Source organism: Mycobacterium farcinogenes (assembly GCF_019739075.1).
Lineage (GTDB): Bacteria > Actinomycetota > Actinomycetes > Mycobacteriales > Mycobacteriaceae > Mycobacterium > Mycobacterium senegalense.
In genome coordinates this window covers 6,110,670-6,167,638 of record NZ_CP081673.1, presented here as the reverse complement: position 1 = coordinate 6,167,638, position 56,969 = coordinate 6,110,670, and the positions used below count along the sequence as shown (strand labels likewise).

Below are 56,969 nucleotides of genomic sequence, written 5' to 3'. Positions count from 1 at the left end.
GTGCCCACGTTGCCGATTGAAAGCGGCGCCGAGCCGGCCGGGAACTCACTTCCCGGCCGGCTCGCGACGAAATACCACGATCCCCAATCCCTACCGGCCAAACCGTGGCAGGCGTCGTCAGGATGTTGGATCCACACGCACCAGCGTGCGGCCACGGTTGGCGCCGGCGCGGATTCGTGCCAACGCCGCGGCAACCTCTGCCAGGCCGACCTCATCGGTGGCAAGCTTGTCGAGCAGCGGCGGACGCAAGTCACCGGCCAGACGTTCCCACACCTGCCGGCGGCGAAGGATAGGGCACTGCACTGAATCGATGCCCAGCAGCGACACACCGCGCAGGATAAAGGGAAACACCGTGGTAGGTAACGCAACCCCTCCAGTGTTGCCCGATGCAGCCACTGCGGACCCGTATCGCATGGACGCCAGCACCGCCGCCAGGGTGCTACCACCGACGGAGTCGACCGCGCCCGCCCACGTCTCCTTCTGTAACGGCCGTGCCGGATCGCCGATCCCGGACCGGTCGACGACAACCGAGGCTCCCAGCGCGTGCAGCCAATCGGTCGCATCCGTCTTGCCCGTTACCGCGGTGACGGTAAAGCCCTGCGCCGCCAGAATGGAGACCGCAACACTGCCCACGCCGCCGGTCGCTCCGGTCACCACGACCGGTCCCTCATCAGGACGAAGTCCATGCTCCTGCAAGGTGATAACGCTCAACGCCGCCGTGAATCCGGCGGTGCCCAACGTCATCGCCTCGCGCAAACTCAGCCCGGCAGGCAGGGGCACGATCCAGTCTGCGGGCACACGGGCATACGTGCTGTATCCACCATGATGGGCCACCCCGAGGTCATAACCGTGTACGACCACCGGTGCACCGACGTCCAGACCAGAACTGCCCGGGTCCACGATCTCACCCGCAAGGTCTATTCCGGGAATGAGCGGGTTGATGCGGGCGACTTTGCCGTCTTTGCGGGTCGCCAGCGCATCCTTGAAATTCACACTCGACCACGACACGGCGATGAGGACATCCCCCTCTCCGAGTTCATCGGCTCCAACTGTGCGAAGTGCCAGCGTGGTCTGTGCACCTTCGGAGTCGGCGATGAGCGCACGGACCTGAGGTGACGTACCCGCTTCGGCAGGGTCGCCGTCCCGCTGGCCGCCTGCCTGCGATGCATCCGAACTCGGCTCAAACTCCATGGTGTCTCCTAAAATTCGCGGCGCTCGCCGTGCCTTCGCTCGCAGCGCAAGGGTTGAACGCCCAATCAATCTTGCCGAGACCAGCATGTGCCCGGGGCAGCCCGCTGCAATCAGTCAAATGACTGCATCTGACTTGAGGCATCGCAAAAGGGGTGGGTGACAACAGCCGCCGATGGGGCTACACCGATGTCACCCACCATTTCGATCTGTACGGGGTGTGTCACGATGTCGCGGCACCCGTTGACAGCCGAAGCGCTGCAAACACCGTAGTCGTTGGTGAGACAACACCTGCTCTACTTCTGGTGCTTGACCTTCGCGCTGTGCCCACCGTCGCGCTGGACCGTGTGATGTAGCGCGCGCACGGGCCGCACCCACAGTGCGGCGAACACAACCTGTATGACGGCGATGATCGCGACAGTCGGTCCAGTCGGCAGTGCGGCGTGATAGCTGACGAGCAGCCCGGCGGTTCCCGCCAGCAGCCCGGAACCAATGGCGATGAGCAGCATGGTGTGCAGAGATCGGGCGAGCAGCCGCGCGGTGACCGCGGGGGCGATGACAAGGGTCACCGCCATCAACACACCGACGGTCACCATTCCGGCGACCACGGTCAACGACAGCACGACCAGTAGGGTGGCGTCGACCAGCCCGACGTGGATGCCCACGGTACGTGCGTGCACGGCGTCGAACGTGGTGGCCAGCAACACCGGTCGCAGCGCGACGACGATCAGAGCAACAAGCAACGCCAGGGCTACGTCGACAGCCACGTCGGTGCCGGTGACCGTCAGTGGATTACCGAACAGGATGTGGGCCAATGCCCGCGGATCACTCTGCAGGGACACCCCGATCACACCGAGTGCAAACAGTCCTTGTCCGACGACGCCGATCGCCCCGTCCTCGGGTATCCGGGCCCGCACGACCAGTACCGAGACGATCAGTGCCATTGTCACGGCGGCGATCAGGCCGCCCAGCAGCAGGCTGGCGCCGATGATCGAGGCGCCCGCGACGCCGGCCAAGATACCGTGGCTCATCGCGTCGGTCAGATAGACCAGGCGGCGCGACAGCGCCCATATTCCACACATCGGCGCAGCCACACACACCGCCAGGGTCGCGACCGCTGCCCGCACCATGAACTCGTAGTCGAACGGGTCGGCAAGCCACGACCACCAGCTCACGCGGCCGCCCGTCGGGTGAAGATGTGTTCGACGCCGTTGCTGTCGAGCACATCGGCGCTGATGCCGTCGGCGACCACCGCTCCTCCTATCAGGGCCACCGTTCTGGTGAAAGATGCTCGCGCGATGTCGATTTCGTGCAGTGCGCAGATGAGTGTCCCGCCGGAACGGGTAAAGGCACCGAGCAGTTCCATCATGGTGTCCGTGGTGGTGAGGTCCAGCCCGGTCAGGGGCTCATCCATGATCATGACGTCGGGCTCCTGCACCAGCGCCCGGGCGAGTAGTACCCGCTGTGCTTGGCCACCGGAAAGTTCGGTAACGGGCCGATTCGCCAAGCTGGCCAGGCCCACCGCCGTCAACGCCTCGTCGACGGCGTCACGATCTCGTTGGTTGGGCCGATGCCACCACCATCGGTGCGGCCGACCCGCGGCCACCACATCACCGACGGTGAAGGGCAGATCCCATCGTGCCTGAGAACGCTGTGGCACGTAAGCGATTTCGACGGTGGTCGCCCGGTGATGACAGGCTTCAGCGTGCAGAATGACCTCGCCGCCCGCCGACGGTTCCAAACCGGCCAGGGCCCGCAACAGCGAGGACTTGCCGCTGCCGTTGTGGCCGACGACCGCCAGGGATTCTCCGGGATCGACGGCGAGGTTGGTGGGCTGCAGCGCCCGGCGCTCGCCGTAAGTGACGGTGAGCGCACGTGTTTCGATCAACGGCATCATCATCTGGTTGAAGCGGGCACATGGGCGACGACGGTGGCATCGGCCCAGCCGGCGAGCAACCGGCCAGCCCCATCCCAGCCGATTGCGGTGGCCGGCGCCTGTTCACTGAGCGAATCCATCGCCGCCATCGGATGACCGGGCACACCGCGACGGGCCTCCCACACCGCTACCCGACCGTCGCCCGCGGCGCTGGCGAGCAGTTCGCCGTCTGGTGCCCAAACCACGGTCGTCACGGTGTCGTCGTGTGCCCGCAAGACTCGTGGCGTTCGTCCCCGCGGGCCGGGGCCGGTGAAGTCCCAGACGGTGACGTCGTGTCCACCGCCCGACGCGAGCAACGTGGAGTCGGGCGAAAACGCAAGGGTACTGATCTTCGTGGGGTAACCCGACATTTCGAGCTCGCCGCGGCTACGCCCGACCCGCCACACATGCAGCGTCGCGTCCTGGTTACCGCTGGCGGCCCACCGCCGGTCCGGGCTGATCGCCAAGGCCAGAAGAGAACCGGTGAACGGCAAGATATCTGGCGCCGCGCCCGCCGAAGCGTGATACACATACACACCGCCGTAGGCGGCGGTCGCGATACGCCGATTGATCCACGCCACCGCGGTCACGGTGCTATCCCGCTCCGCGCTGAACACCTCATTGCCATCGGCATCGAGGATCACCCCGGTCCGCCCGATACCGGCGGCAACGCGTGAGCCGTCGGCACTCCACGCCACCGACGAACACCAGCCGCCGTGCCGACTGCCCACGATGTTGCCATCAGTGTCGAGGATGTCGACCCCGTGGACCGATCCGACCGCGATTCGCTTGCCAGTGGGCGACCAGGCCACCGCCAGGCAGCCAAGCGAGACATCCCGACGCCGGTCGACCGCGCCGTCTGCCGACAGCAGCACCACCGACCCCTCGGCCCCGGCGACCGCAACCCTGCCATCAGGAGCGGCCGACAGGGCGACGACGGCGTCATCGACATTGGCCCGCCACGACTGTGTCGGTAGGACCGACGTGCTCATCGCCCAGCCACCAAGCACTCACGGAAGCTGGACTCCAACTGTGCGCGGTCGAGATTGCGGCCGATGAACACCAGCCGGTTGATGCGGGGTTCCCCGGCGCGCCACGGCCGACCTTCGTCACCGTCGAAAAGCATGTGCACACCCTGGAAGACGTACTGTCGTTGCTGTCCGTCGATGGCCAGGATCCCCTTGCTGCGGAAGATGTCAACTCCGTTGGCGGACAACAACGCTCCCAGCCACAGGTTGAGCTTCTCGACATCGACGTCGCCGTCGACCTGGATGCCCACCGAGGTCACCGTGGTGTCATGTTGATGATCGGTCTGGTCCAGAAATGCCGGATCGTCAGTGAGCACCCGTTGCAGGTCGAAGGCACCTACATCGAGGATGCGATTCAGGTCCACCTTGGCGTCCTGGGCACGCACGATCTCGGCGCCGCGGTTGATACCGCGCAATCGGGTCTCGACATTCACCAAGTGTTCGGGGGACACCAGATCAACCTTGTTGAGGATCATTCGGTCGGCGAACGCCACCTGCTCGACGGCCTCGTTCTCGACGCCGTCCGGTTTCTCCTCGTCGAGATGGTCGAGCACGTGCGCGGCGTCGACGACCGTCACGATCGCGTCCAACCGCAGCTGACTGCGGATCTCGTCGTCGACGAAGAACGTCTGCGCAACAGGGGCGGGATCGGCCAGCCCGGTGGTCTCGATCAGGATGTGGTCAAAGCGATCCCGTCGTCGCATCAACGCCCCAAGGATCCGAATCAAGTCGCCGCGCACGGTGCAACAGATGCAGCCGTTGTTCATCTCGAAGATTTCCTCTTCGGCATCGAGCACCAGGGCATCATCGATACCGACTTCGCCGAACTCGTTCTCGATCACCGCGATGCGTTTACCGTGCTGCTCGGTGAGGATCCGGTTGAGCAACGTGGTCTTGCCCGCACCAAGGAAACCGGTGATCACCGTGACCGGTACGCGATCGTCAATCGTGGTTGGCATGGATACCTCCTTGCGGAGAGGCGACGAGTTCGGCCTGCAACTCCTCGATCGACACCTCATTCGTTGGTTTGGCGAACTTCCAGCTGCGCCGCGGCGGCCCGAGCAAGGCGACAACCGTCTCCACCGGTGGACATCCCGGTTCGGTGCATGCCAGTTGTTGCACCAGCACGGGTTCCTCGGCGTCCAGCCGAGCGAGCGTGCGCACCACATTCTTGAGCTGGGCGACATGATCGGCGTTTGGGGCGGCGTCACCCGTTGCGCCGCCGGGGTTTACGAGCCCGCGCACTGCAAGCCCTTCTCCAAGCGGTCCAAGTTGCCTCGCATCACGGTGAGGTAGTCCTGGTCGGGGCCCAGTGAGCCGCGGGGGTCGAACTCCAGCGCCGAAAGAAGGCTGACCTGTGCGCCGATCTCGTCGGCGACGGTCTGAGAGAGGTTCTTGGGCAACGCGTCTTCGAAGAACACCGTGGTGACGTGGCGCTGTTTGGCCACATCGGCGATCGAACGCAGGGTCTGAGGGTCCGGCTCGTCCTCCGGTGTGACGCCGGCGATCGCCACCTGCTCCAGCCCGTACTCGTGAGCCAGATATCCGAACGCAGCATGGCTCGTGACCAGCACCGGTGAGGCGCATCCGGTCAACCCGTGCCGGTAGTCGCTGTCGAGGCTGCGCAGGGTCGCCTGCAATTTCGGCAATGCTGTCTCGATCTGACCGCGTAATTGCGGGGCACCGGACGTGATGGCACTCGCCGCAGCGGCGGCCATCGCCAACATCTCGACGGGCGACAACCACACGTGGGGATCTTTGTTGCCGGCCAGAGCCTCTTTGCCGATATCCCCGGCCGGCAGCAAGGCGACACCTGGAGCGGCCAGCAAGTCCGTTCTGGTCACATCCGGGCCGAGTTCGGTCACCGCCCGCTGGACGTCGGGCTGAAAGTCGGCCCCGAGGTACAACACGACATCAGCACTGCCGAGAGCCTTCTGTCCGTTCGCATCGACCGCCAGATCGTGCGGTTCGGTGCCCTCTGGTGTCAGCGAAACTACGTCGGCGGCATCGCCGGTGAGCTCGGTGGCCAACCACTGAATCGGATAAAAGTTCGTCACGATCACCGGCTTGTCCTGCTGCGGAGCCGAGCTGTCCCGCCCGGCGGAGCCGTCGGACGAACACGCAACCACACAGCTGAGTACTGCCGTCGTGAGGATTACCGCGAAACCGCGTGGTGACATCCCGGCCCGAACCCTTCTTGAAAATGATTTTCAATAAGGTAACACAAGGCCTCGTGGGCCGCGGCGGCTCGGCGCGTTTCACCGGGTTCGTTCGACACTCCGATGGGCCGGTTGGAAGAACAGAGTGGTTCAGGCGCGGTGATTCGCCATTCCGCGTTGCAGCGGTTCGGTAGGCCCGAGGAGACGCGGAGGTGCTGGCGTTCTGCGCCGGAGAGAAGGCCTCCTACCTGACCGGCGTCGGCATCCTGTGCGACGGCGGTGTGGTGGCTTCGATGACGTTGCGCGACAGGCTCTCCCATGCATGTGCGTAGTGGTGCCCGATATCTACCAACAACTGGTCGGTACCAATGTGCTGAGCTGGCTGGTAAACGCCGAAACAGCCGCCGCCTCGGCGGCAGTTACTTGCGTCGTCCAGTAGGTGAGCGAACGGCTACCTGACCGCACGGCGCACCTGACGCTCCGACAGCGCACCGAAGTCATCATCGGCGAAGTGTGGGCCGCAATCTCGAGTCCGCCATCGATGGCGGCGCTGGAAATCCTCAGCTGCACGCGCCGCACACGTGCCGCGGCCATCAACCCCGAACTCGCAGCGATCTAAGAGCGGTTCACTGAACTCGGCGCTCACCTGGGCGCCGGCCTCGGCACCCCACACGCCACCGAGATCGGCAACCTCATCTGGTCGACTCTGCGCGGCATCACCGTGGCTCGGGACGCACGGTCATTTCTTGGCGTAGGCCGCGAAGTACTCCACGAGTATGACGCGCGCTTCCTCGATGATCGCCGGGTCCCCGTCGGGGTCTTCATTGAATGCCAGTTGGCAGAGTCGTTCCAAGGTATGAATCGCGACGCGGCATTGCAACTCGGAGAGGTCGGCGAAGAGCGGCGCGTGCTTGCGGAATTGCGCCAACGTCATGGCGGCGATCTCACCGATCGCGATGTTGTCGAGTTCCCTGACGCGTGAAGTGAGATTCTGGCGTACCCACAGCTCTCTGATCAGCGGCATCCGGTGCTCGGTCGTGTAATAGTCGACCAGGGCGTCGACGATCTCGGTCCACTCCTCACCCGAGCGGCCGCGAAGCGCCGAATCAATTCCTGAGATCGACTGTTGGATCTTCTGATACGACAGCTCGTCGAGGACTCGCTCCGGTGTCTCGAAGAAGGCATAAAAGGACCCGCGGCTGATCCCGGATCGCTCCAACAGCAGAGTAGGCGAACCGACCACGGCTTCGTAGCCCACTTCTACGACTACCTCCGCCGCGGTACGCAGAATGTGCTCGACCATCGTCCGTGATCTTTCCTGCAGCGGCCGTTTCCGTAGGCCGCCGGCGAGTTGGTGGTTCCACGGACCTCCGCCCTTCGCAGCTGCCGAGTGGGTCACCTCTGCTCCTTCCACCTCGACGCGTACATGCACGGATAGACGAACCGTAACAGCAACACGACGGCAGTCCTCTTGGGCGAAACGCGTCGGAGCGCCGATTCACTGCGCGGGACTCCGTAACTCCTGTGTAAACAGGCGGCCGCACACATGGACAGGCGAGGATGCCGCCATTATTTTCGTTAAAACGCGACTAACGTCGCGTCTGGAATCTAGATTGTCGTCAGCTTCTCGTCGTGTACCTGCTCTGAAGGTGAATGAATGTTCGACGATCACACGGCCTCTGCCGCAACAACCGCGGTGACAGCGCTATGCGCGCTGGGTGTCAGCCGCGCCCTGCTGTCGGGTTGCCGCACAGCTGCGGCCACGCGGAACTTATTGACTCACAGGGATTTACCAGAAAATTCAGAGCTAAAGGCAGGGCGAAGTGGTGCCGTCCGGCGCCTGACCGGACCCGGAGTGCGCGTCCTTCATCGAGCCCGAGCGCCCGCGACATACGTCCGATCGCGTACTCAGCCAACCTCACCTACGTTTTCAAAGGAGACACCACAATGACCGATAGCATGCTGGCGGCAGATCCGCCCAAGAGACCCCCGACCGGCGATCCCGCATCTCACACCGGCCTGTCTGGACAGATGGGCATCAGCTCCTTGATGCTCACGGTGCTGGCCTTTTCGGCCCCCATCGCGGCCGTCGCCGGCTTCATCCCCTTTGCCATCATGTTCGGCGGTGAGGGCGCCACGCTGGTGTTCGCAGTGGCATCCGTATCGCTGTTGCTCTTCGCCGTGGGTTACGTGACGATGGCGAAAGGTTTGCCGAAACCGGGATCGTTCTATGCCTTCATCAGCGCTGGTATCGGTAGGGTAGTGGGGCTGGGGGCGGCGTTCTTGGCCGTGGTTTCTTATCTGTTGATCTTGTGCGGGTGTTTCGTCTTCATCGGACTCACCGTCACCGAGCTCATTGAGAGTGTGGGCGGCCCGACGACGCCGTGGTGGCTATGGGGCCTCATTACCTGGGGCATCGTGAGCGTGCTGTGCTACTTCCATATCGAGGTGTCGGCGAAGATCCTCAGCGTGGCCATGGTGCTGGAAGTAGCGATCGTCATGGTGTTCAACATCGCAGTGCTCGTGCATGGCGGCGGACCTGAAGGATTCTCGCTGACTCCGGTGAACCCAGCTACCTTGGGCAACGGAGACATGGCCATCGCATTGCTGTTCGCGATCATGATATTTCTCGGGTTCGAGGCGACGGCGTTGTTCCGCGACGAAGTCCGCGATCCAGACAGGACGATTCCTCGGGCGACGTATGGTGCCGTGATCTTCGTGGGCTCGCTGTACACCGTGTCCTGCTATCTGCTGACCACGGCCTACGGCTCGGGCGCCGTCGAGGTGGCTGCTGACGACCCGAAGATGATGTTCCCCAGCGCCATAGGACATCTCGCGGCGCCGGTCTTCACTCAGCTCACGTTCCTGTTCATCGTGACATCAGAGATGGCTGCCGCGATTTCAGTCCATAATGTGACCGCACGCTATATCTTCAACCTCGCCGCGGACAAGGCGTTTCCAACCCAACTGGGCCGCGTTCACCCTCGGCACGGCTCTCCCGCCCGCGCTGCCGTGACGGTAGCGGTTATCACTATCTTGCTGACTTCCGTTGTCGGACTTGCCAACCCATCGGGTGAAGGTCTTGACGCTCAGCTTTTCGGCCTCGGCACGGTTGGGGTCTTGGTCCTCATGGTGCTGGTGAGCATCGCAGTCATCGCATGGTTCGCTCGAAAGGGCATCCCAGCCGGCGCCAACTGGTTCACCTGTTTCCTGGCGCCTGGCCTCGCCATACTGGCGCTGGGAACTACCGTGGTCATTGCGGTTCTGCATTTCGACCTGGTCGTCGGCGGCGCACCCGGGCAAAACCTCGGATTGCTGGTAGTGCTTGCCGCCTCCCTGGTGATGGGTTGCGCCCTGGCCATCTATTTCCGTTCGGCCCGGCCCCAGATTTTCAAGGTGCTCGGCCGTGCCGAGGCGCAGGGCTGATCGTCCACTGGTCGGTGCGAGAATGATGCCGAAGCGCTCCCCTGAAGTCGAATCGGAGAAATCCGCATTCCTACTTCGGGGAGCGCTTCAGGCTCTCAACCCGTTCGGCAACTATTTCCGCGCGGCGCATCGTCAGTGTCCGCGGGCGACCCATTCGTCGTAGTGGACGATTTCGTCGCCGATGGTGGTGGTGTCGCCGTGGCCGGTGTAGACGACGGTCTCACGGGGCAGCATTCCCAGGCGTTTGGAGATGGATTCCAGGATGGTGGGGAAGTCGGAGAAGGAGCGGCCGGTGGCGCCTGGGCCGCCTTGGAAGAGGGTGTCGCCGGAGATCACCGCGTTGAGTTCGGGGATCGACCAGCAGACCGAGCCGGGGGAGTGTCCCGGGGTGTGCAGGGCGTGCAGGTCAATGCCGCCGGCAACGACTTTGTCGCCGTGGGCAACTGGCCAATACCGGGCATTTGGGTGGGTGGTTCGCCACAGCATTTCGTCGGCTGGGTGTAGCAGTACCGGTGCGTCCAGTGCTGTGCCGAGTTCGGGGGCGACGGTGATGTGGTCGTTGTGGCCGTGGGTGCAGACGACCGCGACGACGTTGCGGTCGCCGACGGCCTCGACGATGGGGGCGGCGGTGTGGGCGGCGTCGAACACCACCACGTCGTTGTCGTCACCGACGATCCAGATGTTGTTGTCGACGTCCCAGGAGCCGCCGTCGAGTTCGAATTTCCCGGAGGTCACCACCCGCTGGATGTTGCTGCTCATTTCAGCACCACCACCGAGCGCAGCACCTCACCGGCGTGCATCTTGTGGAAGGCGTCTTCGATGGCGTCCAGGCCGATGCGTTCGGAGACGAACTTCTCCAACGGCAGCCGGCCCTGCAGGTAGAGCGAGATCAGGGTGGGGAAGTCGCGCTCGGGCAGGCAATCGCCGTACCAGGAGGACTTCAACGATCCACCGCGGGAGAAGAAGTCGACCAGCGGCATCTGCAGGGTCATGTCCGGCGTAGGGACACCGACCAGCACCACGGTGCCGGCCAGATCCCGTGCATAGAACGCCTGCTCGTAAGTGGCTGGGCGACCGACCGCATCGATGACGACATCGGCGCCGAACCCACCGGTGAGGTCCTGGATCGTGGCGACTACGTCCTGCTCGGTCGGGTTGACCGTGTGGGTAGCTCCGAATTCGCGTGCCAGATCCAGCTTTCGGTCATCCAGATCAACGGCGATGATAGTGCGGGCGCCGGCCAGGGCGGCACCGGCGATCGCCGCGTCACCGACCCCGCCGCAGCCGATCACCGCGACGGTGTCGTCGCGGGTCACCGCTCCGGTGTTGATCGCCGCACCGATGCCGGCCATCACACCGCAGCCCAGCAGCCCGGCCACCGCCGGGTCAGCCTCGGAATCGACCTTGGTGCACTGACCTTCGTGGACCAAGGTCTTGTCGGCGAACGCGCCGATACCCAGGGCGGGGGTCAGTTCGGTGCCGTCGGTCAGCGTCATCTTCTGGGCGGCGTTGTGGGTGTCGAAGCACAGATGCGGACGGCCACGCTTGCAGGCCCGGCACTCGCCGCACACTGCGCGCCAGTTCAGGATCACGAAGTCACCGGGCTCGACATGGGTGACACCCTCGCCGACCGCCTCGACGGTGCCCGCGGCCTCATGCCCCAGCAGGAAGGGATACTCATCGTTGATGCCGCCCTCGCGATACGTCAGGTCCGTGTGGCACACGCCGCAGGCGATGATGTCGACCACCACCTCACCGGGCCCCGGATCGGGAATCACGATGTCGACCAATTCCACCGGCTGCTTCTTGCTCCGCGAAATCACACCACGCACTACTTGACTCATGGGTTCTCCAAATTCTGTTGACGGATATCAGTGAGGCATTGGCGGGAATCAGTGAGCAGACTGGGGCGCTTCTGATTCCTGCCAATGCCATACACCCTGGTGTTGGAACCATCTACCGGCCGTTGCCGAAAGCTCGGCGGCTGAGCGCTTGTCGGATTTCGCTGGGCCGGAAGGCTGGTGCTCTCGGACGAGGCGTGCCTGAACCGCTGCGGCGCGTTGAAAGAGCTTGTATTGCTTGAATGTAAGCGTCGCGTGGCCGCCTCGCCCGAGTCGAAGTACCACCTCGTGGAATCGCTCCAGCAAGCGCGGAGCGTCCATGCCGAACAGCGGAACCGTATGCTCGTCGCTCGGGCCGCCGTAGTGCGCCCAAGCCACTACGAATTGGATTATCTCCCAATCGAACTGGTCGACCACCAATGGCGCTGCACGTTCAGAATGCCCGTTCGGAATGGCCGGCATGATGGTGCCGTGGACTCAGGACGACGAGGTGTTGACGAAGACGTTCTTGATCTCCGTGTAGGCGTCAAGAGCGTCTGGTCCGAGTTCGCGCCCCAGGCCGGACTGTTTGAAGCCGCCGAACGGCGTGGTGATGCGGACCGAGGTGTACGAGTTGACGGACAACGTACCCACGGCAAGCCGGCGCGCGATTCGCAACGACCGAGCGCCGTCTGTCGTCCAGATCGAGCCGGAGAGTCCGTAGATGGTGTCGTTGGCGCGGGTGACCGCTTCGTCCTCGTCATCGAAGGCCAGTACCGATACCACGGGTCCGAAGATCTCTTCCCGAACCGAGCGGTGGTCGTCGTCGACCGGGTGTAACACTGTTGGCGGGAACCAGAATCCAGGCCCGCCGGGCACCGATCCCTGAAACAGCACCGGGGCGTCATCGACGTAGCCTTGGACGCTTTGGGCGTGCGAGGCGGAGATGAGCGGGCCCATGTGCGTGTTTTCGTCGAGCGGGTTCCCGACCACCATGTTGTCCACGACGGATTGCAGCTTGTCCAGGAACTTCCCGAGGACCGGGCGCTGCACGAAAACGCGGGACCGGGCGCAGCAATCTTGACCGGCGTTTCCGAAGACTGCGCCCACGAGGCCTTCGGCTGCAGCATCCAGATCGGCGTCGGCGAACACCAGCGACGGAGATTTACCCCCGAGTTCCAACGTCACCCGCTTGATGCTCTCGGCGGCGCGCCGGCCGATGTCCTTGCCGACGTCGGTAGACCCGGTGAACGCGACCTTGCCGATACCGGGGTGCTCGATCAGCTGAGTGCCGATTGTCCTTCCCGATCCGACGACGACGTTGAGCAGGTCTTCTGGAAGACCCACCTTGACAGCCAGCCGGCCGAGTTCTAGTGAGGTCAAGGGCGTCAGTTCAGCTGGCTTGAGGACAACGGCGTTGCCGGCCGCCAGGGCCGGCGCTACCTTCCAGGCGGCGATGCTCAACGGGAAGTTCCATGGCGTGATCAACCCGACGACGCCGATGGGCTCCCTGAACGTCATGTCGACGCCACCGGTGACCGGGATAGTGTGTCCGAGAAGCCGTTCCGGTGCCGCTGAATAGTAACGGAAGGTCGCCGCCACCCCGGCCACGGCGCCGCGCGCGTCACCGATGGGCATCCCGACGTTGCGTGCCTCAAGGACGGCGAGCGCTTCGAGATTGTTCTCTATTTCGGCTGCCAGCGCCAACAGCACCTGGCCGCGATACTGCGGTGATTTGCCTGCCCAAACCTGTTGCGCGGCAGTCGCCCGGTCGATGATCTCGTTGAGCTGCTCAGGGGTGGTGCGCTCCACCGAAGCCAGGATCTCCTCGGTGGCGGGCTCTATTACTTCCAAAATGCTCATGATTTCAGTCACTTTCGACTCTGCTGGGTAGCGCTCACAAAATCAGTGAGCGCGTGTTGGAGCTCCGCTACTTCTGGATGCCACTGCACGCCCAGGGCGTAGCGGTGCCCCGGCCACTCGATCGCCTCCGGCAGCAGATCTGGGATCGACCTCGCCGTCACGACGGCACCTTCACCGAGAACGTCCACACCCTGGTGATGATGGGAATTCACGGTTTGCAGGCCGCCACCGGCGAGACTGGCCGCATGCGTGCCCGAATCGACCTCGACATCGTGGAACGTCGCGTGGTCGAGTCGCCCCGGGCTCCGTCGATGCTCGCCGAAGCCGGCGTCCGGAAGGTGTTGGTGCAGTGTGCCTCCCGTGGCCACATTGAGAATCTGCATGCCCCGGCAGATACCGAGCACGGGAATATCGCGCTGCAACGCAGCCTGGGCGAGGGCCAGCTCGAAGGCGTCGCGCCGGGGCTCAGTGGCCTCGGTGCGGGTGTCGGACGCCGCGCCATAGGACGCGGGCACGACATCTACTCCTCCGATCAACAACAGGCCGTCGATGCGGTCAAGCACGAGACTGGGTTGTTCGACGACGTGGGCATCAGGGATCAACCCCAGCGGTACTCCGCCGGCCGCATGGATTTTGCCGAGGTAGGTTGCTGGGACGATCGCAGCTTCTTGGCTCCAGAATCCCCAACTTGCGGTTTCGAACGCCGCGCACACGCCGATGACCGCCGCGTTCATCGGACCGCTTTGCGCCGCACCGACATACGAACGTCAGCCGATCTCATCGGCGAACTCGCTTTCTACTTCGGTCAGGCAACGATCGATGATCTCGATCGCCTGCTCGGCCTCGCCACGGGTGAGTACGAACGGGGGAGCCAGGTGCAGGACGTCCCACACTCGTGTGACGAGACCCTCCTCCTGCGTGCGGAGGGCCATCTTCCGGATGAACGGATGTGAGGTGCCCCAGGCTTCGCGGGTCGTCTTGTCCTTGACGAAGTCGATGGCACAGAGCAGGCCCTTCCCGCCGCGGACGTCACCGACGGTCGGATGGCTTCGAAGTCCCTGGGCCAATTCGAAGAGGTACGAGCCCATTTCGGCCGAGCGTTCGATGAGGTTCTCCCGCTCCATGATCTCGATGTTCTTGAGTGCGGCGGCCGCGGCGACCGCGTGGCCGCCGAAGGTGATGAGATGGGCCAACGCATTTCCGTCGGGACGGAAGTCGTCGAAGATCGACGAGCGGACGGCCACGGCCGCCGCCGGTGCGTAGCCACTGGACAGACCCTTCGCCATCGTCATGATGTCGGGCACGATGCCGAAATGCTCAGCGGCGAATATTTTGCCGGTGCGGCCCCACCCCGTGATGACCTCATCCATGATCAGCAGTACGCCATAGCGGTCGCAGATCTCGCGGAGCATCTTCCAATACGTGGGGGTGGGGATGTGCGTGCCGTTGGCTGCCGAGATGGGTTCACCGATCACCGCTGCGACGTTCTCGGGTCCCTGGGTGAGGATCTCCTGCTCGACGAAGCGGGCGCACATGATGTCGCCGGCCTCACCTTCCAGACCGAAGTCGTTGCGGTAGTGGTTGGGGTTGGGTACCTTGCTGACGCCTGGCATGAACGGGCCGAAGTACTTTTCGCTGGCACTGCCGGTGAGGCTGGCCGCACCGAAGGTGGTCCCGTGGTAGGAGCCGCGCCGCGCAATGATCTTGTAGCGCTTGGCGAAACCGCGCATGACCTGGACCTGCTTGGCGATCTTCATCGCGCTCTCGACGGCTTCGGAGCCGCCTGAACAAAGGAATACCCGATCCAAATCACCCGGGGTGAGTGAGCTGATCTTCTCCGCCAGCGCAATCGCAGCCGGATTGGCCGCGTTGGAGGCGGCGGTATAGGCCAATTTTCCGGCCTGGGCAGCCATGGCGTCGCCGATTTCGGAGCGTCCGTGACCGATGGCGACGACGAACAATCCGGCCAAGCCGTCGATGTACTGCTTGCCGTTGACGTCGATGAGGGTTGATCCGCGGCCTTCGACGAAGACGCGAAGACCACCGTCGACCAGCTCATTCCATTCCAGGTCGTTGCTGTGCAGCCAGAGGTGATCGAGGGCCGTGGCCTCGAGAGCATGACGAGATTGCAGTGCTGTCATAATCAGTTTCCCTTCCAGAGAACGTGTTTCAATGTTTGACAGAGTGATTGAGAAAGTTTCGGGCCGTCACCAGCCGCGTTCGGCGAGCCGGTGCGGCTGGGCGATCTCCTCGACGTTGATACCGACCATGGCCTCGCCCAGACCGCGCGACACCTTGGCCAACACATCGGGATCGTCGTAGAACGTAGTGGCCTTCACGATGGCCGCGGCGCGCTGGGCGGGGTTGCCCGACTTGAAGATGCCCGAGCCCACGAACACACCCTCGGCACCGAGCTGCATCATCATCGCCGCATCGGCCGGGGTGGCGATGCCACCGGCGGTGAACAGCGTGACCGGCAGCTTGCCGGCCCGGGCCACCTCGGCCACCAACTCATACGGGGCCTGCAGTTCCTTGGCCGCCACATACAGCTCGTCTTCGGACATCGAGGTCAGCCGGCGGATCTCGCCGCCGATCTTGCGCATGTGGGTGGTGGCATTGGAGACATCCCCGGTGCCGGCCTCACCCTTGGACCGGATCATCGCCGCGCCCTCGGTGATCCGCCGCAGCGCCTCACCCAGATTGGTCGCCCCGCACACAAACGGCACCGTGAAACGCCACTTGTCGATGTGGTTGGTGTAATCGGCCGGGGTCAGCACCTCGGACTCGTCGATGTAATCGACCCCGAGGCTCTGCAGGATCTGCGCCTCGACGAAATGCCCGATGCGCGCCTTGGCCATCACCGGGATGGTGACCGCTTCGATGATGCCTTCGATCATGTCGGGATCCGACATGCGCGACACCCCGCCCTGGGCGCGGATGTCTGCAGGCACCCGTTCCAGGGCCATCACGGCCACCGCGCCCGCACCCTCGGCGATCTTGGCCTGCTCTGGGGTGACGACGTCCATGATCACGCCGCCCTTGAGCATCTCAGCCATCCCGCGCTTTACACGCGCGGTACCGACGTGTGTCGGCGACGGTCGGCCCGGCTGGTTATTGGATTGCGTCACGATCCATTGTTTACCGGTGTGCGGCTCCTTCGTCAAGATGGGAACGAGCCGTGCCTGGTGGGGAGCTGCCGAAGCTTGAGGATGGTGGCGTTATTTAGCTTGTTGAGCAGCGTGTTTCAGAGAAGTTACGGACGGGAGTAAGTGCCGCTTGACGGTCTTCAAAACTCCCGACATTCGAGGGTGGCGGTATTGCGTGCCCGCTGCCGGTCTGATAAAAAGGCGTTCACCGAACTCCTTTTTAGGATGGCGATGCCGATATACACAGTCCTTGGACCGATTGCGCCGACCGAGCTCGGCACGACCAGCATGCACGAGCATCTGCTGATCGACGGTCGCGTGTGGTTTGAGCCCGCACGTGAGCCCCTGCCCGAGCCGCCGACGGTCAGCATTGAGAACTTGGGATTCGTCCGCTGGAATCTGGTCAGTCTGGAAGACAACCTTGTCATCGACGACGTCGATCTGGCTGTCCACGAACTCAATTACCTGGCAACCATTCCGAACGCAGGGCTGGTCGACCTGACCAACATAGGCCTGGGCCGCCGGATCGGCGATCTCGCGGCGATATCGGAGCGCAGTGGAGTTCACGTGATGAGCGGATGTGGGTTCTACGTCCACGACTCTCACCCCGACTTTGTCGAGCAATGGAGCATTGATCAGCTTGCGGAGCTGTTGATCTCGGAGTTGCGCGATGGTGTCGAGAACAGCGGCATCAAGGCCGCACTGATCGGAGAAATCGGCACCAGTTCGCCTGTTACGCAGCGGGAGAAAAAGGTTCTCGCCGCCGCCGGCACCGCTGCCGTCGAGACGCAGGCGTCGGTGAGCATCCATCTCGAACCCCGCGGAGCCGAAGCGCTGGTTGTCCTCGATGTCCTTCTGGCCCAGGGTATTTCTCCTGATCGAGTGATCATGGGACACCTCGACGAGCACCTGGACAAGGGCTATCACGCTGAGGTCGCACAGTCTGGTGTGGCGATGGCGTTCGACACATTCGGTTCCGACTTCTATTTCAGCGGGTTGTTCAAGGATCCCACCGACCTCGAGCGGATCGATCACCTGATGCCGCTGTTGGGTGAGGGCCACGCAGAGCAGCTGGTACTCGCCTGTGATGTCTGGACAAAAGCAAATCTGAAGAGCTACGGCGGTTTTGGCTATGACCATCTGCATCGCCGAATCTTGCCGCTACTACGCGACCAGTACGGCGTCGCCGACGAGATCATCACGCAGATGATGGTGGAAAATCCCCGCCGATTGCTCGATCGGCCCTAATCCCATCGATGTAGAGGAACCAATTTTGTCCACGCAATCGCTCGACGCTTGCTCAGGCCGGCACTCGATGTACCCACCGGGAACAGCGGCCGGTCTGCAGGCGGCCATTCCCGTCGATGCCCACTCAATGGTCCTGCTCTTTCCCGACATCCACGGCAATCTCCGGGGGAAGTTGTTGGATCCAGAAGTGATCAAGTCCGAACAGGCGCTCGCAGAAGGACTTCCGACGACGGATCTACTGCTGGCGGTCGATCCGGTCGACGAGCCGATCACCACGCTGTCAGAGATGGGGCTCAAGGGCGGGGCGAAAGACCTGTTGTTGCGGCCCGACCTCGGCACGCTGCGCCCATTGCCGTGGTTCCCGGCTGCCTACCTGCTGTTGGGCGATCTACTGGAGAGCGGTGGCGGACCGTGCGGGGTCAGTCCAAGGCAGGTATTGCGCAGGGCACTCGACGCGCTCGCCGAACACGGCCTGAAGATGAAGGCGGCATTCGAATTCGAATTCCGGCTGTTCCGCCAGGGAACCTGGGAACCGGCAACGTCCGGTCTCAGCTACAGCCCGTTGACGCTGTCGAATATCTCCGACTTCATCGGGACCCTCCGGCGCTATGCCGATGAACTGCGGCTCGGCCTCTCGGTCGTGCACAGCGAGGGCGCTCCGGGTCTGATCGAAGTCAACGTCGACCCCCAGGAGGGGTTGGCGGCCGCAGACACCGCTGCGTTGCTGCGCTTGGCCGCGGTCGAGGCCGGTCGGCGTCACGGTCTGTCGGCGAACTTCATGGCGAAACCCGTTGCCCTTGAGGAAGGTTCGAGTGCGCACGTGCACTTCTCCCTGTGGGACGAAGCTGGGCAGAACACGTTGCGAGCGGCGGGAGGCAATCGTGAGGACGATTTCTATCGACGTGCAGCTTGGGGGATGCTTACCCACTTGCCAGCCCTGAGCCTGATCTATAACCCGACCATCAATTCGTACAAGCGCCTGGTTCCGGGGTATTTCGCTCCGGTCAGCGCCGCCTGCGGTCCTGACGACAGGGCATTCGCCCTCCGCGCGCTGTTGAGGGGACCGGCGTCGAGCAGGTTCGAACTACGGCGTCCCGGAGCTGACTGCAACCCGTATCTGACACTCGCGGCGATCGCGGCGTCAGTGCATCTTGGTCTCGCCGCCGAAAGTGTCCCAGACCGGGCAGTCATCGACGGCCATGACGAAGCTCTGCCCACGAGCCTTGAAGGCGCGATTGCCGAGTTCCGCCGGCGCGACGGGGCGTTGGATATGGTGCTGGGCTCCGACTTCTGTGCCCACTATCTGCAGACTCGTGAATGGGAATTGCATGCCTGGCAGAACACGGTGAGTGAGTGGGAACGGCAACGATATGCATGAGCAGTTCTCGAGAGAAGCCGACCGCCAGGACGGAGAGGAGAATCTGCGGTACACCCAGGAACTCAGCCGGAGCCTTGGCTTGTGGGGCAATGTGGCACTGTGCGTGGCCGCGATCACTCCGGCCGTCGGTGTCTTCGCCATAGCCCCGATCCTGCTGAACATGGCCGGGACCGGGGCGGTATGGGCCTTGCTCATCGCTGGGCTACTCGGCTTGTCGATGGCGGCGTGCTATGGCGAATTGGGCAGCGCCTACCCCATCGCGGGCGGCGACTACTCGGTAATTTCTCGCACTTTGGGCAAGGCGGCGGGCTTTGTGTCGCTGGTCTTCACCGGGCCGGTGTGTGCGTTCCTGATTCCCGCCGTCGTTGCCTTGACCGTTGCGACCTATCTGAATGTCGTGGTCCCTCTGGACGCGCGATGGGTGGGCGCGGTAGTCATCGCGCTGGGAACACTGATCGCGATCCTCGGGGTCCGCTTCAGTGCCCGGCTGGTCGGCCTGCTGTTGACCATCGAATTACTGGTCGTCGTCTTTGTCACGCTGCTCGGATTCGCGCAGACCCAACACTCGTTGAGCGAGGTGCTCAGGCCTACGACGTTTGGTCCTGAAGGCGCCCAAAACCTCGCAGCAGGTGTACTTCTCGCCGCCGTTGCCGTTGCGGCCTTCACATACAACGGCTTTCAAGGTGCCTTACTGTTCTCGGAAGAGACGTCCGGCGGCGGACGCAATATCGCGCGCTCGGTCTTCATCTCTTTGGGCGTGGCTGTGTCCTTCGGTGTCATCCCAGTGCTCGGCGGACTGTTGGGAGCCCGCTCGTTGGCCGAGTTCACCACCTCGGCCACGCCTTGGCAGCAACTCCTCACGGACACCGGAGGGGAAGGTTTCAATACGATTGTCAGTCTCGGGATCGCGCTGGCGGTGGTGAACGGCGTCATGGCGCTGACTCCGTACTTCGCTCGGGTTGTCTACAGCTCCGGGCGCGATTGGATGTGGCCTGGGCCGATCAGCCGAGCACTGGCAAGAGTTCACCCGCGTTTCGAGACGCCCTGGGTGGCAACCCTTGTCATCGGAGTCGCCGGGGTACTGCTGATCCTCACGACGGACGTCGAGACGATGGCAACGGTAATCGGCACGATTATCGCCCTGGAGATGATTCTGGTCGCCGTGTCGGCGATCGTGAGCAGGATCCGTGTCCCCCGATTGTCTCGTCCGTATCGCATGCCGCTGTGGCCGGCGGCGCCGACGGCGGCCATCGCGCTCTGTCTGGTGGTCCTCGCTGAGCAAACTCGGAAGGATCAGATCGCGGCGCTCGTCATTGTGGGGATGTCCCTGTTGTACTACCGGTTCTACCTGCGGCCTCGATCGGAGACGCACATGAAAATGCTGAACCCGGCGGAGTCGGACTGAGGAGCACACCGCGATGAGCGGCAATGTCGACTGGGTAGCATTGTGCGATGAGCCAGCGCGCGCGCATGGACAGGGCGAGCGGATGAGTCTGTCGATCAGCGGGATATCGTCCGGCACGGTTTCCCTTCCTCCGTCACATGTGGACGTCAATAGATATGTGGCGGACCTCGTCCGTCGTGAGATCCGCCTCGGTCTGCTGCCGCCGGGTTCGGCGTTGCCTTCGGAGCGCGAGTTCGCCGAGATGCTCGGGGTGGGAAGGACGCCGGTGCAACTGGCGTTCCGTCAGCTTCAGGCCGAAGGATTGATCGAGCGCCGGCGTGGCCGCAACGGTGGAGCCTTCGTTCGCGGTGCCGGCGAAGACGAGTCACGCTTCCACGACGTGATTGTGGAGGCTATCCGGAACCGAGACGAGATCCGCCTCGCTATGGAGTATCGGTGCCTGGTTGAACCATCGGTGTCCCGGCTGGCGAGTGAACGACACACCGCGGCCGAACTCGACCAGCTGGAATCCGCACATCAACAATTGCTCGACGCCACCGACGACGCGACCTTCATGCGAAGTGATGCGGTCTTCCACCTCACTCTCGCCCATATCACGGCAAATCCGTTCTTGATTCGGGGCATCGAGGAGACCCGGCAGTGCTGCCACCCTGCGTTGGCGCTACTGCCGGAGGGTGGAACCTTTCACGAGGCGACCATCGCTGAGCACGGAGAGGTCTTGGCCGCCGTCAGAAATCGGAAATCCGACGATGCCGAGCGTGCGATGAGCGCCCATGTGCAGCGCAGCATGTGGAGTGTGCAGAAGCTGTTGTCGACACTCAAAGACCGGCACCCGGATGAAGCCGCACGGTGAGGAGCTCCGTGATCAGGCCTGCGCGTGGCCGGCGTAGTAGTCGATGAGCATTCGGCGCGCCTCGGCGATGATCGCGGGATCCCCGTCTGGGTCGTCGATGAATGCGTACTGGAACAATCGTTCGACGGTATGGATGGCGACGCGGCAGTGTAGTTCGGTCAAGTTGTCGAATAGCGGTGCATGCTTACGAAATTGGGCATGGGTCAGCGCCGCGAGATCATCGATCGCAAGGTGATCGAGATCCCTCACCCGTTGGGTGAGATTCTGGCGCACCCACAACTCACGTATCAACGGCGTCCGGTGCTCGGCGGTGTAGACGTCGAGCAGCACGTCGACGATTTCCACCCAGTGTTCGCCGGGGCGGTTCCACAGCGCGGCATCGAGGTTCGCAGTGGACAGCCGGATGCCTTGGTAGCACAGCTCGTCAAGGACGCGCTCAGGTGATTCGAAAAACGCATAGAACGAACCGCGGCTGACGCCGCAGCGATCGAGCAAGAGAGTCGGGGAACCGACGACGGCCTCGTAGCCGACTTCCTCGACCAGTTCTGCCGCAGTGTCGAGGATGCGTTGGATCATGGACTTCGACCGCTCCTGCAACGGCCGCTTCCGCAGTCCGCCGGCGAGGTCGTGATGCCAGGCCCCCGTCAGCGGCGGATTTGCGGTCCTCGCCATTCATGCTCCTTCGCATCCGCACCGCTGCAGTCCTCCAGGTGTAACGCTATCAGGGACGCGACTGAAGTCTTGATCTACTGGCGGAAGAGCGGGCGTGTCCAGAGCGCGTGGCCACGTATCGCGCTTGTAAATGTCACGTTAAACGTCACTTACGTATGGACAAAGTGACGTGATCCACACTAACCTGGTCAATACGCGACTCAAGTCGCGTTTCCAATCTAGTTTCGTATGTGGCGTCCATCCATATCGCGGAGGGTGACGAAGATGTGTGTAACCGACGGCGGCCTTGACTCCTCGCCCGGTGCGAGTGAGCGCGGCAACATTGACCCGTTCGAGCACGGTTTGTCGGTCGCGATCGTCGGCAGCGGGCCATCTGGCTGTTATGTGGCCCAATTCCTGGCGAAACAGTGCCCGCGCGCGGCGGTGACGATCTTCGAGTCGCTTCCCACTCCGTATGGGCTGGTTCGATACGGCGTTGCTTCGGATCACCAGGGCGCCAAAGGGGTGACCAAGCAGTTCGATCGCCTCTTCGCGACTCCCAATGTGCGATTCGCCGGCAACGTGACGATCGGTCGCGACCTGCCGTTCGAGACGCTCGCCGAAGCGTTCGATGTCGTGGTCCTGGCCACGGGGTTGCCCAACGACCGCCGACTCGACGTTCCGCAGGCACCGGGGGCTCGGGTCGTCGGCGCGGGTGATCTGCTGCAAGCACTCAACAGTCATCCCCATGTGCTTCTCCGGCGCGACGCCGCTGGGACGGACGCAGCCCTGGGGCGCCAAATCGTCATCGTCGGTATGGGCAATGTGGCCATCGATGTAGCCCGGTTGGCGTGCAAGGAGGGCGACGGCCTGATCGGATCGGACATCAACGACACGTTCCGTCAGGAGGTTCTGCCGGCAACCCCATTGCGCGTCGATCTTCTTGCGCGATCGTCTGCGGCACAGGCGAAATGCGATGTGTCGATGTTGCGGGAGCTGCTGACTTTGCCCAATGTCGAGACTACGGTTTGTGGCCTCGAAACAAGTGACAGCGGCCCGATCGTGGAGGTGTTGGACGAGTTCGCCAACACCGTACAATCGAATGCTTGCCGCTCCGACCGGTTCGCACCGACGAAGCTCAACTTGCATTTCGGTGTCGCGCTCGACCGGATCGATGCGCGCAACGGACAAAGTATTGTCCATGCGAGAACCCACTGTGGGACAAGGGTTGTCGAGATCGCGGCCGACACCGTGGTCACCGCAATCGGGTTCACCGAGGGTGACGACGCCGGCGTGACATGTCCGTCGGCATCATGGTCGGGGGCCCGCGTGTACCGGGTGGGTTGGCTCAATCGGGGACCGAAAGGCACGATTCCCGAAAATCGCAAAGAGGCCCGGAGAGTCGCCGACGCCATCATCAACGATGTGGTGGACGGGCGGGTCGTGGCGGGTCGCCGCGGTTTCTCTGATGTTGAGCCAATTCTGCGCAACCGGATGGTCAGTTTCGGCGACTGGCAGAAGATCGAGACATTCGAGGTGCAGTCGGCTCCACCAGATCGCTGCCGCCGCAAGATCTCTGACATCGAGCGAATGCTCGATGTGGCAACCGCACGATGACGGCTTGCTCAATCCGACAGTAGAACTCACGTCACTTCGACGATGCACAACCACGGAAGGCAGTACGTATGAGCACAATCACGGTCCTCTTCGGAACCGAGTCCGGCAACTCGGAAATGGTGGCTGACGACATCTGTAAACAGCTTGCCCATGATGGGATTCAGGGTGAGGTGGTCGGAATGGAGGATTACCACGTCGGCCGGCTCTCAACGCAACGAACAATCATCGTCGTTACTTCCACCTATGGAGAAGGCGATCTTCCGGAGACCGCCGAGCCGTTCTTCAACGCGCTCACATCGTCCAAGCCTGACCTCTCGGCGGTTCAGTTCGCCGCATTCGGCCTGGGCGATAGCAGCTATGACACCTACAACCGTGGAATCAGGACGCTGACTCAGACTTTCGCAGATCTGGGCGCGACCCAGATCGGCGAGACGGGCTTCCATGACGCCGACAGTGGACTGGATCCATCGCAAGTGGCGCTCGAATGGCTGGCCGGACTTCCCATGCCGCAGGCACAGGCCTGACGGACATCACCGCCCAGCGTAGAAGGTCGCAACCATGAGAGAACCCACGGTGTCGTTGAAGCCGCCGAGTGCTCCAGCCAGTGCCGAGGACCGGCATGCCGCAACGTTGACGGGCAACATGAGCGTCAGTTCACTGATGCTCACCGTCCTGGCGTTCTCGGCGCCGATCGCGGCGGTCGCCGGCTTCATCCCCTTCACCATCATGTTCGGGGGGCCGGGAGCCGCCCTCATCTTCGTGCTGGTGACCGCATCTGTGCTGATCTTCGCTGTCGGATATGTGACGATGACGCGCTGGCTGCCCAAGCCGGGATCGTTCTATGCCTTCATCAGCGCGGGCCTTGGCAAGGTTCCGGGACTTGGTGCAGCGTTCCTGGCGGTAGCGGCCTACCTGCTGATGTTGAGTGGGGTATTCGTTTTTATCGGCCTGACCGTCACTGAGCTGATATCGAGTGTCAACGGACCGTCGACACCGTGGTGGCCGTGGGCCGCCATCGCCTGGGCGATCGTCAGCACGCTGTGCTACTTCCACATCGAGCTGTCGGCCAAGATCCTCAGTGTCGCAATGGTGCTCGAGGTTGCCATTGTGATGGTTTTCAACATCGGAGTGCTTGTCCACGGAGGCGGACCTGAAGGATTCAGCGCTCGCCCCTTCAGCCCGAGCGCCTTGGCTGACGGAGACTTCGGAGTGGCGTTTCTGTTCGCTGTGATGATCTTCATCGGTTTCGAGGCCACCGCACTGTTCCGCGATGAAGTCCGTGATCCCGACAGAACCGTCCCGCGAGCAACCTACGGCGCGGTCTTGTTCGTCGGCGTGCTCTACATCGTTTCTTGCTACCTACTCATCACGGCCTACGGTTCCGATGCCGTTCAGGTGGCGACGGACGATCCGAAAGGGATGTTCTCCAACGCAATTGGCAACCTGGTCGCTCCGATGTTCAGCCAGCTGACCTTCGCGTTCATCCTGACCTCCGAACTGGCGGCCGGCATCGCGGTCCACAATGTCGTTTCCCGCTACATCTACAACCTGGGTGTCGACCGATCGTTGCCCGCTTTCGTGGCCGACGTGCATCCAAAGCATCACTCCCCAGCCCGAGCGTCGACCGCGGTCGCCGTCATCGTTGCGGTACTGCTCATCCCGCTCGGATTGGGTAATCCCGAGGGAGTGGGCCTGGACGCCCAATTGTTCGGTTTGGGCACTGTCGGAGTACTCACCCTCATGTGCCTGGTAAGCCTGGCAGTGATCGTCTGGTTTGCCCGCAAAGGCGTTCGGGCAGTGTCGAACTGGTTGAAATGCTTCCTTGCGCCCGCGATCGCGATCGCAGTCCTGGTCCCCACTCTGATCCTGGCTGTGTTGCATTTCGATCTCGTCGTCGGCGGGGCCCCGGGCCAAAACGTGGGCCTGCTCCTGATCCTGGCCGCGTCGGCCGTCATCGGTGCGATGCTCGCTGTCTACTTCCGCGCCTATCGGCCCGAGATTTTCGCCGCACTGGGGCGCGCCGACACCGGTGAGGCGGACGTGTGAGGCGCCGATTCAGCACCGAGACAGCTGTGAACGCCAGGGCGTTCCACACCATCACCCAAGAGGAGGAGATAGCCAGATGACGACATCCGCACCGCAACACGACATCGCCGTCGCCGGAGCAGATCCGGGGCCGGATTGTCCGAGGACCGAAGACTATCTGCCCTGGCAGGACGAGCAGCTGCGCGTGGATCCCTACCCGTTCTATGCGCGGGCTCTGCGTGAGGCGCCCGTCTCGATCGACTGGGACGGTGCCTACGTGCTGACCAAGTACGAGGACTTGATGCACTACGGCCGGCTGCCATCGGTGGTGATTGAACCCGAGTGGGCCGAAACCGGAGCGTGGGCGATTCTCAGCGACATGGCTCTCGGCCGCGACGAGCCCGACCACACGCGGCTGAAGCGGATGACCGGTAAATGGCTGACGCCCAAGAAGATCAAAGAATGGCTCAAGCTCACCGAGGAGATCACCGACGAACTCCTCGACGAGATCGGTGAGGACGGTCTGGTTGACGGGTCAGATCTGGCGGTCGAAGTGGCCCACCGCACCATCTGCCGAGTGATGCAGGTACCCGAGGGCGGCGCGCAAGAACTACGTCGGGAGATGCGCAACGCCATGTTCGTTCTCAGCTCGGCCCGCGACCAGAGCGACCGAGACCAGTCGGTTGAAGCCCACAAATACATGCAGGGGCGGGTGCGGGAGTGCATCGAGTACAAACGGGCCCACCCCAGCGATGGCCTGCTCGATGACCTGCTGCGGCTCCAGGACACCGGTGAAATGTCCGAAGCTGAAGCATTCGCCACCGCGGTGTTCTTCTACACCGTCGGCCATATGGATGCCAGCTACCTCATGTGCTCCGGCCTCCAGCTGTTCACCGAGAGGCCAGAGATTTTCGACGCCTTCCGGTCCAATCCCGATGTGCGCGACGCCATCGTGACCGAACTCGTGCGATATGACGCACCCGAGCCGGTGATCACCAGGTCGACCACCGAGGACCTCACCATCCGAGGGGTCCATGTCCCGGCGGGAAGCCGGTTGCGCCTGATGCTCGGTGCGGCCAACCACGATCCCGACGTCTACGACAACCCCGACGAGTTCGACTACACCCGGCCACCGGAACAGTCCCGCAGCATGACCTTCAGCTTCGGAACCCACACCTGTCAGGGAAAGCTCTTGGCACAAGGCGAGATCCGAGTGCTCTGGGAGAGGATCGCGGCACGCTACTCCCGCATCGAACTCGCAGGCGAGCCGACGCTCAAGAACACCGACGCTTCGCGGCACTACTACACCCTCCCGCTGCGTCTCGTCCGATAGTCACGTCGACGCGCCCGCCATTCGTTTCAGCGCAACACAACAAGAGAAAGAGAAGATAGATATGACCGCATCGAGCCAGTCAGCTGCCGCCACCGTGCGCATTCGCGACGTCGAAGCCATCGAGCTCGAAGACTGGGGCCCGCTGCCGGAGGCCACCGGTGAGCCGATGGCCACCGAGGGTAAGAAGCTTTGGACCGGCGACGGAATCACCGAGGTCGGCATCTGGAAATGTGCTCCCGGGCCATCTCGGTGGATCTTCGAAACCAACGAGTCCATCACCGTGCTCTCCGGGAGCATGACCGCCACCGAAGACGGTGGCGAGCCCGTCGAAATCACCGCCGGCGACAGCGCGGTGTTCGCCAAGGGTTGGACGGGAACGTGGGATATCCACGACACCGTCTTGAAGGTCTACACGGTCTTCTGACCAACACAATCCCGTCTCGGCCGTGTGATCCCAGTCTGGGACGTACGGCCGAGACGGTTCCCATGTCGACAGCCAGTCTCATCCGTACCGCAGACGTCAAACGTCGTACCGGTCAGCCCTTGTCGTAGCCACCGCGCTGTGCGCCGCACGCAGGGGAACTTCCAACCGCGCTCCCGCGCACTCCGCTACCCAATTCTGGAGAAATTCTATGCGAATCGGCATTCCCCGCGAGATCAAGAACAACGAGTACCGAGTGGCGATCACCCCGGCGGGGGTGGCGGAGCTGACCCGCCGCGGCCACGAGGTGATCATCCAGGCCGGGGCCGGTGAGGGGTCGGCCATCACCGACAACGACTTCAAGGCCGCCGGCGCCGAGATCGTGTCCACCGCCGAGCAGGTGTGGGCCGAGGCCGAACTGCTGCTCAAGGTCAAAGAACCCATCGCCGCGGAGTACGCGCGCATGCGCACCGGCCAGACCCTGTTCACCTACCTGCACCTGGCCGCGTCCAAGGAATGCACCGACGCCCTGCTGGCCTCGGGCACCACCTCCATCGCCTACGAGACCGTGCAGACCGCCGATGGTGCGCTGCCGCTGCTGGCCCCGATGAGTGAGGTCGCCGGACGACTGTCGGCGCAGGTCGGGTCCTATCACCTGATGCGCACTCAGGGCGGGCGCGGCGTGCTGATGGGTGGGGTGCCCGGTGTCGCCCCGGCCGAGGTCGTCGTCATCGGTGGTGGCGTGGCCGGCTACAACGCCGCACGCATCGCCAAGGGCATGGGTGCCCACGTCACGGTGTTCGACCTGAACATCAACACCCTGCGCAAGATCGACAACGAGACCAACGCCGGCATCGAAACCCGCTACTCGTCCTCACTGGAACTCGAAGAGGCCGTCAAGAAGGCCGACCTGGTGATCGGCGCGGTGTTGATCCCGGGCGCCAAGGCCCCCAAGCTGGTCACCAATGCCACCGTCGCCCATATGAAGCCGGGCGCGGTACTGGTCGACATCGCCATCGACCAGGGTGGCTGCTTCGAGGATTCCCGGCCCACCACCCACGACGACGCGACGTTCAGCGTGCACGACACGGTGTTCTACTGCGTGGCCAACATGCCCGGCGCCGTGCCGCGCACCTCCACCTTCGCACTGACCAACGCCACCATGCCCTACGTACTCAAACTGGCCGACAAGGGCTGGAAGGCCGCCTGCGCCGACGACGCAGCACTGGCCAAGGGCCTGTCCACACACGAAGGCAAGCTGCTCTCCCAACAAGTCGCCAAAGCCCATGGCTACGAGGCTGTGTCCATGTAATGATGACGCGGGCCGGCCTCACTCCTGACGTGGTGATGAGGCCGGCCCTTCGAATGTGCGGCGTTCTCGTCGAATACGACTGGGCGCAATGCGACAACCTGAGCGAAAGTGTGCCAATCCTCGATGTTCTCCAAACTGCTGGTCGCCAATCGTGGCGAGATCGCGATCCGTGCGTTTCGTGCTGCTTATGAGTTGGGCATTGCGACGGTGGCGGTGTATCCGTATGAGGATCGCAATTCGTTGCATCGGTTGAAGGCTGACGAGTCGTATCAGATCGGTGAGGTCGGCCATCCGGTGCGGGCGTATTTGTCGGTGGACGAGATCATCCGGGTGGCTAAGCATTCCGGGGCCGACGCGGTTTATCCGGGTTACGGGTTTTTGTCGGAGAATCCAGAGTTGGCGTCGGCGTGTGCGCAGGCCGGTATCACCTTTGTGGGGCCTTCGGCTCAGGTGTTGGAGTTGACGGGGAACAAGTCGCGGGCGATCGAGGCGGCGCGGGCAGCGGGCTTGCCGGTGTTGGCGTCCTCGGCGCCGTCGTCGTCGGTGGATGAATTGGTCGCTGCGGCAGCCGATATGGAATTCCCGCTGTTCGTCAAGGCGGTGTCCGGCGGTGGTGGGCGCGGAATGCGCCGGGTCACCGATCCTGAGGCGTTGGCCGAGGCGGTGGAGGCGGCTTCGCGTGAGGCGGAGTCCGCGTTCGGTGACCCTGCGGTGTATCTGGAGCAGGCGGTCATCAACCCGCGTCATATCGAGGTGCAGATCCTGGCCGATACGGCCGGCAACGTGATGCATTTGTTCGAGCGGGATTGCAGTGTGCAGCGCCGGCATCAGAAGGTGATCGAGCTGGCGCCGGCACCGAACCTGGATCCCGCACTGCGCGAACGGATCTGCGCGGACGCGGTGGCCCTGGCCCGGCACATCGGGTACTCGTGTGCGGGCACCATCGAGTTTCTTCTCGATGAGCGTGGCCATCACGTGTTCATCGAGTGCAACCCGCGGATTCAGGTGGAGCACACGGTGACCGAGGAGATCACCGATGTGGACCTGGTGGGTTCGCAGTTGCGGATCGCGGCCGGTGAGTCGCTGGCGGATCTGGGTTTGAGCCAGGATTCGCTGGTCATTCGCGGGGCGGCGATGCAGTGCCGGATCACGACCGAGGATCCGGCCAACGGATTCCGTCCCGATACCGGGCGGATCACCGCCTACCGCTCGCCTGGCGGTGCGGGGGTGCGTCTGGACGGCGGTACCAATGTCGGCGCGGAGGTGTTGGCGCATTTCGACTCGATGCTGGTCAAGCTGACGTGTCGGGGTCGGGATTTCTCCACCGCGGTGGCGCGTGCCCGCCGGGCGTTGGCGGAGTTCCGGATTCGTGGGGTGTCGACGAACATTCCGTTTTTGCAGGCGGTGATCGAGGACCCCGATTTCCGGGCCGGGCGGGTCACCACGTCGTTCATCGATGACCGTCGGCAGCTGTTGACCGCGCACACCCCGGCTGACCGCGGCACCAAGATTTTGAATTACCTGGCTGATGTCACGGTGAACAAGCCCAACGGCGAACGCCCGACGGGGGTGTACCCGCAGGACAAGTTGCCGGTGATCGATTTGGAGGCGCCGCCGGCGGCGGGGTCCAAGCAGCGGCTGGTCGAGTTGGGGCCGCAGGGCTTTGCCCAGTGGCTCAAGGATTCGCCTGCTGTCGGGGTGACGGATACGACGTTCCGCGATGCGCATCAGTCGTTGTTGGCTACCCGGCTGCGGTCGACGGGTTTGTTGAAGGTGGCGCCGTATGTGGCGCGGATGATGCCGCAGCTGCTCTCGATCGAGTGCTGGGGTGGCGCGACCTACGATGTGGCGCTGCGGTTTTTGAAAGAGGACCCGTGGGAGCGGCTGGCCGCCCTGCGGGAGGCGGTGCCCAACATTTGTTTGCAGATGCTGCTGCGCGGGCGCAACACCGTGGGCTACACCCCATATCCGGAGTTGGTGACCTCGGCATTCGTTCAAGAGGCCACCGCAACCGGCATCGACATCTTCCGGATCTTCGACGCGCTCAACAACATCGAGTCGATGCGTCCGGCGATCGACGCGGTCCGCGAAACCGGCACCGCGGTCGCCGAGGTCGCGATGTCCTACACCGGCGATCTGTCCGATCCTGCCGAGAATCTGTACACCCTGGACTATTACCTGAAGCTGGCCGAGCAGATCGTCGAGGCGGGCGCGCATGTGCTGGCGATCAAGGACATGGCCGGGTTGTTGCGCCCGGCCTCGGCGCACCTGTTGGTCTCGGCGTTGCGATCGCGTTTTGATCTGCCGGTGCACGTGCACACCCATGACACCCCCGGTGGACAGTTGGCCACCTACCTGGCGGCCTGGCAGGCCGGGGCCTCGGCGGTCGATGGTGCGGCGGCACCGTTGGCCGGGACGACCAGTCAGCCGGCGTTGTCCTCGATCGTGGCCGCCGCGGCGCACACGTCGTTCGACACCGGCCTGTCACTGGACGCGGTCTGTGATCTGGAGCCCTACTGGGAGGCGTTGCGCAAGGTCTATGCACCCTTCGATGTTGCGGCGTCGGGTCCTCCTTTTCCGACCGGGCGGGTGTACACCCACGAGATTCCCGGTGGGCAATTGAGCAACCTGCGCCAGCAGGCCATCGCGTTGGGGTTGGGGGATCGATTCGAGGAGATCGAAACCGCTTACGCCGCAGCCGATCGGGTGCTGGGCCGGTTGGTGAAGGTGACCCCGTCGAGCAAGGTGGTCGGGGATCTGGCGTTGGCGTTGGTGGGGGCGGGGGTCAGTGCCGCCGAGTTCGCCGCCGATCCGGCCCGCTACGACATCCCCGACAGTGTGATCGGATTCCTGCGTGGCGAGCTGGGTGACCCGCCGGGGGGATGGCCCGAACCGTTGCGCAGCAAGGCTCTTGAGGGCCGGGGACCGGCCAGGCCGATCCAGGAACTCTCGGTCGAGGATGAGGCGCTGCTGGCCGCACCCGGGCCCAAACGTCAGGCGGCGTTGAACCGGTTGTTGTTCCCTGGGCCGACCAAGGAATTCGAGGCCCACCGTGAGGAATACGGCGACACCTCGGGTTTGAGTGCCAACCAGTTCTTCTACGGGCTGCGTTACGGCGAGGAACACCGCGTCGAATTGGAACGCGGGGTGCAGTTGCTGATCGGGCTGGAAGCGATCTCCGATGCCGACGAGCGCGGCATGCGCACGGTGATGTGCATCCTCAACGGGCAACTGCGACCCATCACCGTGCGTGACCGCAGCATCGCCAGCGAGGTCCCGGCCGCGGAGAAGGCTGATCGCACCAATCCCGATCACGTCGCCGCCCCGTTCGCCGGGGTGGTCACCGTCGGGGTCGCCGCAGGCGACACCGTGGAGGCCGGCGCGACCATCGCCACCATCGAGGCGATGAAAATGGAAGCCGCCATCACCGCCCCCAAAGCCGGCACCGTGCAACGCGTCGCCGTGTCCGCCACCGCACAAGTCGAAGGCGGCGACCTACTGGTAGTGGTCGACTCAACGAGGGTCTAGGGGCACAGTGGTCGATTGACTGGAATGCCTTGGGTATCGGTTATGGTCGCTCGTAGGTTCCGGTCAGCACGCCGCGTGCGGTGGCACTGTCGCGTATGACTCTGAACAGGTCGTGTCGGGTCGTTACGTCGTCGGGTATGGGTCTGGGCACTGCGAAGATGTAGAAGCGGTAGTGATGTGCACCGTGACCGGGGATGGGGCGTGGTCCTGAATAGCCGTATCCGAGCGGTGTTTTGAAGAATCGAATACCAGGAGCTCCGGGTTGCAGCGAACCTTCGTCGAGATGGTCGAGGGTGGGATCGAGCACCGCGACGGTATGCATCAGCGGACGTGGCAACGGCACATCTTCGTCTTCGATGGCGAGTGCCAGTGCCGCCGTATCTGCGGGCACTCCAGTCCATCTCAATGGAGGCGAAAGATTCTCACCCACGCCTCGTCCACCGTACCGGTCAGGCATCGCACCGCCGTCGCGGAAAGCGGAGCTGGAGAGACCGAGGCTCAATGGCGGTGCCAGTGCGGCCAATCGGCTCCGATTGCGGCCGGCCCGAACCGGCCGGAGCGCAGTTCCGATGGCTTCGAGTACCGTCGGCGGCGCCATCATGCGCCGCTGCCCTGTGCTGCCGCCGACACCGCCGGTGACCGCAGCGTATCGGCGAGTTCGACTGGGATATAGCCTTGTTGGGCAAGTCGAGGTAGGGTGCCGCCGCTCGCGAGGATGTCGAGAATAAGCTCGGGAAGCTTGCCGGTGGTGCCGCATATGCCGGTGGTGTCGTTGCGCCACTCGCCGCTGCGCAGGTCAAAAGTTCCGGTATCACCGTCGGAGAATGCGGTCGTGGCCTCGGGTACGGTCATGGCCGGCAGGCCGGAGTTCACCGCATTGCGGAAGAACAGTGAGTTGAACTCCTCGGCGATCAACGCCGCCACGCCCAGCTGATTGAACAGGGCAGCGACGGGCCGCGACGATCCGACGCCGAAGTTCTTGCCGGCGACAACAATATCGCCTCGAGTCACTTGGTCCGTCCATCCGGGCCGCACGTCGTAGAAAACCATCTTTGCGGCATCGGGCAGGTCGAGTTTCATGGCATCGGGCGGGTACATGGCATCGGTGTTCAGACTGTCGCCGAACACCCAGACCCGGCCCGTCACTGTGAGGTCTGTGCTCATCGGGCCGCTCCGTCCCTGGCGTCGGTGATGTGTCCCGCCACCGCCGATGCCGCGACGGTGGCCGGGGAAGCCATGTAGATTTCGGCTTCGGTTGAGCCCATCCGGCCGGTGAAATTGCGGGTACTCGATGTCAGACAGACCTCGCCGGGCCCGACCACACCCAGGTGGTAGCCGAAACAGGCACCGCAGGTGGCGTTGGTGACGACGGCTCCGGCGTCGGCGATGTCCTGGAGGTAGCCCAGCCGCATCGCATCGCGGTAGACCTGCTGACTGGCGGGGGTGACGATCAGTCGCACGCCAGGCGCTACCTGGCGGCCGCGGAGGATGTCAGCGGCGATGCGGAGATCGTCCAGTTGGCCGTTGGCGCATGAACCGATGAAAGCTTGGTCGATCTTGCGGGGCTCTATCTCAGTGACGGGCAGTCCGTTTCGGGACACGGTCCCGGGGCGGGCGACGTAGGGCGCCAGTGCCGAAAGGTCGATCTCGCGCACGGCGTGGTAGGAGGCGTCAGAATCTGGGTAGGTCGGCTGATACTCGCTGATGCCGAGCTCATGAAAGTGCTCGGCCAGGACGTCGTCGTAGGCGAACGTGGAGAAGTCGGCCGAAACCTCGGCGCCCTGGGTGGCGATGGTGCGCCGGTCGTTGAGTGGGATCGAAGCGAGTCCGGGCCCGCCGTATTCGAGGTTGAGGTTTGCGGCGTCGCCGTACTCGTTGGCGATGTGCAGGAAGACGTCTTTGCCGCTGACGCCGGCCGGCAGGCTTCCGATGAGCTCATAACGGATGGTCGCCGACGCTTGGAACCAGGTGCTTCCGGTGCACAGGATCGAGTACACCTCGGCAGGTCCCAGTCCACGCGCCGCGGTGTTGTACGCGCCGCCCGCGCAGGTGTGGCTGTCGGTGCAGGCCAGGATGTCGCCGGGTCGGGCCAAGCCGTTCTCGGCGATCACCTGATGGCAGATGCCGTGGCGGCCAACGTCATAGAAGCGCTTGATGTCGAAGTCGGCGGCGAACTTGCGCGCCTTCGGGCCTCCCGCGGCGTCCTTGATGGTGGGTGCCGGCACGGCATGGTCCATGACGATCGCCACTTTGGCGCGGTCGTGGATCTTCAACGGTTGTATCCACATGGTGGCGAACTGCAAGTCGATCAGGACTGTCATGTCGACGTTTACGGTGACGATGTCACCGGCATGTACCTCGGGGAGGCCCGCTTTGCGGGCCAGGATCCGCTCGATCATCGTCATGCCCATGTCAAACCTCCTGTCCGGCGGGCTGGTACTTGTTGCCGAGGGCAAACCATTCGGCCATGCCGACAAGGTTGAAGAACTCCTCCGGCTTGCTCGGCAGGAACTCGTCAGCACTGATGCCACGCAACTGGCACAGGGCGGTCAGCGTTCCGAGCGTCGACTGGGCAAGAACCGCGGAAGGGTGGATGGCAACCGCAAACCCGAGTTCTTGCAGTCGGTCCGCAGATTGCTCGGGGGTCAGCCCGCCGATGACCAGGTTGAGCAATAGCGGGCCCTTGACCTCGGCGGCAATCCGTGCGATCTCGGAATAGCTTTGTGGCGCTTCGACGAACAGAATGTCCGCGCCCTCGGCGGCATACCGGTTGGCCCGTGCTATCGCCTCATCGAGTCCGAGTGGACCACGGGCATCGGTCCGGGCGATCAGCAGCATGTCTTCATCGGTGCGCGCCTCGAGAGCGGCTCCTAAGGTGCGGACAAAGTCGTCAGCACTCACCAGCTCCTTGTCCGGCAGGTGACCACATCGTTTTGGGAAGGCCTGATCTTCCAGTTGGAGTGCGGCCACCCCGGCGTATTCATACTCGCGTACGGTCCGGATGACGTTGATCGGAGCGCCGTAGCCGGTGTCCGCGTCTGCCAGCAACGGCACATCACCGAGCGCGCGCACGACGATCCGGGCACGTTCAACCATCTCGGTCTGGGTGACCAGCCCGATGTCGGGCAGGCCGAATCCTGATGCTGCGACACCGGCACCGGTGAGGTAGGCGGCGGTGTGGCCGGTGCGCTTGGCCAGTTGCGCTGATATCCCGTCATACACGCCGGGGGCGACGATGAGCTGTCCTCGGTCGAGCAGTTCACGCAGGCGAGCGCGAGCTGTTGTTGTCATGAGTTCTCCTGCGGGTCGACGGCCATCAGTCCAGAGCCCTGCCCACTTCACCGGCAAGCAGATCCACCAAAGGAGCGATGTCGTCAGCGTCGGGGAGGCCGAGTACAGCTTGTTCGATCGCAGTGGCCCGGTCCGCAGGCATGACGGGATCGACCAGGCGGTGGAACTTCGCGACAAGCTCGTCGTCGGTGACCGGATCTCCTGGGTAGCCGTGCGGTGCGATCACCGTTGCGGTCTCGGCACGGCCGTCGCTGAAGGTCACGGTCAAGTGCGTCTGGAACCGCTCGGCCAGCGGCAATTCGTCGATACTGCGGTCGAGTTCGACGTGGGTGCGATCCAGCAGCTGCCACACGTCGTCGGCGTCGAGCCGTTCGGCGGTGAACTGCTGCGGTAGCGCGGCGTCGTCGAGCAGGCTCACGGCCGCCGCGTAGCCGATGTTCATCTGCCCACCGATCGCGGTCAGCGGCCGCTGTGGGGTCCACCAGCCGTGATGGAAGATGACCTCGCCGACCCGGATATCGATGCGGGCAATCGTGCGGCCGGCCAGGCGCTTTCGCAGGGTGCGGGCCGCCTCGACCACACCGTGCAGGCCGCCCATCACCGCCCAGGACTTCACCATGATGACGGTTGTCTCCCAGTTTTCCCCGAGCCCGCGGGTGACCGCGGCCGCATCGGGGTCATGGCCCTCGCCGTACACCGCGAGGAAGCCGCCGTAGGGGCGTTCGAGAACCTGATCGATGCCGGTGTATCCGGCCTCTGCCAGGGCAGCGGAGTAGAAGCCGTTGCGCGCGGCGAAGCCGTGCTGCATCCGTTTGCCCATTGCTTCGTACTGTGCCGACATCAGGCCGGCGGATTGGGTAGCGGCGAAACCGACTGCGTCCTCAAGTTGGGCGCCGTCAAGGCCGCGCAGCCTGCCACAGGCCAAGGCACTCGCGATTCCACCGAAGATGGGACCGGAATGCCATCCCCGGGACAGCATTTCGGTGCCGCCGAGTGCATAACCGATCCGTGGGCCGGTCTCGAATCCGGCGATCGCCGATATGAGCAGTTCCCGGCCGCTGACGGGCCGATCGAGGTGGGCCGCGGTGGCGAGCAATGATGGCACCAGCACTGACGCGGAGTGCAGCGGCGCCAACGGATGAAAGTCGTCGAGTTCGAAGCCCTGGATGAAGGTGCTGTTGAGTAGGGTCGCCCCTACGGGTGTGGTAGTCCGTCCGGTACCGATGACCGGAACGATGCCGGGCCCCTCGATGCCGAGTACCGCCTCCGTCGCTGCCCGCGACCACGGCAGCTGCGCGCCGATCAGGCCGCATCCGATGCCGTCCAGCACAAGGTGGGCCGCGCGCTTGCGGACCCGGTCGGGAATCTGGCTCCAACCCAGCATGTGGACCCACTCCACCAGGCGGCCGGTGGGCCCCTCGGGTGCGCTCGGGGGCGCTACCCGGGATTGTGTCGACGATGCGTTCATACCGCCTATTGCAGCCAGTCCACCCCGCCAGAGACCACTCAACTTGCGGAATCCGCAAGTAAGATCGGACGGTGGCTACGACGGCCCTGCGCGGACTGCAGATGCTGGAGACACTGGCCGGGATGCGCCAGCCCGCTACTCTGCGCGACATTGCCGACCGCGCCGGGGTTTCGCAATCCAACACCTTCCGGATTCTGCAGGCGCTCGAGGAGGAAGGCTATCTTCATCACCTCGGCCGCTCCGGTTACCGACTGGCCAGTCGATCACTGGCGTTGGCAACTGTGATCGGTCCGCGACCGGCGATGCTGCGCTTGATGTATCCGGTGGTGGCGCGACTTGCCGCCGTCAGTGGCGAAGCCGCCGTGATTCACCTGCGGGCAGGCCCCTTCCGGGTACTCGTGCTGGGTGTGCCCGCGCGATCGGGGCCGCTCCTCGACCCAGCCGGCGTCCTCGGAGAACGGTCACCGCTGGCGTCCGGAGCCAGTGGCCGGATTATCCTCGCCTACCTCGATGAAAAGGAGCGTGCGAGTATCGATGTCGGCGGAATCTCGCCACAACAGTTGGCCGCGATCCGCGATCGTGGGTATGAAATGTCATTCGGCGAGAACCATCCGGGCATCAATGGGATTTCGGTGCCACTACTCGCCGAAGTCGACGATGCGCACATCCCGCCGATCGCATTGGGCGCCATGACGATTGCCGGGCCCGCCGAGCGCATGGCCGACGAGGTTCTGCTCCGCCTGGTGGGTCCGCTGACGAGCGCACGTCGAGATCTCAGTCCACGCCTGGCGGCGCTGCTGGGCCCCAATCCGGGCAATACGATCGACGCCCTCGATCTCTGACGGATTGCCCATGATGGGCGCGTGGCAGCTGCACTGTGACACACAGCCCGCCGTCGGCGCGCGGGTTGAGGGTGAGGATTCCATCGTGGGCCCGGACGATGCTGTTGACGATCGCCAGGCCCAGTCCGGCGCCGTCGTGGTGGGTGCGCGTGCGTTCGCTACCGCGTTGAAACGGTTCGACAAGTGTGGCAACCATTGTCGGAGAGTGTCTTTCGCCCGTATTCTCGACGGAGAGCTCCACCGAGGTGGGATGAACGCTCGTCGTGACCCATACGGTTCCGTGGTTGGGCTGGTTGTGCACGATCGCGTTGTGTATCAGGTTCGTGGCCACCTGTAGCAGGAGCGCCGCAGAGCCGATGGTGAGCGACACCTCGCCGTGGGTCTCGATGACGACACCGTGCCGCTCTGCCAGCGGCAGGAGCGTCTCTGTGGCTTCTTCGGCGATGAGGGACAGGTCGACGTGTTCTTGGGCGAAGGACCGTTGATCGGCACGGCTGAGCAGTAGCAGTGCTTCGGTGAGGTCGATGGCCCGGGTATTGACGGTGTGCAGGCGTTCGAGCACTGCATCGGTGTCGCGGTCACGGTCTTTGCGGGCCACCTCGAGCAGCGTCTGCGTGATCGCCAAGGGGGTGCGTAGCTCATGGGAGGCGTTGGCGGCGAATCTCTGTTGCTCGGCGACATGTGCTTCGAGCCGTTCGAGCATCGTGTCGAAGGCGTCGGCAAGTTCTCGAAGCTCATCGTGCCTGCCGGGAAGGTGAATTCGGTGTGACAGCGTGCCTTTTGAGGCCATGCGGGTGGCGGCGGTGATGCGAGTGAGGGGAGCGAGCATCCGGCCGGCCAGCAGCCAGCCTCCCACGAGGCCGAAGAGCAACAGGAGCGCCATCACGGCGGCGGCCCTGGGAGCGAAAACGTGCAGGAGCCTGGAGCGGATGGGGAAGACATCGTTGGGAAAGACGATGTCGGTGCTGCCCGGGATGATCATCATCCGGTCGGGCACGTACCGCAGCAGAAATACCCACACGGCGGCGAGCAGCAGGGCGCCGGCAACCATCAGAAATCCGGCATAACTGAGAGTGAGTTTGAGACGCAGGCTCAATCCCGGTGATCTATCCATTGTTTCGTTCCTGGTGTCCCGAGTCGGCGGTGTCGATGCGGTAGCCGACGCCTGGCACCGTGGCGATGATCCAGGGTTCGCCAAGGCGTTTGCGCAGCGCGGAAACGGTGATGCGCACGGCGTTTGTGAATGGATCGGCATTCTCATCCCACGCCCGCTCCAAGAGCTGCTCGGCGCTGACAACACCACCTTCGGCCGCGACGAGGATCTCGAGTACCGCGAACTGCTTTCGGGTGAGTGCGACATATCGGTCGTCGCGGTACACCTCGCGGCGGAACGGATCCAGCCGCAGGCCAGCGATCTCCCGCACCGGCGGCCTGCTGTGGCCCCGTCGACGGTCGAGTGCTCGCAACCTCAGCACGAGCTCGCGTAGATCGAACGGCTTGGTCAGATAGTCGTCGGCGCCCAGCTCGAATCCCGAAGCCAAGTCATCGAGCCGGTCTGCGGCGGTCAACATCAGGATCGGGGTGCCGCGGCCCGAGGCGACGATACGGGCAGCGACGTCGTCACCGGAGGGGCCGGGGATGTCGCGGTCGAGTACGGCGATGTCATAGCTGTTGATGCTCAACAACTCCAGCGCGGTATCCCCGTCGCCGGCGATGTCTGCCGCTATCGCCTGCAAACGCAAACCGTCGCGGATCGCCGTCGCCATGTAGGGCTCATCTTCGACGACCAAGACACGCATGATCTCCAAGTTACGAGCTCGCCCATATCGTCGGCATATCCAAAATCGCATACGCGGTGACAACGGAGCCTGGCCTTGACTAGCTGCCATGACACAAACCAACTCAGCACACACCCACCGCCCGTTCGCCACTTTCGCCATGGCCGCATTGATCGGCTCGGCTGGTGTAGCCATCGCCGCGCAGGCCGTCGCCGACCCGGCCGCTCAGCAACAGGCGGTGAAGTACTCCGAGTGCATGCGAGCCAACGGCGTCGCGGATTTCCCCAACCCCGACGCAGGAGGCCAAATCTCCTACGGAGGGATCTCCGTGCCCAAGGCTACGTGGCAGAACGCGGTCAGTGCGTGTGCCGGCCTGCAACCCGTCAGCTGGTCAACAGACGCGGGGCGCACTCCCGCGCAGCAGGCCGCTGCGCTCAGATTCGCGCAATGCGTGCGCGACCATGGAGTGCCGGACTTCCCCGACCCGGCCACCGCAGGCGACCCGCTCATCGACACCTCGAAGATGCGCGGCGACGTGAGCGCCGCCGGCATTCCCGAGCTGCAGCCCGCGGTGAACGCATGCCACGACCTCTTCTCCGCTGCGCTGCCGGCTGAGGGGACAGGTCGGCCGGGCTGACGAGGGATAGCGTCCGCGCTGACACCGCTGAGCCAGCTCAGCGGTGCGGCGCGACCATGTACTGCCACAGCGAGTTTGTGGCGCGCCGCATTGGGCCGACGGGTTGGATTTCGTGGCAGGCTGCCCAGGTGTCGAATGATTTCATCGTTTCGCTCATTCGGGAACTGCTGCTGATCGAGATCGCGATCCTGGTCTGTTCATCGGCAACTCGTGAAGTTCTGTTTCAGTTGCACACACGAGTTCCCGGGTGGCGTGTGCGTATCCATGAGGACTGGAACAGGCAATGGCAGGTGGACAACCTGGTGAGGCTTGGAGTTCGTGAAGATTCGGCATCCACCGGAAGAGGGCATGGGTTTATCGAGCTCGGCAACATAAAAAGAGCCGTTCGTCGACACCATCTTCGTGAAGTCTGGTTCTGGCGAATCGCAGGATTTCTGAGCAATCTGGGCGGTGTTTTATTACGGTTTCCGATCCTTGCCCTGAAGAAACCATTGCCTTGGCTGCTTGCCGCTGTGATTGCCTGTTTCCGCGCGTGGCCAAATATTTCCGAGGATGCCGGATATCTTCATGTGCTCGATACCTGGCGCGTATCACAGAATCCCGTCGCGGTGGTTTTGCCGGCGCTGACCTTGCTCGCAATCGCATATGCCTTGTTCTTCAGAAAGGCCCTCGGAAGTTCGCTCGCCCGCGAGGAGGCGCAGAAGGCGGCGAATGCGGAACTGCTAGGCCTAGGGGGAGAGCTTCTCAGACTGGCGTACGCGTTGAACGATCACGTGAAGGATCTCGCTCGATACCGCAGTGTCGTCCTGGAGCGCTGGGTGATGGAGGCATCCGGTGGTCGATATATTTGGAGCGCCTACGGAGTGGAGCGGGCCAACCGAACTCGCCCGGTATTCTCGCCCACTCTTCGCGTGAGTGGCATTTCAGAGACTTACGAGACGATGATCCACTGCGCGGATGACGTGTATAACCGCTGTGACAGTATTGCGAAGCAAGGGCTTGTCGCAGCGTGTACCGAATCGACCATGCCGGTGTTCCAGCAGTGCAATGAACTGTCGTTGTTCAGGTGGCGAGATGTCGATCGAGAGCAGTTCCGTCACACGCTTGTATTGAGGGGCTACCGAAGCAAATACGATGAACTTGCCACAGAGTTTGAGTACGCAGCCAAGAGTCTTGCAGATGGGGACCTTGACGCGATCTTCGAGGCGGTTGTTCGAACCGGTCCGATTTCCGTGGCCGGCATTCGTCTGATCAGGAATGTCATCAAGCCAATCGTCGGATACCGGCGGGCGTTGGTGGAGAAGAGTCACGCGCTCGTGTGGTATCTCGACGTGCTGCTGGTGGACGGCGAGGAGGCTGCGCTCAATTGCATCGACGTCGCGGTGTATCTGATCAATCGCGCCACGCACGAATCGAATTCAAGCAGGTTGTACAAAGCGATCAGAGGGAAGTGACGCCCGACGGCGGCCGGTGATGGTTCGTCTGCGGCGGCCTGTCGCTTTCAGCGCCTCAGCATGCGGATGGGACCGTCGCCTTCCCCACACCGCCCCAGAATTGGTGAGCCTTGACCCTCAGAAGCGGCCTTACGCTCTATCTATGTCGGCAAACCTGCGAGTGGCTCCCGCCGACCTGCGCACGGCCGCTACGGCGCAGGCCGAGATCGCAGCCGCGGTGTCGGCGCTGGGCGCCGAGCAATCGCTGGCCAGTGCCGGCAGCGGCATATCCGACCTGGTCAGCGGGGCGGCCTGTAGCTTCGTCGCGTCCGCCATCGAGAAGGCCACCGCAACGGTGAACGACGAGTTGACCATGCACAAAGACCGCCTGACGGCTGCGGCCGAACGGTACCGACAAGGCGACGAGGAGTTCGGCCGGCGCATACGGCGGATCGGTGGGTGAGGCCGCGCCGGCCGGGGCTCCGGTCACAATTCCCCAGGTAGAGGCATCGCAGCCCGGCAACCTGGTGCAGGCGGGCGCGGAGATGGGGCAGAAGGCCACAGCGCTCGGTACTCAGATCGAGCAGCATCAAAAGGGGCTGCAGACCCTGCATGCCGGGTGGCAGGGGTCCGCCTCAGACGCCGCGCAAGCCAAGTCGACGGCGACGGTGCAGCGGATGCGACAACTTCAGGAAGCCCTCACCCGCACGCAGACCATCATGCAAGAGGGCGGTGGCCAGCTCGCCCAGACCCGCACCAGCCTTCTGCAGACCGTCAGCGGCCTGACCGCGCAGGGCTGGCAGGTCGGCCCTGACGGTTCCGTCTCGGTCCGCCCCGGTTCGACGCTCGAGAAGTACGGAAAGACCAGCCCCGCGAACGCCATGCGACTGCAGGCATTGGCGGCGAGCAACGCGGTGAATGTGAAGACGATACTGGCCAACTTCGACACCACGGATCGCCGGCTCAGCCAGAATCTGCGTGGCGCGGTCAGCGCGCTGGACTCTCCGATGCAAACCTTCGGTCCCGGCGGCGTACCCGCGCCCCAGAGCCCGAAAGACACCGGTCCTCAGATACCGCAAGGCAAAGACGCCACAGAGGTCAAGAAGTGGTGGGAAGCGCTGAGCGAGGACGATCGGAAGCGGTTGCTCCGCGAGCAACCGGAGAAGCTCGGCAACCTCAACGGCATCCCGGTCGCCGACCGCAGCATCGCCAACAAAGCAGTGATGGACGCCGACATCGCCCGCGTGGAAAATGCCACGGAGGCTCTGTCACAGCAGGAAATGACTCGCTACTACAACGCGCTGAAAGTGCGGGACGGGCTGGACCACAACGCCGAGAACACCGATGCGCCCACCTACCTCTACGTGTACGAGCCGGAGGCCTTCAACGGCCAAGGCAGAGCGGCGATTTCGATCGGCGATCCCGATTCGGCGGACAACACCGCCGTGGTGGTTCCCGGAACCAGCCACAGCGTTTCAGAGGGATGGTTGAGCAGCGACGACGCGGTCAACGTGTACAACGAAACCCAGCGCGCCGATCCGAACAAGAGCAATGCGGTAGTGGCCTGGATGGGCTACAACGCACCCGACAGCCTGTTCGACCCGCAAGTCGGGCAGGTCGGCAATGCCCGAGAGGGCGGGGCGCTGTTGTCCTCCGACGTCAACGCCTTGTCGGTGACGAATCACGGCGACTCCCATGTCACGGTGATCGGTCATTCCTACGGTTCGACCACTGTCGCCGATGCCGCCGCCGGCTACGGCATGCGCGTCGATGATGTGGTTCTGATCGGTTCTCCCGGAACCGATTTGGCCAAGAGTGCGGCTGACTTCCACCTGCCCGACAACGGCCATGTGTACGTCGGCGCAGCCTCCACCGATCCGATCACTCATCTGGGTGGAGACAACAACCAGGTTCACGTCCCCGGAACCGGCGTCACCATCGGTTTGGGCACCGACCCTGCCGATGACGACTTCGGGTCGACACGCTTCAAGGCCGAGGTGGAAGGCTGGACCTGGCCGTGGAAAGACCACAGCGGCTACCTGGTTCCCGGCAGCGAATCGCTGTTCAGTATTTCCGATATCGCCTCAGGGCATGGCGACGCATTGGAGCATGATGGGATGACTGCTGATCACCGAACGCAAGTTCTCGGGGTGGAGATCGATCCCGAGTCGTGGCGGATCCCCACCGGCGGGCACCATCACCAATGATCGTCAAGCGACGCGGAGAAAAGGTCGGCGTGCGAGCGAATCTGTTCATCGCGGTGGTCCTGGCGGTCGCCGCTCTCACCTCAGGATGTGATGCCGTGAGTTCCAAGGCGAACGGGGTTTCGGAACCCCTCACGCCCGAACAGTCCAAGGCCCAGGTGGTCGATGCCGCTCGAGAGATCGTCCAGACCCTGAAACTCGATGCATCGGCAGTGGTCTTCCGGCGTTCGTCCTGCAATGACCAGCACGAGGCGCCGTTCCGTGGTGTCGTCAGGATCAAGTACCCGCTGGCTTCCAGTTTCGAGGCCTCCGGCAGCGAGGTCGAGCAGATGGTGCAGCAGCTGAAGTCCAACGGGTGGGGCGAAAACACGGATTTCAAGACGCATGCCAGCAGCCTGGCCAAGAACCAGGTGGTCGCGGTCTTCAACCCGCAGGCCAAGGGGACAGTGAATCGATCGATCGAACTCTACGGTGAATGCCGGGACGTCACTACGACCAAGGACTCCGCAGGCACCACGGAACAGATCGATCTCAACTAGCAGTTGTTCCGCGACGCGGTGTATTGGATCGGCATCGAACGGGCATTGCTCTACGGGCCGAAACCATACGAAGCGAGGAGCTGCTCATGACGATCTCGGCTGACGATGTACGACGGTTACTGGCCTCCGATGTAGCCGACGCCGTGCTGGTGCTCATTCAGGGGCACACCGAGGTGGTGCCTGCCGGAGAACTGGAGTCCGACGATTACCGCGGGGCATTGCGGGTGGCCTCCCGTTCCGATCTGATCAAGCAGGCCGGTGGAGTGCAACTGTCGGAGAAGCAGATGGCTGAGGAAGCGGCCAAGTTGGATTCAGAGATTTCGAATTTGGGTGCGTGATCCTGGCTTTCGGCGTTTCAGTCCGATTCCGAAGCCGGTGAACCGGTCTCGGCAGGATCGTCGGCACCTTCGGCCTGATCGGGCTGCGGCCGGAGCCGCTGCGGCTGGATCATCTCGGGATCAGCGTCTGGGTCGTATTCCGGAGTCTCGCCGGTGCGATCCGAATTTGGGTTACCCATGTGGCCCTCCCGCTCGAGTATCTGTCGCCCTTGCCGGGTACCCGCTACGAGAACCGATCAGTCCGGTCTGTCGCGTTTGCAGCCGGACATGATTCAGGAAGGGGATCGAGATGGAACGCGAAAGCTCCAAGCACGGTCCGCGCGAGGACGAAGCGCTCAAGAGCGAGCTGCGTGGCACATTGCAGGGCAACCGGTCGAGCCGCGTCGAAGAATGGCGCGATCCCGAGCCGCCGGCCGACGACGACCCGGACGTTCCGACGACTTGAGGATCAGCCCCGCCAGGCTCACATCTGCGGATACGTGGGGTACTCGATCCCGGACAAGTACTGCACGGTGCGCACCACCTGAGACGAGTAGCCGAATTCGTTGTCGTACCAGACGTAGAGGATCACGTTGTCCTCGTCGGCGATCGTCGCGTTCGCATCGATGATGCTCGCCGCACGTGAGCCGATGAAGTCGCTCGAGACCGCGTCGGTGGCCGCGGTGTAGTCCAGGTTGCGGCTCAACGGTCCCGACAAGGACGCCTGGCGCAGGTACTCCAGGACCTCGTCCTTGGTCGTCGGCTTGTGCAGTTGCATGTTCAGGATCGCCACCGATACATCCGGGGTGGGCACGCGGATCGAGCTGCCGCTGATCTTGGCCTTCAGGTCCGGCATCGCCTTGGCCACGGCCGAGGCCGCTCCGGTCTCGGTGAGGACCAGGTTGAACGGCGCGGACCGGCCACGGCGGTCGGCCTTGTGGTAGTTGTCCAGCAGGTTCTGGTCGTTGGTGAACGAGTGCACGGTCTCCACGTGACAGCGCGCGACGCCGTACTCGTCGTCCATGGCCTTCAGCGGCGGAACGATCGCATTGGTCGTGCAGGATGCGCACGAGAAGATCTGCTGCTCGAGATCGAGCGTGCGGTGGTTGACCCCGTGCACGATGTTCGGCACATCGCCCTTGCCCGGTGCGGTCAGCAGAACCTTGGCGATGCCGGGACGCAGGTGCTTGGACAAGCCTTCGCGGTCGCGCCATTTGCCGGTGTTGTCGATCAGGATCGCGTTGTTGATCCCGTACTCGGTGTAGTCGACGGTCGACGGGTCGTTGCTGTGGATGAACTTGATGACATTGCCGTTGGCGATCAGGCAGTTGTTCTCGTTGTCGACCTTGATCGAGCCGTTGAACTGGCCGTGCACCGAGTCGCGGCGCAGCAGCGATGCCCGCTTGGCCAGGTCGCCTTCGCCGTTGCTGCGGATGACGACGGCGCGCAGGTTCAGGCCGTTTCCGGACCCGGCCTTCTCGATGAGCAGGCGTGCGACGAGTCGCCCGATCCGGCCGAACCCGTAGAGCACCACATCACGCGGGCCTTGCGGGTCGATCTTGTTGTCGCCGGTCACGTCGCTGAGTGCCTGCGCGGTGAACTCGGGTACGGACAGCCCGCCATCGCTGGCCCGGTAGGCCATGACCAGCAGGCCGAGATCGATCTTCGACGGTCCCAGGTCCAGGTCGGCCAGTGCCTGCAGGAAAGGGAAGGTCTCCTCGACCGAGAGTTCGTCGCCACCCACCTGCCGTGCGAAGCGGTGCGTCCGCAGAATGCTGATGACGGACTTGTTCACCAGCGACCGGCTGTGCAGCAGGACGGTCACGCCCTTCGCCCGGTGCAGGGTTCCGATGATCGGGATCATCGCCTCCGCGAGTGCTTCTTGGGCATTCCAGTTGGCGAGTTCTGGCGAGTTCAAATCAAGCGTCCTGTGGGTCGTGTGGGCTGGCCCCTCGGATGAGTAGCGCCTCGATGTTAGCGATTGCCCGATTTCGCAAAACGTCCTGGTGGGGCGGCGAGTCCTGCAGTGGCGCAGGTCACAGGTGCAAAGATCGGGTGTGCGGGTCAGAAAGGGAAACTGGCGCCGGTGTCAGAACGGCGTCACGGTAGGGCGCTACCGCCGAGCCACTTGTCCCACGGGACGCCCCAGTCGCCGTTCTGCCAGGCGGGCAGCGGCTCGCCGCCGGTGTGGCGCACCTCGAACACGTCTCCGGGTTGGGAGAACTCGTAGAACCACCGCCCGTTGTCGGCATTGACGTTGAGGCAGCCGTGCGAGGTGTTGGTCTTGCCCTGCGCCCACACGGTGCTGTCGAGTTGGTGAACGTAGATCCCGCTGTTGGTGAGCCGCACCGCGTTCTTGACGGTCAGCTTGTAGCCCAACCGCGAATCAACCGGCAGCCCGTACGTCGAGGAGTCCATGACAACGGTGTCGGCTTTGTCCATCACGGTATAGATCCCGGGTTGCGTCCAGAAGGAAATGGTCTTTCCGGCAACAATTTCTGATCCGCCCATACCCATCGAGGTCGGGATGGTCCGGACCAGCTCGTCATTGCGGTAGACGCGGATCTGCTTGGTGGCGTCGTCGGCGATGGATACGTGAGATTCGCCGATGACGAACGAAACCCGACTGCCTCCTTCATCGCCGCCGACCGCAACGACCTCGGTGCCCGGGCGGTAATAGCTTTGCGGCCGCCAGTGGGCGTGCCGGCTGTCCATCCAGTACCAGGAACCGTCCACGGATGGGACTGTTTCGACCGAAAGTCGCCGCTCTGCGGCTGCGCGGTCGGTGACCGGTTCGTCGAAATTGGCCACGATCACCGTGCCGACGCCGTAGGTTCCGCCGTCGACCAATCTGGCACCCGAGGTGGTGGTGAAGCGGACCTGGGGCTGCTCACCGGCGGTGAGTTCGGTGACCGTCGATGTCGACTGAGCGAGCCAGATTGCCGCGCCGAGGGCCGCGATGAACACCACCGACAGGGCCGGAACCGGCCACTTCCACGGTGAATGCACAGACATCCCGGTTCCTCTCATTTGGCGGCCGCGGTCCGGCGGCACGTTGTGCTACAACAGAATACGTATCTACGGCGTAGGTACGTAGGAAACGTTAGCATGGAGGTGCGCGGTGAGCGGACGGCGAGAGAACGCCAAGAAGGATCTGATCTTCATCGGGGGCCTCGTCGTCATCGGCGCCGCATTGATCGCCTATCTGGTGATACGTCCCAGCGATGACGCTGCATCCGCGCGACCCGCTGCAGCACCGTCAGCGACGTCGCAGACAACCGATGCCGAAGCCGGTGCCGGGGGAAGTCATCCTCCCGTCGAACGCCGCCAGGCCGGCGATCCGCTGGCGCTGGGGGATGCCGATGCGCCCGTGGCGCTGGTGGTCTTCTCCGACTTTCGCTGCCCGTTCTGCGCCAAGTTCAGCCGCGACACCGAGCCCGAACTGGTGAAACGCTACGTCGATGGCGGGCAACTACGCATCGAGTGGCGCGACTTTCCGATCTTCGGGTCGCAGTCGATGGCCGCGGCGCGTGCCGGCCGCGCAGCCGCCGAGCAGGGCAAGTTCTGGGAGTTCAGCCGGGCCGTCTACGCAGCCGCGCCGGAACGGTCGAAGGCGGATCTGACGGACGAGAACCTGATCGGTTTCGCAAGACAGGCCGGTGTACCCGACATCGGTCGATTCACCGAAGGGATGCGCGGTGACCGCTTCGACGCCGCCATCAACGCCGACTTGGCGCAGGGTGCCGGGATCGGTGTTCCCAGCACCCCGGCCTTCCTGATCAATGACGTACCTCTGCTCGGCGCGCAGCCCACCGAGGACTTCGTGCGGGCGATCGACGGGGCACTGGCCAAGCGATGAGCGGCGTCGGTCTGCTCGGAGCCTTCCTGGGAGGGTTGGCCTCGCTGCTCAGCCCGTGTTCGGCCCTGCTCCTGCCGTCGTTCTTCGCCTACGCCTTCGACCGGACCCGCCTGCTGGTCCTGCGCACCTTCGCTTTCTGGGTCGGCCTGTGTGTGGTGCTGGTGCCGCTGGGTGCCGGAGTCGGAGCGCTGGGCAGCGTCGTCACGCGCTATCGCAGCGAGGTCACCGTAATCGGCGGTCTCGTGCTCGTCGGTTTCGGTCTGATGACCTTGCTGGGCAAGGGATTCGGCCTGTCGGGCATGCAACGGATGACGGCCCGGATCAACATCTCCGGCACCGTCTCGGTGCTCGCGTTGGGAGCGGTCTATGGCCTGGCCGGGTTCTGCGCAGGTCCACTGCTGGGAGCGGTGCTGACCATGTCGGCAATGGGTGCCGACCCGGTCTACGGGGCGCTGCTGATGGCGGTCTACGCCCTCGGCATGGCGACACCGTTGTTCCTGCTGGCTTGGATGTGGGACCGCTTCACGTTGTCCCGACGCGGCTGGTTGCGAGGGCGCCCCGTGCGTGTGGGTCCGATCGAGACCCACACCACCTCGCTACTCACCGGGGCGATGTTCGTCGCACTGGGGGCGGTCTTCCTGCTCACCGACGGCACCGCGAATCTCGGCGGTGTGCTGTCCGTCGACGCCCAGTACGACCTGCAGGTTTGGCTGGGCTGGTTGTCTTCGGCGGTCAGCGACCCGGTGCTGCTCCTGGGTGTCGTGGCGGCGCTCATCGCGTGGAGGTCAATTCGGTTGTGGCGGAAGCGGGCCGCGAGCGAGAGCGCGCAGCGATGAGAAGAGAAGCTACTATCGCGCTAAGTAGGTTCGATACCCGAGACCACGAAACGACGACGACGCACCCCTGCGGGCGGTAACGGATATGGGAATTAAAGGCTTTGGCGATCTCGAAGCTGTGGTGATGGAAGTGCTGTGGTCACGTGAGGAGCCCTCCACGGTTCGCAGCGTGCACGACGAGCTCGTCACCTTGCGTCAGATCGCCTACACCACGGTCATGTCGACCATGGACAACCTGTTCCGAAAAGGTTGGCTGCAGCGGGAGAAGGTAGGTCTGGCCTACAGCTATCGCCCGGTGATGACGCGCGAAGAGCATTCCGCCCAGCTGATGCGCACTGTGTTCGAATCCGGCGGCGACAGCGAGCTCATCCTCAACTTCTTCCTCGAGCAGATCGTCGACGACGACTCGCAGAAGCTCCGGCAGGCACTCAGACGGTTCACCGAGGAGCAGCCACGATGAACGCGGTCACGTTTCTGCTCGTCTACGCGATGGTTTTGAGCTGGCTGGCGCCGGTACTGTTCACCGGCTCGATCTCGGCCAACGTACATCCCCGACTGTCGGTCGCGGGCTGGCTCGTGGTCGTCGCAACCGCGTCATTCGCCTGGGCGGCGGCCTTGGTGATCCTGATCGTCGGGGCCGCTCACAGCCTGCTCACCCACACCGCACCGACGTTCTGCGTCGAGACACTGGGGATCGCCGGCGCGGTGACCTTACCGCCCACCGTCGCCACGGTATTGGTGGTCGCCCTGCTCGCGGTGACTGCCGTAGTGGCGACCAATACCACGCGCCGGGTGATCGTCACCTTGTACCGGACACAGCGCGCCAATCGTGAACACGCACAAGCGGTTCGAATCATCGGTCGGCCCACCGGGCACGCCGGCGTCGTCGCCATCACGGCTGACCAGCCCGCCGCCTACTGTGTCTCGGGCGGCCGGCACCGCGCCATCGTCGTGACGACCGCCGCCCTGGACCTGCTCAAGGCGCCCGCGCTGGCGGCGGTGCTGGCCCATGAGCGCGCACACCTACGGGGTCGACATCACCTCGTCATCGCGACGCTCAACACACTCGCCGCGGCGCTGCCACGGCTGCCCCTGATGAGGGCGGCGGCGCAGTCGGTGCCCGCACTACTGGAGATGTGTGCCGACGACGCGGCTACTCGCAGGCATGGCCGCGAACCACTGTTGGCCAGCCTGCTGGCTTTGAGCACGCACCGCCAGCCGGACGGAGTGCTGGCTGCCGCGGGCACCGCGGTAGCCGCTCGCGTCAACCGCCTCCTGAAACCTCAGCGAGCGATCTGGTGGCGTCCTCGCTCGCTGGCGACGATGCTTGTGGTGATCGCGATGGCCGTCGCACCGGCCTTCGCTCTGACGTTGTGCACCTTGCAGCCGTAGGCGCGATCAGACGTCGTGGCTGCTGCTCGGTCCGGTGCGGGGCCCGTAGCGTTCGGCATACGCCTGGTGAATGTGGGCGTTCTTCTTTCGCGACAACTCGTCGACCAGGCCCGGATTGAGTCCGTGTTTGGCGAGCATATGACGACGCCAGACCTTGTTGAGCGCGTGGGAGAAGTACACGAACGGGATGAAGATGGGCACCGTCATGCTGGCGTGCAGGTAGAGCGACATCGGGATGAACCAGATGGGTGCCAGGACGAGGAGCGCGGGGATCGCGACGCGGACCATCATCCGAATGGTGGCTCCGGGACCAGCCAGGTCTTTGGCCACCCAGTCGCGCATCGAATCGGGCAGCCGCTTGCCGTAGCAGTACCCGATGTACTGCAGGGGGCCCGGTTTGGTGCGTAGGGCTTGGCCGGTGGGCATCGCTGAAGCGTAGCGGTCGCCGGAACATCGCCGAACTGCTACCGGTCGGTCCCTTTCGGTAGCGGGGATCGGCCGATCAGGCCGTGTGTGGTCAGCGTCAAGCCGGCAGACGATCCAGCCAATCGGAGTTTCCGTCGACCGATTCGCCGTCGACGACGACCATCGGCACCCCCGAATCCGGGAGTTGCCGCAGCAACGGCAGGTTGCCGGCCGCGATGGCATGTCCGTCGAAGGGGATGGGCAGCCCCAGCTTGATCAAGTCCTGCGCAGACGGCGGCGCACCGGCGCGATCGGCCAGACCGGCGAGCTGATCGTTGCTCAGATCGGTCGGACCTTCTTCCTTCGGCTGCTGCTCGGCGGAAAAGATCTGCTCGATGAACTGCCAGGTGACCTCGCTCGACCGCGAGTGATCGGCGACGATGAAGGCGGCGTAGATCGCCCGGCTGTCGTAAGTGCCGCTGGCCGAATACTTTTCGAGAAAATTGACGAGCCGCAGATTGATGTGGAGCTTGCCGTCTTCGATGCGCCGGCCGATCTCGGCCCCCTGCTCGCGGACCATCTTCCCGCTGTAGGGGCAGAGCGGATCCAGGTAGAGGTCGATCTGGCCGGGGGCCGCAGGATCGCCGATCGACAGCACATCGCCGGCCGGCGACGCCTCCGCCGCGTATGCCCGTCCGATGCCGGGGCCCCACGTGAGAACCACTGCCAGCAGGCCCAGCGTCATCGCGATGACCATCGATACAGCTGCCGGCCGAGCGTCGGTTCTCCTGTGATTCGCCTTCATGGTCGCCATCTTGCCTTCCTGGGCGAGCCGGGCGTTGACAGCCACCATTGTGATAGTCATTATCAAAACCCTGTTGATATGGCCTCGGTCTCATCCGAAGGGTTGAAATGGCGGCAGACGCTGAGCATCTGGTGACCTGTCCTCTGTGTGAGGCGATGTGTGGGCTGCGGGTTCGTGTCACGGACGGGCAGGTGCGCAGTGTGCGCCCCAATCGGGACGACGTGTGGTCGGCCGGCCATATCTGCCCCAAGGGCGCCTCGATCGGGTACCTGCACGAGGACCCCGATCGCCTTCGTCGGCCTCTCGTCCGCCGCCCGGACGGCAGTCATGTCGAGGTGTCCTGGGACGACGCGTACGCAGAGACCGAACGCGTGCTGCGTCCGGTCCTCGACACCTACGGCGTCCGGGCCCTGACCGTGTATGTGGGCAATCCGGTGGCGCATAACAGCGACCTCGCCACCTACATCGGGTCGCTGCTGGGATTCGCCCAGGCCGCCGGGATGCAGGGTTATTACTCGCCGGGCACCGTCGACCAATGGTCGTTGAATGTCGTGTCGTGTCTGCTTTTCGGCGCGATGTGGAACGGGCCGATCCCCGACCTGTATCGCACCGACTACTTGATGATGTTGGGCGCCAACCCCGCAGCCTCACAGGGGTCGATGCTCTCGGCGCCCGACATCATGGGATTGCTGGCCGACATCACCAGGCGCGGAACCGTGGTGGTGGTAGACCCTCGCCGAACTCTGACAGCTGAGCGTGCCAGCGAATGGGTGCCGATTCAGCCCGGCACGGACGCGTTGCTCTTGTTCGCGATCCTGCGAACCCTCGGGGAGAACGGCTGGGTACGACGCCCGGAACACCTGCGAGGCCGGGTCCTGGGTCTAGACGAAGTCGTGGCGCTGGCCGAGCCCTTCACGCCGGAGCGGGTTTCTGCGGCCACTGGTGTTGCCGCCGAGGATATTCGGCGACTTGCCCATGATCTGGCGCATGCGGAAAGTCCGGTGGTCTACAGCCGGATCGGTGCCTGCGCACAGGAATTCGGAACGCTGACCACTTGGCTGGTGTTCGTGATCAACACGGCGCTGGGCGCTTTGGACCGGACCGGTGGTGCAGTCTTCGCCAAACCTGCGGTGTGGGTGCCGATGTTCGGAAAGCCACCGGAGCACGACGGGCCTGGCTACAGCTTCGGGCGCTTTCACAGCCGGGTCCGCGGAGCGCCCGAGGTGCTGGGCTGCTTTCCGGTGGGATGTCTGGCCGAGGAGATCGACACTCCCGGGGAGGGACAGATTCGGGCCATGATCACCGTGGCCGGCAACCCTGCGGTATCGGTACCCGGCGCAGCGCGTCTCTCAAAAGCGTTGGGCAGCCTCGACGCATTGATCTCGATCGACAACTGGCTCAACGAGACCAGCCGCCATGCCCATGTGATCTTCCCGGGGCTCTCGCCACTGGAGCACCCGCACATCGACGATCTGTACTGGAGCTACGCCGTCGCCTCCGGCATCAAATACTCTGACGCGGTCTTCGACCCGCAGCCCGACGCTCGGCGGCCCCACGAGTGGGAGATACTGTTGCGCCTCGGCGGCGCGCTGTTCGGCACACCCGTTCCCGAGGTGGATATCGCAGCGCTCGATGAGCTCTACACCGCGGGCACCATCGCCACTTTTTCCGGGCTGCCCAACAACCCGTTGACCGGGTTGGACGCTCAACAAGTGATGGCCGCCCTTGGCGGCCGAGGACCAGAACGACTGGCGGACCTGAGTATTCGGGTAGGACCGTGGGGCGACCGGTTCGGCGCCAACCCTGGCGGACTCACGCTCGAGGAGGTCAAACGCCACCCGAACGGCCTGCGCCTGGAGGAGTTGGCGGGCGGGCGGCTCGATGACACGGTGATCACGCCGTCCGGCAAAGTTGAACTGCTACATGCACATATCACTGACGACGTTCCCCGGCTCATCGCCCGGATGGATCGTCCGGCACCGGAGCTGGTCATGACCAGCCGCCGCCATCTGCGTTCGAACAATTCGTGGCTGCACAACGTCCCGGCCCTGATGAAGGGGCGCGACCGGTGCACCTTGCTCATTCACCCGGTCGACGCGGCACGGGTGGGTGTCGAGCACGGTGCAGCCGCCGAAGTGCGCACTACCGCAGGCGCCGTGACAGTGCCGGTCGAAGTGTCCGACGAAGTCATCCCCGGAGTGGTCAGCCTCCCGCACGGTTGGGGACACGGTCTTGACGGCACCCGGTTGGCGGTCGCCAACGCCCATCCGGGCGTCAACAACAACCTGCTCAACCCGACCGACGTGATCGACGTACCCAGCAATACGCACGCCACGAACGGCATTCCGTGCCAAGTGCGCCCCGCCGCCGGCCCGGTGCAGGCCACGACCTCAGCTTGAGCCGCATAGTCCGGATCGGTGAGGTTTAGGCCATCTGAACTGCGGTTTATGGCGATTTCTCTAGAAAGTTAGAGGAAAAGTGACATAGCCAGACATTTTCTTGTTACTGTCCGGTAATGCGCAATGCCGGGGGGATTGTCGTTGTCCTCATGCTGATGATCTGGTCGCTCGTTTTCTCCACCACAGCCGCACTCGCCGACACCGGTGACGAGCCGCAGTACGCGGATTTCTACCTACCGCCGAATCCGTTGCCGGACGGGATGTCCGGCGACGTCATCCGCACCGAACCGAGCCGGCTGGTACTCGAGCCGTCCGGCCAGCTGGGGGCCATCATGGCGACGGGGACGCGGATCATGTACCGCAGCACCGACTCTCGCGGGAATCCGATCGCCGTCACCGGCACGTATTTCGAGCCGTACAACGACTGGCCCGGCAAGGGCCCGCGTCCGTTGCTCGTCTACGCTCCGGGCACTCAGGGGCAAGGCAACCAATGCGCGCCGTCGCGTCAGTTCAATCAGGGCATCCACTATTCGGGTGGCTGGGACATCATGGTCAACTACGAAGAAGCGTTCGTCGCGACATTGGTGGCGCGCGGCTTTGCCATCGTGATGACCGACTACCAGGGTCTGGGCACTGACTCGATGCACACCTACGTGAACCGGCTGGCCGAGGGTTACGCCGTCCTCGATGCTGCCCGCGCCGCCATGAAATTGCCCGGGACATCGCTGGATCCGCATGGCCCCGTGGCCTTCTGGGGATACTCGCAGGGCGGTGGCGCAACGGCGTCCGCGGCCGAGCTGGCCTCGGCCTATGCGCCCGAATTGAACATCGTCGGCACCTACGCCGGCGCGCCCCCGGCAGACCTCAAGGAACTGTTTCCGTACGCCGACGGTAGTGCACTCGTGGGTGTTGTCGGCTATGCGCTCAACGGTGTCATCGCTGCATATCCGGAAGCCGCCGACGCGATCCGGTCGAAGCTCACCCAGCGCGGTAAGGACATGTTGGAATCGGTGTCACGCCAATGCGTGGGGCAGACGATCGTGGACTTCGCGTTCCGCCATCTTCAGCCGTATTTCAATGAGGACATCAACAAACTCGTCAACGAGGAACCGTTCAGCGGCCTGTTCGAACTGCAGAAGCTCGGTCGGTACAAGCCGACCGCGCCGGTCCTGATCAACAGCAACCGATACGATCCGCTGGTCCCGTGGACGGCCGCGAATCAACTGGGGCGGGACTGGTGCGCGCAAGGTGCCGATGTCGAGTTCCGCACCAACGAGCAACCGCCTTTCTTGAACAAGCTGGTGATCAATCACGCACTTCCGATGCTGGTGGACGGAGAGCCGGCGATGCAGTGGATCGCGGCTCGCTTCAACGGTGAACCGACCACGCCCAACTGTGGCCAGTTCTGATCGATACACTGCGGTGCATCGCTGAACGCAGGAAGTACAACGCCGCCCAGCGTCGCCGCGAACTGGCGGACGCTGCGATCGAACTGCTCGGTTCCGCTGGTGTGCGCGGCGTCAGCCATCCAAAGGTCGACAAGAAGGCCGGGGTGCCGGACGGCACCACGTCGTTTTACTTTCGAACTCGAAATGCCCTCATGCATGCGATCGCCGCGCGGCTCAACGAACTCGACCTCGCGGACCTGGCCCTGCTGACCGAGTCGACCGACGCCGACCCGACGGAGTTCGCGGGCACGCTCGGATTCGCCACCCTCGTCATGTATTCGGCCACCGAGCCCTGGCTCACCCGGGCCAAAGCCCGCTACGAGTTGGCCCTGCAGGCCGGGCGCGACGATGACCTCGCAGCCACGCTGCGCGAATCCGTGGAAGGGTTCTACGGACTCGCGCGCGCGGTTGTCGCCGAGTGGCATTCCGCTGACGAGAACCCGATGGCGCCAACAGTCATCGATGAACAAGCCAAGACCCTGTTCTCGTTCATCAACGGAGTGATGATGACGTTCGTCATCGGACAACCGTTGGTGGACAACGCCGATCAGCTCGACCGGCTGATTCGAGGAGTCCTGGCGGGCTGGTCCGATGACGGCACCGGCTGAATCACCTTGTCGAACAAAGGCGATGACAGCAGCATCGCCGTCACGTGGTCGACGAACATCTCCAGGTCGGAACCGAGGTTGCCCTCGGTCCACTCGATGAAGAGCGAGATGATCGCGCCGAAGACAGTGGCGTACTGCATCTTCACCGGTGCCGATGCCGTGTCTGCCCGTCCGGTCGCGACCGCCGCGCCACCGGTCAACGCGCCGATGGTGTCGCGCACAAACTGCCGCAGTGCGAGGTCGGCTATGGGCTCCACCAACAAGATTCGGCAGATCCGGGGATCCTCTGTGACGAGTTGGGCGGCGGCCCGCACACCGGCGCGGGTACGTGCGGACAAATCGGCCGACGGGTCGCCGGCGGCGTTGATGATGTCGCGCGCGTGCTCGAAGGT

General features: G+C 63.8%; 55 protein-coding genes and 1 pseudogene (1 of these 56 only partly in view). 28 read left to right on the top strand and 28 right to left on the bottom strand.

The features are described 5' to 3' along the window. Nucleotides 1-117 precede the first annotated feature (117 nt). The 7 genes from K6L26_RS29500 to K6L26_RS29470 form a co-directional block, all read right to left on the bottom strand. A complete protein-coding gene (locus K6L26_RS29500) occupies nt 118-1,191 on the bottom strand; it encodes an acrylyl-CoA reductase family protein (RefSeq protein WP_081395006.1) in 1,074 nt (357 codons plus the stop codon). Between the two features lie 293 nt (nt 1,192-1,484). Then, nucleotides 1,485-2,363, bottom strand: coding sequence for a metal ABC transporter permease (locus K6L26_RS29495; protein ID WP_065062384.1), 879 nt, complete (start codon nt 2,361-2,363; stop codon nt 1,485-1,487). Further along, on the bottom strand, nt 2,360-3,076 hold the full coding sequence (locus K6L26_RS29490) for a metal ABC transporter ATP-binding protein (protein ID WP_165691972.1): 717 nt from the start codon (nt 3,074-3,076) through the stop codon (nt 2,360-2,362). Before K6L26_RS29490 ends, K6L26_RS29495 begins: the two co-directional genes overlap by 4 nt. Before the next feature lie 8 nt (nt 3,077-3,084). Beyond that, entirely contained in the window at nt 3,085-4,095 is a 1,011-nt protein-coding gene (locus tag K6L26_RS29485) for a WD40 repeat domain-containing protein (protein WP_085142842.1), read from the bottom strand. After that, entirely contained in the window at nt 4,092-5,090 is a 999-nt protein-coding gene (locus K6L26_RS29480) for a CobW family GTP-binding protein (RefSeq protein ID WP_019346045.1), read from the bottom strand. The genes K6L26_RS29485 and K6L26_RS29480 overlap by 4 nt, the downstream gene beginning before the upstream one ends. Beyond that, on the bottom strand, nt 5,074-5,376 hold the full coding sequence (locus tag K6L26_RS29475; protein WP_081395007.1) for a hypothetical protein: 303 nt from the start codon (nt 5,374-5,376) through the stop codon (nt 5,074-5,076). Before K6L26_RS29475 ends, K6L26_RS29480 begins: the two co-directional genes overlap by 17 nt. Continuing rightward, a complete protein-coding gene (locus K6L26_RS29470; RefSeq protein WP_076213694.1) occupies nt 5,361-6,311 on the bottom strand; it encodes a metal ABC transporter solute-binding protein, Zn/Mn family in 951 nt (316 codons plus the stop codon). The genes K6L26_RS29475 and K6L26_RS29470 overlap by 16 nt, the downstream gene beginning before the upstream one ends. Before the next feature lie 75 nt (nt 6,312-6,386). Between K6L26_RS29470 and K6L26_RS31800 the strand changes: the two are divergent. Then, a pseudogene (locus K6L26_RS31800) lies at nt 6,387-6,622 on the top strand (SDR family oxidoreductase); the annotation flags it as partial. Nucleotides 6,623-7,029: 407 nt separating this feature from the next. Here K6L26_RS31800 and K6L26_RS29465 read toward each other — a convergent pair. Then, the gene (locus tag K6L26_RS29465; protein WP_080989583.1) at nt 7,030-7,689 is read right to left on the bottom strand and encodes a TetR/AcrR family transcriptional regulator; all 660 of its coding nucleotides are present in this window, start codon (nt 7,687-7,689) and stop codon (nt 7,030-7,032) included. Nucleotides 7,690-8,237: 548 nt separating this feature from the next. Here K6L26_RS29465 and K6L26_RS29460 point away from each other — a divergent pair. Continuing rightward, nucleotides 8,238-9,716, top strand: coding sequence for an APC family permease (locus K6L26_RS29460; RefSeq protein WP_076213700.1), 1,479 nt, complete (start codon nt 8,238-8,240; stop codon nt 9,714-9,716). A 132-nt stretch (nt 9,717-9,848) separates the two neighbouring features. Here the strand turns inward: K6L26_RS29460 and K6L26_RS29455 are convergent, their stop codons facing one another. The 6 genes from K6L26_RS29455 to pdxS all read right to left on the bottom strand — a co-directional run bounded on the left by K6L26_RS29455 (nt 9,849) and on the right by pdxS (nt 16,527). Beyond that, entirely contained in the window at nt 9,849-10,475 is a 627-nt protein-coding gene (locus K6L26_RS29455) for an MBL fold metallo-hydrolase (protein WP_085142840.1), read from the bottom strand. Further along, on the bottom strand, nt 10,472-11,560 hold the full coding sequence (locus tag K6L26_RS29450) for an S-(hydroxymethyl)mycothiol dehydrogenase (protein WP_221852303.1): 1,089 nt from the start codon (nt 11,558-11,560) through the stop codon (nt 10,472-10,474). Before K6L26_RS29450 ends, K6L26_RS29455 begins: the two co-directional genes overlap by 4 nt. A gap of 474 nt (nt 11,561-12,034) precedes the next feature. Further along, nucleotides 12,035-13,399, bottom strand: coding sequence for an aldehyde dehydrogenase family protein (locus K6L26_RS29445; protein ID WP_076212541.1), 1,365 nt, complete (start codon nt 13,397-13,399; stop codon nt 12,035-12,037). An 8-nt stretch (nt 13,400-13,407) separates the two neighbouring features. Next, nucleotides 13,408-14,133, bottom strand: a complete 726-nt coding sequence (locus tag K6L26_RS29440; RefSeq protein ID WP_076212530.1) for a gamma-glutamyl-gamma-aminobutyrate hydrolase family protein — start codon at nt 14,131-14,133, stop codon at nt 13,408-13,410. A gap of 33 nt (nt 14,134-14,166) precedes the next feature. Beyond that, entirely contained in the window at nt 14,167-15,540 is a 1,374-nt protein-coding gene (locus tag K6L26_RS29435; protein ID WP_076212528.1) for an aminotransferase family protein, read from the bottom strand. A gap of 66 nt (nt 15,541-15,606) precedes the next feature. After that, nucleotides 15,607-16,527 (bottom strand): pyridoxal 5'-phosphate synthase lyase subunit PdxS, encoded by a 921-nt coding sequence (gene pdxS, locus K6L26_RS29430; protein ID WP_221852301.1) that lies wholly within the window; start codon nt 16,525-16,527, stop codon nt 15,607-15,609. A gap of 180 nt (nt 16,528-16,707) precedes the next feature. Between pdxS and K6L26_RS29425 the strand changes: the two genes are divergently transcribed. The 4 genes from K6L26_RS29425 to K6L26_RS29410 all read left to right on the top strand — a co-directional run bounded on the left by K6L26_RS29425 (nt 16,708) and on the right by K6L26_RS29410 (nt 21,429). Then, nucleotides 16,708-17,793: a phosphotriesterase family protein gene (locus K6L26_RS29425; protein WP_131828862.1), complete on the top strand. Its 1,086-nt coding sequence runs from the start codon at nt 16,708-16,710 to the stop codon at nt 17,791-17,793. A gap of 25 nt (nt 17,794-17,818) precedes the next feature. Beyond that, nucleotides 17,819-19,171, top strand: a complete 1,353-nt coding sequence (locus K6L26_RS29420) for a glutamine synthetase family protein (protein ID WP_234713721.1) — start codon at nt 17,819-17,821, stop codon at nt 19,169-19,171. Further along, nucleotides 19,164-20,576 carry an APC family permease gene (locus K6L26_RS29415; RefSeq protein ID WP_085141685.1) on the top strand — a complete coding sequence of 471 codons (1,413 nt, stop codon included), beginning with the start codon at nt 19,164-19,166 and terminating at the stop codon, nt 20,574-20,576. Before K6L26_RS29420 ends, K6L26_RS29415 begins: the two co-directional genes overlap by 8 nt. 157 nt (nt 20,577-20,733) lie before the next feature. Continuing rightward, the gene (locus tag K6L26_RS29410) at nt 20,734-21,429 is read left to right on the top strand and encodes a FadR/GntR family transcriptional regulator (protein WP_076212526.1); all 696 of its coding nucleotides are present in this window, start codon (nt 20,734-20,736) and stop codon (nt 21,427-21,429) included. A gap of 12 nt (nt 21,430-21,441) precedes the next feature. On the opposite strand, the gene K6L26_RS29405 is transcribed toward K6L26_RS29410, so the two are convergent. After that, on the bottom strand, nt 21,442-22,101 hold the full coding sequence (locus tag K6L26_RS29405) for a TetR/AcrR family transcriptional regulator (RefSeq protein ID WP_019346457.1): 660 nt from the start codon (nt 22,099-22,101) through the stop codon (nt 21,442-21,444). Between the two features lie 342 nt (nt 22,102-22,443). Here K6L26_RS29405 and K6L26_RS29400 point away from each other — a divergent pair, with 342 nt between their 5' ends. From K6L26_RS29400 to K6L26_RS29370, 7 genes are all read left to right on the top strand, one after another. Continuing rightward, nucleotides 22,444-23,697, top strand: coding sequence for an FAD-dependent oxidoreductase (locus K6L26_RS29400; protein WP_076212533.1), 1,254 nt, complete (start codon nt 22,444-22,446; stop codon nt 23,695-23,697). Nucleotides 23,698-23,765: 68 nt separating this feature from the next. Beyond that, entirely contained in the window at nt 23,766-24,221 is a 456-nt protein-coding gene (locus tag K6L26_RS29395; RefSeq protein WP_076212524.1) for a flavodoxin domain-containing protein, read from the top strand. 34 nt (nt 24,222-24,255) lie between these two features. Beyond that, nucleotides 24,256-25,743, top strand: coding sequence for an APC family permease (locus K6L26_RS29390; RefSeq protein ID WP_076212522.1), 1,488 nt, complete (start codon nt 24,256-24,258; stop codon nt 25,741-25,743). Between the two features lie 76 nt (nt 25,744-25,819). Beyond that, complete coding sequence (locus K6L26_RS29385; RefSeq protein ID WP_076212521.1) at nt 25,820-27,055, top strand: cytochrome P450; 1,236 nt, start codon at nt 25,820-25,822, stop codon at nt 27,053-27,055. A gap of 61 nt (nt 27,056-27,116) precedes the next feature. Next, on the top strand, nt 27,117-27,479 hold the full coding sequence (locus K6L26_RS29380) for a cupin domain-containing protein (RefSeq protein WP_064895150.1): 363 nt from the start codon (nt 27,117-27,119) through the stop codon (nt 27,477-27,479). A gap of 208 nt (nt 27,480-27,687) precedes the next feature. Continuing rightward, a complete protein-coding gene (ald, locus tag K6L26_RS29375) occupies nt 27,688-28,788 on the top strand; it encodes an alanine dehydrogenase (protein WP_221852299.1) in 1,101 nt (366 codons plus the stop codon). 123 nt (nt 28,789-28,911) lie between these two features. After that, entirely contained in the window at nt 28,912-32,316 is a 3,405-nt protein-coding gene (locus tag K6L26_RS29370; RefSeq protein WP_221853491.1) for a pyruvate carboxylase, read from the top strand. A 40-nt stretch (nt 32,317-32,356) separates the two neighbouring features. Here the strand turns inward: K6L26_RS29370 and K6L26_RS29365 are convergent, their stop codons facing one another. The 5 genes from K6L26_RS29365 to K6L26_RS29345 all read right to left on the bottom strand — a co-directional run bounded on the left by K6L26_RS29365 (nt 32,357) and on the right by K6L26_RS29345 (nt 37,075). Beyond that, nucleotides 32,357-32,773: a YbhB/YbcL family Raf kinase inhibitor-like protein gene (locus tag K6L26_RS29365; protein WP_234801771.1), complete on the bottom strand. Its 417-nt coding sequence runs from the start codon at nt 32,771-32,773 to the stop codon at nt 32,357-32,359. A gap of 140 nt (nt 32,774-32,913) precedes the next feature. Next, the gene (locus K6L26_RS29360; protein WP_085140027.1) at nt 32,914-33,462 is read right to left on the bottom strand and encodes a LeuD/DmdB family oxidoreductase small subunit; all 549 of its coding nucleotides are present in this window, start codon (nt 33,460-33,462) and stop codon (nt 32,914-32,916) included. A gap of 14 nt (nt 33,463-33,476) precedes the next feature. Then, nucleotides 33,477-34,727, bottom strand: a complete 1,251-nt coding sequence (locus K6L26_RS29355; RefSeq protein WP_065063765.1) for a 3-isopropylmalate dehydratase large subunit — start codon at nt 34,725-34,727, stop codon at nt 33,477-33,479. Nucleotide 34,728: 1 nt separating this feature from the next. Continuing rightward, on the bottom strand, nt 34,729-35,607 hold the full coding sequence (locus K6L26_RS29350) for an isocitrate lyase/PEP mutase family protein (RefSeq protein WP_065063767.1): 879 nt from the start codon (nt 35,605-35,607) through the stop codon (nt 34,729-34,731). A 25-nt stretch (nt 35,608-35,632) separates the two neighbouring features. Continuing rightward, entirely contained in the window at nt 35,633-37,075 is a 1,443-nt protein-coding gene (locus K6L26_RS29345) for an MmgE/PrpD family protein (RefSeq protein WP_076210386.1), read from the bottom strand. A 71-nt stretch (nt 37,076-37,146) separates the two neighbouring features. On the opposite strand from K6L26_RS29345, the gene K6L26_RS29340 reads away from it, so the two are divergent. Then, nucleotides 37,147-37,917 carry an IclR family transcriptional regulator gene (locus K6L26_RS29340; RefSeq protein ID WP_085140022.1) on the top strand — a complete coding sequence of 257 codons (771 nt, stop codon included), beginning with the start codon at nt 37,147-37,149 and terminating at the stop codon, nt 37,915-37,917. On the opposite strand, the gene K6L26_RS29335 is transcribed toward K6L26_RS29340, so the two are convergent. Together K6L26_RS29335 and K6L26_RS29330 are read right to left on the bottom strand one after the other, a co-directional pair. Beyond that, entirely contained in the window at nt 37,850-39,031 is a 1,182-nt protein-coding gene (locus K6L26_RS29335; RefSeq protein ID WP_085140021.1) for a sensor histidine kinase, read from the bottom strand. The genes K6L26_RS29340 and K6L26_RS29335 overlap by 68 nt on opposite strands. Then, nucleotides 39,024-39,716 carry a response regulator transcription factor gene (locus K6L26_RS29330; RefSeq protein WP_064895536.1) on the bottom strand — a complete coding sequence of 231 codons (693 nt, stop codon included), beginning with the start codon at nt 39,714-39,716 and terminating at the stop codon, nt 39,024-39,026. Before K6L26_RS29330 ends, K6L26_RS29335 begins: the two co-directional genes overlap by 8 nt. An 88-nt stretch (nt 39,717-39,804) precedes the next feature. Between K6L26_RS29330 and K6L26_RS29325 the strand changes: the two genes are divergently transcribed. The 6 genes from K6L26_RS29325 (at nt 39,805) to K6L26_RS29300 (ending at nt 44,846) form a co-directional block, all read left to right on the top strand. Next, complete coding sequence (locus K6L26_RS29325; protein WP_064895512.1) at nt 39,805-40,332, top strand: hypothetical protein; 528 nt, start codon at nt 39,805-39,807, stop codon at nt 40,330-40,332. A gap of 128 nt (nt 40,333-40,460) precedes the next feature. Continuing rightward, nucleotides 40,461-41,786: a hypothetical protein gene (locus K6L26_RS29320; RefSeq protein ID WP_133057835.1), complete on the top strand. Its 1,326-nt coding sequence runs from the start codon at nt 40,461-40,463 to the stop codon at nt 41,784-41,786. 142 nt (nt 41,787-41,928) lie between these two features. Further along, the gene (locus K6L26_RS29315; protein WP_019347299.1) at nt 41,929-42,228 is read left to right on the top strand and encodes a DUF6317 family protein; all 300 of its coding nucleotides are present in this window, start codon (nt 41,929-41,931) and stop codon (nt 42,226-42,228) included. Beyond that, nucleotides 42,221-43,972, top strand: a complete 1,752-nt coding sequence (locus K6L26_RS29310) for an alpha/beta fold hydrolase (RefSeq protein WP_234814284.1) — start codon at nt 42,221-42,223, stop codon at nt 43,970-43,972. The genes K6L26_RS29315 and K6L26_RS29310 overlap by 8 nt, the downstream gene beginning before the upstream one ends. Further along, nucleotides 43,969-44,508 carry a lipoprotein LppJ family protein gene (locus K6L26_RS29305; protein ID WP_019347301.1) on the top strand — a complete coding sequence of 180 codons (540 nt, stop codon included), beginning with the start codon at nt 43,969-43,971 and terminating at the stop codon, nt 44,506-44,508. Before K6L26_RS29310 ends, K6L26_RS29305 begins: the two co-directional genes overlap by 4 nt. Nucleotides 44,509-44,594: 86 nt before the next feature. After that, complete coding sequence (locus tag K6L26_RS29300) at nt 44,595-44,846, top strand: hypothetical protein (RefSeq protein WP_019347302.1); 252 nt, start codon at nt 44,595-44,597, stop codon at nt 44,844-44,846. Between the two features lie 17 nt (nt 44,847-44,863). Here K6L26_RS29300 and K6L26_RS29295 read toward each other — a convergent pair whose 3' ends face one another. Beyond that, nucleotides 44,864-45,025 carry a hypothetical protein gene (locus tag K6L26_RS29295; RefSeq protein ID WP_019347303.1) on the bottom strand — a complete coding sequence of 54 codons (162 nt, stop codon included), beginning with the start codon at nt 45,023-45,025 and terminating at the stop codon, nt 44,864-44,866. Between the two features lie 110 nt (nt 45,026-45,135). On the opposite strand from K6L26_RS29295, the gene K6L26_RS29290 reads away from it, so the two are divergent. Next, entirely contained in the window at nt 45,136-45,291 is a 156-nt protein-coding gene (locus K6L26_RS29290) for a hypothetical protein (RefSeq protein WP_019347304.1), read from the top strand. 18 nt (nt 45,292-45,309) lie between these two features. On the opposite strand, the gene K6L26_RS29285 is transcribed toward K6L26_RS29290, so the two are convergent. Further along, nucleotides 45,310-46,743 carry a glyceraldehyde-3-phosphate dehydrogenase gene (locus tag K6L26_RS29285; protein WP_043369998.1) on the bottom strand — a complete coding sequence of 478 codons (1,434 nt, stop codon included), beginning with the start codon at nt 46,741-46,743 and terminating at the stop codon, nt 45,310-45,312. A 182-nt stretch (nt 46,744-46,925) separates the two neighbouring features. After that, nucleotides 46,926-47,840, bottom strand: coding sequence for a L,D-transpeptidase (locus tag K6L26_RS29280; protein ID WP_085140019.1), 915 nt, complete (start codon nt 47,838-47,840; stop codon nt 46,926-46,928). A gap of 106 nt (nt 47,841-47,946) precedes the next feature. On the opposite strand from K6L26_RS29280, the gene K6L26_RS29275 reads away from it, so the two are divergent. The 4 genes from K6L26_RS29275 (at nt 47,947) to K6L26_RS29260 (ending at nt 50,912) form a co-directional block, all read left to right on the top strand. After that, nucleotides 47,947-48,684, top strand: coding sequence for a DsbA family protein (locus tag K6L26_RS29275; RefSeq protein ID WP_085140018.1), 738 nt, complete (start codon nt 47,947-47,949; stop codon nt 48,682-48,684). Continuing rightward, nucleotides 48,681-49,520, top strand: a complete 840-nt coding sequence (locus K6L26_RS29270) for a cytochrome c biogenesis CcdA family protein (protein ID WP_221852297.1) — start codon at nt 48,681-48,683, stop codon at nt 49,518-49,520. Before K6L26_RS29275 ends, K6L26_RS29270 begins: the two co-directional genes overlap by 4 nt. Before the next feature lie 85 nt (nt 49,521-49,605). Then, on the top strand, nt 49,606-49,980 hold the full coding sequence (locus K6L26_RS29265; RefSeq protein WP_036389675.1) for a BlaI/MecI/CopY family transcriptional regulator: 375 nt from the start codon (nt 49,606-49,608) through the stop codon (nt 49,978-49,980). Then, nucleotides 49,977-50,912, top strand: a complete 936-nt coding sequence (locus tag K6L26_RS29260) for a M56 family metallopeptidase (protein WP_019347310.1) — start codon at nt 49,977-49,979, stop codon at nt 50,910-50,912. The genes K6L26_RS29265 and K6L26_RS29260 overlap by 4 nt, the downstream gene beginning before the upstream one ends. A 6-nt stretch (nt 50,913-50,918) precedes the next feature. Here the strand turns inward: K6L26_RS29260 and K6L26_RS29255 are convergent, their stop codons facing one another. Beyond that, nucleotides 50,919-51,338: a DUF5313 domain-containing protein gene (locus tag K6L26_RS29255; protein ID WP_019347311.1), complete on the bottom strand. Its 420-nt coding sequence runs from the start codon at nt 51,336-51,338 to the stop codon at nt 50,919-50,921. A 97-nt stretch (nt 51,339-51,435) separates the two neighbouring features. After that, entirely contained in the window at nt 51,436-52,062 is a 627-nt protein-coding gene (locus K6L26_RS29250) for a DsbA family protein (RefSeq protein ID WP_221853490.1), read from the bottom strand. A 167-nt stretch (nt 52,063-52,229) separates the two neighbouring features. On the opposite strand from K6L26_RS29250, the gene K6L26_RS29245 reads away from it, so the two are divergent. From K6L26_RS29245 to K6L26_RS29235, 3 genes are all read left to right on the top strand, one after another. Further along, nucleotides 52,230-54,521: a molybdopterin-dependent oxidoreductase gene (locus tag K6L26_RS29245; RefSeq protein ID WP_085140016.1), complete on the top strand. Its 2,292-nt coding sequence runs from the start codon at nt 52,230-52,232 to the stop codon at nt 54,519-54,521. Between the two features lie 116 nt (nt 54,522-54,637). Next, nucleotides 54,638-55,930, top strand: coding sequence for a lipase family protein (locus K6L26_RS29240; RefSeq protein ID WP_081281645.1), 1,293 nt, complete (start codon nt 54,638-54,640; stop codon nt 55,928-55,930). A 62-nt stretch (nt 55,931-55,992) separates the two neighbouring features. Continuing rightward, nucleotides 55,993-56,577, top strand: a complete 585-nt coding sequence (locus K6L26_RS29235) for a TetR/AcrR family transcriptional regulator (RefSeq protein WP_275084926.1) — start codon at nt 55,993-55,995, stop codon at nt 56,575-56,577. On the opposite strand, the gene K6L26_RS29230 is transcribed toward K6L26_RS29235, so the two are convergent. Further along, on the bottom strand, nt 56,517-56,969 hold the 3' portion of the coding sequence (locus K6L26_RS29230) for a TetR/AcrR family transcriptional regulator (protein WP_019347316.1). Its footprint extends 210 nt past the window's final position; 453 of the gene's 663 nt are visible here — the last part of the coding sequence; its start codon lies beyond the right edge, outside the window — the gene reads right to left on this strand; its stop codon occupies nt 56,517-56,519. The genes K6L26_RS29235 and K6L26_RS29230 overlap by 61 nt on opposite strands.

Bases quoted from the DNA above. Each gene is read 5' to 3' on its own strand.
- K6L26_RS29500 (WP_081395006.1), bottom strand. From the start codon at position 1,191: ATGGAGTTTGAGCCGAGTTCGGATGCATCGCAGGCAGGCGGCCAGCGG.
- K6L26_RS29485 (WP_085142842.1), bottom strand. From the start codon at position 4,095: ATGAGCACGTCGGTCCTACCGACACAGTCGTGGCGGGCCAATGTCGAT.
- K6L26_RS29480 (WP_019346045.1), bottom strand. From the start codon at position 5,090: ATGCCAACCACGATTGACGATCGCGTACCGGTCACGGTGATCACCGGT.
- K6L26_RS29470 (WP_076213694.1), bottom strand. From the start codon at position 6,311: ATGTCACCACGCGGTTTCGCGGTAATCCTCACGACGGCAGTACTCAGC.
- K6L26_RS29460 (WP_076213700.1), top strand. From the start codon at position 8,238: ATGACCGATAGCATGCTGGCGGCAGATCCGCCCAAGAGACCCCCGACC.
- K6L26_RS29455 (WP_085142840.1), bottom strand. From the start codon at position 10,475: ATGAGCAGCAACATCCAGCGGGTGGTGACCTCCGGGAAATTCGAACTC.
- K6L26_RS29450 (WP_221852303.1), bottom strand. From the start codon at position 11,560: ATGAGTCAAGTAGTGCGTGGTGTGATTTCGCGGAGCAAGAAGCAGCCG.
- K6L26_RS29445 (WP_076212541.1), bottom strand. From the start codon at position 13,399: ATGAGCATTTTGGAAGTAATAGAGCCCGCCACCGAGGAGATCCTGGCT.
- K6L26_RS29440 (WP_076212530.1), bottom strand. From the start codon at position 14,133: ATGAACGCGGCGGTCATCGGCGTGTGCGCGGCGTTCGAAACCGCAAGT.
- K6L26_RS29435 (WP_076212528.1), bottom strand. From the start codon at position 15,540: ATGACAGCACTGCAATCTCGTCATGCTCTCGAGGCCACGGCCCTCGAT.
- K6L26_RS29415 (WP_085141685.1), top strand. From the start codon at position 19,164: ATGCATGAGCAGTTCTCGAGAGAAGCCGACCGCCAGGACGGAGAGGAG.
- K6L26_RS29405 (WP_019346457.1), bottom strand. From the start codon at position 22,101: ATGGCGAGGACCGCAAATCCGCCGCTGACGGGGGCCTGGCATCACGAC.
- K6L26_RS29395 (WP_076212524.1), top strand. From the start codon at position 23,766: ATGAGCACAATCACGGTCCTCTTCGGAACCGAGTCCGGCAACTCGGAA.
- K6L26_RS29390 (WP_076212522.1), top strand. From the start codon at position 24,256: ATGAGAGAACCCACGGTGTCGTTGAAGCCGCCGAGTGCTCCAGCCAGT.
- K6L26_RS29385 (WP_076212521.1), top strand. From the start codon at position 25,820: ATGACGACATCCGCACCGCAACACGACATCGCCGTCGCCGGAGCAGAT.
- K6L26_RS29380 (WP_064895150.1), top strand. From the start codon at position 27,117: ATGACCGCATCGAGCCAGTCAGCTGCCGCCACCGTGCGCATTCGCGAC.
- ald (WP_221852299.1), top strand. From the start codon at position 27,688: ATGCGAATCGGCATTCCCCGCGAGATCAAGAACAACGAGTACCGAGTG.
- K6L26_RS29370 (WP_221853491.1), top strand. From the start codon at position 28,912: ATGTTCTCCAAACTGCTGGTCGCCAATCGTGGCGAGATCGCGATCCGT.
- K6L26_RS29365 (WP_234801771.1), bottom strand. From the start codon at position 32,773: ATGCCTGACCGGTACGGTGGACGAGGCGTGGGTGAGAATCTTTCGCCT.
- K6L26_RS29355 (WP_065063765.1), bottom strand. From the start codon at position 34,727: ATGGGCATGACGATGATCGAGCGGATCCTGGCCCGCAAAGCGGGCCTC.
- K6L26_RS29350 (WP_065063767.1), bottom strand. From the start codon at position 35,607: ATGACAACAACAGCTCGCGCTCGCCTGCGTGAACTGCTCGACCGAGGA.
- K6L26_RS29345 (WP_076210386.1), bottom strand. From the start codon at position 37,075: ATGAACGCATCGTCGACACAATCCCGGGTAGCGCCCCCGAGCGCACCC.
- K6L26_RS29335 (WP_085140021.1), bottom strand. From the start codon at position 39,031: ATGGATAGATCACCGGGATTGAGCCTGCGTCTCAAACTCACTCTCAGT.
- K6L26_RS29330 (WP_064895536.1), bottom strand. From the start codon at position 39,716: ATGCGTGTCTTGGTCGTCGAAGATGAGCCCTACATGGCGACGGCGATC.
- K6L26_RS29325 (WP_064895512.1), top strand. From the start codon at position 39,805: ATGACACAAACCAACTCAGCACACACCCACCGCCCGTTCGCCACTTTC.
- K6L26_RS29315 (WP_019347299.1), top strand. From the start codon at position 41,929: ATGTCGGCAAACCTGCGAGTGGCTCCCGCCGACCTGCGCACGGCCGCT.
- K6L26_RS29305 (WP_019347301.1), top strand. From the start codon at position 43,969: ATGATCGTCAAGCGACGCGGAGAAAAGGTCGGCGTGCGAGCGAATCTG.
- K6L26_RS29300 (WP_019347302.1), top strand. From the start codon at position 44,595: ATGACGATCTCGGCTGACGATGTACGACGGTTACTGGCCTCCGATGTA.
- K6L26_RS29295 (WP_019347303.1), bottom strand. From the start codon at position 45,025: ATGGGTAACCCAAATTCGGATCGCACCGGCGAGACTCCGGAATACGAC.
- K6L26_RS29290 (WP_019347304.1), top strand. From the start codon at position 45,136: ATGGAACGCGAAAGCTCCAAGCACGGTCCGCGCGAGGACGAAGCGCTC.
- K6L26_RS29280 (WP_085140019.1), bottom strand. From the start codon at position 47,840: ATGTCTGTGCATTCACCGTGGAAGTGGCCGGTTCCGGCCCTGTCGGTG.
- K6L26_RS29270 (WP_221852297.1), top strand. From the start codon at position 48,681: ATGAGCGGCGTCGGTCTGCTCGGAGCCTTCCTGGGAGGGTTGGCCTCG.
- K6L26_RS29265 (WP_036389675.1), top strand. From the start codon at position 49,606: ATGGGAATTAAAGGCTTTGGCGATCTCGAAGCTGTGGTGATGGAAGTG.
- K6L26_RS29260 (WP_019347310.1), top strand. From the start codon at position 49,977: ATGAACGCGGTCACGTTTCTGCTCGTCTACGCGATGGTTTTGAGCTGG.
- K6L26_RS29255 (WP_019347311.1), bottom strand. From the start codon at position 51,338: ATGCCCACCGGCCAAGCCCTACGCACCAAACCGGGCCCCCTGCAGTAC.
- K6L26_RS29250 (WP_221853490.1), bottom strand. From the start codon at position 52,062: ATGACGCTGGGCCTGCTGGCAGTGGTTCTCACGTGGGGCCCCGGCATC.
- K6L26_RS29245 (WP_085140016.1), top strand. From the start codon at position 52,230: ATGGCGGCAGACGCTGAGCATCTGGTGACCTGTCCTCTGTGTGAGGCG.
- K6L26_RS29240 (WP_081281645.1), top strand. From the start codon at position 54,638: ATGCGCAATGCCGGGGGGATTGTCGTTGTCCTCATGCTGATGATCTGG.